Here is a 54,708-nt window from a genome sequence, read left to right as displayed (position 1 = left end):
CGCCGACCTCGCCGCCCTGCTCATCCAGTACGGGCACAGCCAGGTCGACTTCACCGTGGTCGGCTCCGGCCCCAACGGCGCCAACCCGCACCACGAGGCCGGCGACCGGGTGATCGGGAACGGCGACACCGTCGTCCTGGACTTCGGCGGGCTCAAGGACGGCTACGGCTCCGACACCACCCGCACCGTGCACGTCGGCCCCGACGTCCCGGACGAGGTGCGCAAGGTCCACGACGTGGTCCGGCGGGCGCAGCAGACCGCGTTCGAGGCCGTCCGGCCCGGAGTGAGCTGCCAGGAGATCGACCGGATCGCCCGCCGGGTCATCACCGAGGCCGGGTACGGCGACTTCTTCATCCACCGCACCGGCCACGGCATCGGCATCACCACGCACGAGCCGCCGTACCTGGTCGAGGGCGAGGAGCGGCCGCTGGTGCCGGGCATGTGCTTCTCGATCGAGCCGGGCGTCTACCTGCCGGGCCGGTTCGGGGTGCGGATCGAGGACATCGTGACGGTCACCGAGCAGGGCGGGCGGCGGTTCAACAACACCCCGCACGAGCTGGGCATCGTGTCCTGAGCGCCCCGTTCCGCGTGTCCTGGGTCACCCCGGGCCGCCTCCGCTGCGCCGCCCGGGGCATTTCTGAGCCCTTCCTGAACGGACCGCCGTTCGCACCGAGAGTTCTCCAAGAATGCCTTGCTAGCTTCGACCGGCATGACCAGAATGCTCCGCCCGGCGCCGCCCACCCCTCCCGAGAGCGCCGGGCGGCTGCGTCCGGCGACCGGCTCCCGGACCGGCGCGCGCCCCGGCGCCCTGGCCCGGCTCCGGCTGCTGGCGTGGCCGCTCTACCTCGCCGCCCTGCTCTGGTACCTGCGCGCGTACGGCCTGCCGTACACCAACGACCTGGTCTTCCTGTGGCTGATGGGCGCCCTGGTGGCCGCCGGCGTGCACAGCGGGCACGGCGCGCGCGGCTTCCTGCTGGTGCTGCGCGACTGGGTGCCGGTGATGGCCGTCGTCTGGACGTACTCGCTGCTGCGCGGCTACGGCGCGCACACCCCCTGGGGCCCGTACCTGTGGCCGCAGCAGCGCTTCGACGAGGTGCTCGGCTTCGGTGAGACGCTGACCGTGCGGCTCCAGCACGGGCTCTACACGCCCGGCTCGCCGCAGTGGTGGGACTACGCGGCGGTCACCGTCTACATGTCGCACTTCTTCGCGGTCTTCATGATCCTCGCGGTGCTGTGGCGCCGCCGCCACGACCGGTTCCGGCACCTGCTCACCTGCTACCTGGTGCTGACCTTCGCCGGCTTCGCGACGTACATCCTGTACCCGGCGGTGCCGCCGTGGCTGTCCTCCCAGGAGGGCCACCTGCCGGCGCTGACCCGGGTGGTCTCGGACGTGCTCACCGAGAGCGGGCTGCCGCGGGCCGCGTCGGTGTTCGAGAACGGCAGCCAGTTCGCGAACGACGTCGCCGCGATGCCCTCGCTGCACTCGGCGTACCCGGCGATGCTGCTGTTCTTCTTCTGGCCGACGGCCGCGCGGTGGGTGCGGGTGCTGCTGGTCGCGTACCCGCTCGCGATGACCTTCGCGCTGGTGTACGGGGCGGAGCACTACCTGCTGGACGTCTTCGTCGGCTGGGCCTACGCGGCCGCGGCGGTGTACGGCGTGCGGTGGCTGCGGGAGCGGCGCCGGACGCGGTCGCTGGCGGCGAGCCGGGCGGCGGTGGCCGTCCCGGCGACGGCGGGGGCGGACGCGGCGGGGGCGGACGCGGAGGCGGCCGCGCCCACCGGCACACTGGAGCGGTGACCGAGAAGCCGACCACCGCGCCGAGGCCGACCGCCGAACAGCTGCTCGCCGCCCGCGACACCACGATCGAGGACGTCACCGCCCCCGGTCTGCGCGTCCTGTTCTGCGGCATCAACCCCGGGCTCTGGTCCGGGGCCACCGGTCACCACTTCGCCCGCCCGGGCAACCGGTTCTGGCCCGCCCTGCACCGCTCCGGCTTCACGCCCCGCCAGTTCCGCCCGGACGAGCAGCGGCAGCTGCTCGGCCTCGGTCTCGGCATCACCAACGTCGCCCCGCGCGCCACCGCCAAGGCCGACGAGCTGACCGCCGACGAGCTGCGGGCGGGCGGCGCCGCGCTCACCGACCGGGTGCTGCGGCTGCGCCCCCGGGTGCTGGCGGTGCTCGGCATCGGCGCCTACCGCACGGCCTTCGGCCGTCGGACGGCGTCGATCGGGCGCCAGGAGCAGACCATCGGCACGACCGAGGTCTGGGTGCTGCCCAACCCCAGCGGCCTCAACGCCCACTACACCCTGGACACCCTGGCGGCGGAGTTCGGCAGGCTCCGTGAGGCGGTCTCGTAGGGCCCGCCGACGCCCCCGTCGACGGGCCCTCAGGAGCGCAGGAACTCCAGCACCGCCAGCACCCGGCGGTGGGTCTCCTCGGCCGGGGGCAGGTCCAGCTTCATCAGGATGTTGCCGATGTGCTTGCCCACCGCCGCCTCGGACACCACCAGCTCCCGGCAGATCGCCGCGTTCGATCGGCCCTCCGCCATCAGCGCCAGCACCTCGCGCTCACGCGGGGTCAGCCGCTCCAGCGGGTCCCGGCGGCGGCGCAGCAACTGCCGGACCACCTCCGGGTCGACCACCGTGCCGCCGGCCGCCACCTCGGCGACCGCCGCCGTGAACTCCTCGATCTGGCCGATCCGGTCCTTCAGCAGGTAGCCCACGCCGGAGCCGTCCCCGGAGTCCAGCAGCTCCGCCGCGTACGAGCGCTGCACGTACTGGCTGAGCACGAGGACGGGCAGTCCGGGGCGCCGCTCCCGGAGGGCGACGGCGGTGCGCAGCCCCTCGTCGGTCTGGCCCGGCGGCATCCGGACGTCGGTGACGACGAGGTCCGGCGCGTGCTCCTCGGCCGCCGCGCGCAGCGCCCCGGCGTCGCCGACGGCGGCCACCACCCGGTGCCCGAACCGGGCCAGCAGGCCGACCAGACCCTCGCGCAGCAGCACGCCGTCCTCCGCGAGCACGATCCGCAGGCTCATCGGGCCGCTCCTCCGTCCGCCGGGGCGCAGGGGATCTCCACCCGCACCAGGGTCGGTCCGCCGGGCGGACTGCTGACCGTCAGTGTGCCGTCCACGACCGCGACCCGGTCGGCCAGTCCGGTCAGGCCGGTGCCGCGGGCCGGGTCGGCGCCGCCGCGGCCGTCGTCGGTCACCTCGATGGTCAACCGCCCGTCCGCGTAGCGGCCCTCGACGCCGGCCGTGCGCGCGCCGCTGTGCTTGGCGATGTTGGCGAGCGCCTCGGTGACGGCGAAGTAGCCGGCCGACTCGACCGGCGCCGGAAGCCTGACGGGCAGCGCGAAGCGGGTGGTGACCGGGACCGGCGAGCGGTCGGCGGCGTCCGCGCAGGCCTCCGGCAGGCCCCGGTCGGTGAGCACCTGGGGGTGGACGCCGTTGATCAGCTCCCGCAGCTCGGCCAGCACGTCGCCCGCCTCGCGGTGCGCCTCGGCGAGCCGGGCGGCCAGCGGGCCGTCCGGCGGCGCGTCCAGCCGGGCGAGGCCGAGCGTCATCCGCAGGGCCACCAGGCGCTGTTGGGCGCCGTCGTGCAGATCGCGTTCGATCCGGCGCCGCTCCGCCTCGAAGGCGTCCACCAGCCGGGCCCGGGAGCGGACGAGTTCGCCGATCCGCCGCTCCTGCCGGCCGGGCCCGAGCAGCAGCCGGACGAGGCCCGCCCGGGCGGCGGCGACCACCGCCAGCGGGTACCCGAGCAACGGCAGCAGGGCAAGGCCGGCCAGCCCGCACAGGGCCGCCGTCACCGGCGAGTGGACCTGCCAGATCTTGAGGACGTTGACCTGCTCGCCGTCCAGCAGGAGCAGCGGGAGGGCGGCCAGCAGGTAGCCGGGGACGGCGAGGGCGCAGCCGGCCACGGCCAGGTCGACCGGCCAGAGCACGAACCCAGCGAGCACGGTGAAGCCCAGCTCGCGCCAGGTCGCCCGCTCGCGGTAGCGCAGCCGCAGCCAGGCCGCGAGGCCGGGGCGGTCGGGGAGGCGGTGCGGGTCCGGCACCCGCGCGCCGTCCAGGAAGCGGGCCAGCCGGCGTTCCCAGGCCGCGACCGGCAGCCCGACCAGGGCGAGCGCGGCCAGCAGCGGCAGCCCGACCAGCAGCACCGCCAGCGCCCCGCCGGCCACCACCGAGACCAGCAGCCCGGCGCAGAGCAGCAGCCCGGTCAGCCCGGTCGCCAGCAGGTACCCGGCCGCCCGCCACGGGGCCGCCGACCGCAGGAACCCCGGCCGCGGCACCGGGCCCCACCAGCCCTCGTCCATCGCGTCCCTCCCCCTGTGCGCCCGCCCACCCTAGGTCCCCGGCCGCGGCCCGTCGGTAGGGCCCGGCCTACCTTTCCGCCCGCGGCCCGCGCCCTTCCTTCCGCGGCCCGCGCCGTTCCGCCCGCGCCGGAAGTCGGACCCGTCGACGTCCGGCGCGGCCTCCGCGTCCCCTACGGGTAGGGCCCGCCCTACCGTCCGAAGTGGCGCCTGGGCTGCTGTGCCGGCCCGGCCGGCGGCGGTTCGCTGGACGGCATGAGAATGCTGCGGATCGCGCTCACGTCCCTGAAGGCCCGCCCGGTCTCCCTCCTCGGCGCCTTCCTGGCCCTGGCCCTCGGCGTGGCGATGACCGCCGTCATGCTGCTCGGCCTCGCCGCCGCGCTGGGCGGCGCCGCCGGCGGGGAGGAACTGGTCTCGCTGGTCGCCGCGCTCGGCACCGCGGGCGGGGTGAGTGCGTTCGTCTCGGCGTTCGTCGTCGCCTCCACCTACTCCTACGCCGTCGCCCAGCGCCGCCGCGAACTCGGCCTGCTCCGCCTGGCCGGCGCCACCCGCGCGCAGGTCCGCCGCACCGTGCTCGCCGAGGCGCTGCTGCTCGGGGCCGCCGCCTCCGCCACGGGCTGCCTGCTCGGCCGGCTCGGCGCTCCCGCGCTCGTCCGGGGGCTGTCCGAGGCCGGCATGGCCCCGCCCGGCTTCGCCCTCGTCCCCGCCTCCTGGCCGCTGCCCACCGCCTTCGCGACCGGCCTGCTGGTCGCCCTCGGCGGCGTCGCCGCGGCCGTCCGGCGGGCCGGACGGGTCGGCCCGCTGGACGCCCTGCGCACGGCCGACCTCGACACCGGGGTGCTGACCGCCGGCCGGCTCCTCACCGGCCTCGGCCTGCTGCTCGCCTTCCTCGCGCCGGTCGCCACCGCGCTCGCCACCGACCCCGCCGACCTGCTGCACCGCAAGACGTACACCACCCAGCCCATGTGGCTGATCTGCGCGTCCGGCCTGCTCTCCCCGCTCCTCGCCCCGCCGCTGATCCGCCTGCTGGGCCGCGTCCTCCCCCGCCGGGTCACCGGCTACGCCGGCCGCCTGGTGCCGGCCGGCGCCGCCGCGGCGCTGCGCCGGACGGGGGCGGTGGCCGCACCCGTCCTGGTCTCGGTCGCGCTGACCGGCGCGCTAGCGGGCGCGCTGGACACGGTGGGCGCCGCCCGCACCGCCGAGGCGCGCGCCCGCACCGCCGCCGACCTGGTCGTCGTCCCGGCCCCCGGCGCCGACGGCGGCCCGCTGCTCGCCGCGCTGCGCGCCGTTCCCGGCGTGGCCGCCCTCTCCGCCACCGCGCCGACCGCCCTCTCGCTCGTCGAAGCGGACGGCGTGACGGTCCGCTCCGAGGCCCGCGCGACCACCGCTCGGGCCGGACTGGCGGCGCTCGCCCGGCTGCCCCTGCTGGCCGGTTCGCCGGCCGGCCTCGACGACGGCTCCCTCGTCCTGCCCGCCGAGTGGGGGCACCGGACGGTCGGCGAGCCGGTCCCGGTGGTCCGCGCCGACGGCAGCCGGACGACCCTGCGGGTCGCCGCCGTGCTGCGCGACGGGCTCGGCGACAACGGCCTGTACGTGACCGCCGCCAATGCCCCGGGCGCCCTGGTCGACCGGATCGAGGTCCGGCTCGGCCCCGCCGCCCGGGCGGCCGGCGTCCGCGCCGCCGCCCTGCCGTTCGGCGCCGCCGTGCTGACCCGCGAGCAGTGGCTCGCCGCCGGGGCGTCCCCGCGGATCGCGTGGCTGCGGATCGTCCTGGTGCTCGGCCCGGCCCTCGTCTACGCGGGCATCGCGCTCGCCAACACGCTGCTCATGGCCACCGCCGACCGCCGGCGCGAACTCGCGCTGCTCCGCCTGGCCGGGGCGACCCGAGGTCAGGTGGTCCGCCTGGTCACCGCCGAGTCGGTGCTGGTGACGGCGGTCGGCGCGGTGCTCGGCTGCGCGGTCGCGGCCGTCCAGCTCGGCTCCCTGCACGCCGCGCTGGCGGTGCTGCGCGTACCCGCCCCGCTCGTCCTGCCGTGGCGGCCGGTCGGCGTGGTGGCGGCCGGGGCGCTGCTGCTCGCCGCGGTCTGCGCCGCGCCGGCCGCCGCCTGGGCGCTGCGCACCCGCCCGGTGGCCGCCGCCGCGCGCTGAGTCCGGGTGTCAGACCGCCGTCAGTCCCTCGGGCAGCCCCTGGCCGCGCAGCTCCCGCAGCTCGCGGATCAGCGCCCGGACGGCCGCCGTCCCCGCCAGCTCCGGCGTCGTCACATAACCGACGTAGCGGCTCGGCGGGCGCGGCCCGAGGCCGGTGACCGCCAGCCCGGCGGGCGCGCCGAGCAGGGCGGTCCGGGGCATGATCGCCATCCCCAGGCCCTGCGACACCAGGGAGGCGGCCACCGTGTCGTCCTCGACGTCGATGGTCGACGGCGGGATCCAGTCCTGCCGGTCCCACCAGTCGCGGGTGTACGAGCCGCAGTTCTCGTCCCAGTCGACCAGCGGCAGCCCGCGCGGCGCCGGGTGACCGGCCGGGTGCGCCAGCGCGTACGTCTCCTCGAACAGCCGGGCGGCGACCAGGCCGGGGACGGGCGGCGGCGCGGCCGGGTCGAGGGTCGCGAGGCCGAGGTCGGCCCGGCCGTCGGCGACCTCGCCGGCGGTGCCCCGGCCGATCTCGCGGACGATCCGCACCTGCGCCGTGACCCCCGGGTGGCGGGCGGTCAGCCGGGCCAGGACGGGCGGCAGCAGGTGCGCGGCGACGCTGCGGAACGCGGCGATCCGCAGCACCCCGCCGACCTCCCCCGCCGCGTCGCCCGCCGCGGCCGCCCGGACCTCCGGGCCCATCGCGGCCAGCAGCCGCAGGACCCGCCGGGCGTACGCGACGGCCCGCTCGCCCGCCTCGGTGGGACGCGCGCCGTGGCGCCCGCGCTCGAACAGCACCGCGCCGAGCTTCCGTTCGCTGGCGCGCACGGCGTGCGAGACGGCGGACTGGCTGCTGTCCAGGCGCGCGGCGGCGGCCGTGAACCCCTGCTCCTCGGCCACCGCGACGAGGACCCGCAGCTCGTGCGGGGCGAGATCGGTCATGGCGGCGACGCTACCGGATCCATCGATCCCGTTCATGGAACGTCCCCGTCCATCGACGCGGGCCCCTGCCCGGCCCCCCGCCCCGCTCCCTACGGTGATCACCACCGCCCGCCGGCATCCGCCTTGAGCCCTTGAACCCTGGAGCCCACCGTGTCCCGCCCCACCGCCCGCGTCGTCCACCTCGTCTCCCGCCCGGACGGCGAGCCCACCGCCGACGACTTCGCCTTCCTCGACGAGACGGTCCCGCCACCGGCCGACGGCGAGGCGCTGGTCGAGAACATCCACCAGTCCGTCGACCCGTACATGCGCGAGGAGATGGACGAGACCGGCGGCTGGCGGCTGCACGCCCCGCTGGAGGGCCGCACCCTGGGCCGGGTCGTCGAGTCCCGCACGCCCGCGCTGCCCGTCGGCACCCTCGTCCACCACCGCCGGGGCTGGCGCACCCTCTCCGTGGTCACCGCGGAGGAGACCACCGTCCTGCCCGACTTCGCGGGCGTCCCGCTCAGCGCCCACCTCGGCATCCTCGGCGGCACCGGGCTCTCCGCCTGGGTCGGCCTGACCCGGATCGCCCGGCTGCGGCCCGACGAGACGATCTTCATCTCGGCGGCCGCGGGCGGCGTCGGCACCGCGGCCGGCCGGATCGCCCGCCTGCTCGGCGCCGGGCGGATCGTCGGCAGCGCCGGGTCCGCCGCCAAGGTCCGCCACCTCACCGAACACCTCGGCTTCGACGCCGCCTTCGACTACCACGACGCCCCGATCGCCGACCGGCTGCGCGAGGCCGCGCCCGACGGCCTGCACGTCTACCTCGACAACGTCGGCGGCGACCACCTGGAAGCCGCCATCGGCGCGCTGCGCGACCACGGCCGGATCGCCTGGTGCGGGGCGGTCGCCCAGTACAACCACCTCCAGGCCCCGCCGCCCGCGCCGCGCAACCTGTTCGACGTGGTCGGCAAGAGCCTGCGGCTGGAGGGCTTCCTGGTCCGCGACCACCTGGACGCCCGCCCCGGGCTGTACGACTTCCTCGTCCCGCACCTGCGCTCCGGGGCCGTCGCCTCGGACGAGACGGTCGTCCAGGGCTTCGAGCACGTCGTGGACGCCTTCCTCGGCATGCTGCGCGGCGCCAACACCGGCAAGATGATCGTCCAGCTCGCCGACGAGCCGCGCTGAGCCGCACCGGAGGACCGCCGGTCCGCTCCCCCGGGGCCGCCTTGTCGAGAGGGCGGGCACCGTGCCCGGCCCGGTCCGCGCGATGTACGTCGAGGGCGCCGGCGGCACCGAGGCCGACCTCGACGACCCGCGCGCCGCCCGCACCGGGCACCGGGAGCGGCAACGCCTCATCGTGCTCGCCACCGCCGCTCCGGCTCCCCGACCCACGGGCCGCACTCCAGCGGCCCGACCGCCGCCGCCGCCAGCCGTGCCGGGTCCGCGACCACCTCGAAGGCGGCCACCCGGCCGTCGCGCACGGTGAACCGCAGCAGCAGCCGCAGCCGTCCGTCCGGCGCGATCGCCGCGCCGACCGCGCCGTCCACCAGCACCGGCACCCCGAACCGCGCCCGCCGCCCGATCACCCGCGTCTCCCGGGCCACCGCGTCGGCGCCGCGCAGCACCGCCGGACGGCCGGCCGGCAGCGCGGCCGGGTCGGCCCGGCGCACCACGTCCGGGGCGAGCACGGCGAGCAGCGCGTCCAGGTCGCCGCCGCGGGCGGCGGCCAGGAACGCCTCCACCACGGTGCGCTCGCCCGTCCCCCGCTCCGCCGGCGCCCCCTTGACCCGCTGCCGGGCCCGGCTCGCCAGCTTCTTGGCGGCCGCCGTGTTCCGCCCGACGATCGGCCCGATCTCCTCGAACGGCACCGCGAAGCCGTCGTGCAGCACGAAGGCGACCCGCTCGGCCGGCCCCAGCCGGTCCAGCACCACCAGCATCGCCCGGCCGACCTCGTCGACCAGCTCCGCCTCCGCCTCCGGCCCGTCCACCACCCCCTCGGCCACCGCCGGCTCGGTCCGCCGCGCCCGCAGCACGTCCAGGCAGATCCGCGACACGACCGTGGTCAGCCAGCCCGGCAGGTTCTCCAGCTCCGCCGCGTCCACCCGCTCCAGCCGCAGCCAGGCCTCCTGCACGGCGTCCTCCGCCTCCGCCGTCGACCCCAGGATCCGGCGCGCCACCGCCCCCAGCCGCCCCCGCTCGGCCTCGAACCGCACCGCCAACCGCTCGCGCCCGTCCATCGGTCACCTTTCCGTCCGCGTCCCCGTCACGGGGTTGACGATGCCCACCCCCCGAAGGTGACCGGGAGCCCCTCATGCCCACCCCGATGCCCACCCTGCTCCACCTGGACTCCAGCGCGAGCCCGGCCGACCGGTCCGTCAGCCGCCGCCTGACCGCCCGCTTCGCCCGGGCCTGGCAGGCCGGCCACCCCGGCGCCGGCTACCGCTACCGCGACCTCGCCGCCGACCCGGTACCGCTCATCGGCGCCGGCTACGCCTCCCTCGGCGTCCGCGTCGAACGCCACGGCGCCCCCGTCCCGCTCGCCGACGTCCCCGCCTTCGCGGCCACTCCCGACGAGCGCCACGAGTGGTCCCTGACCCACCCCCTGATCACCGAACTCCACGCGGCCGACACGCTCCTGCTCGGCGTCCCCATGTACAACTTCACGGTCCCCGCCGCCCTCAAGGCCTGGATCGACCGCGTCACCTTCCCCGGCGCCCACACCGGCCGCCTCACCGCCACCCGCGTCATCGCCGTCACCGCCCGCGGCGGCGGCTACGGCCCCGGCACCCCGCGCGAGCCCTTCGACTTCCAGACCCCCTACCTGCGCGCCTGGTGCACCGAACACCTCGGCGTCCCGGAGGCCAACCTCCGCTTCGTCCACGCCGAACTGACCCGCGCCGCCGACGTCCCCGCCCTCACCCCCTACCGCGGCCTCGCCACCACCTCCCTCGCCACCGCCCGCACCACCCTGACCACCCTCGCCACCGCCTGAAACCGCCGAAGGGCCGGCGGAAACACCCGCCGGCCCTTCCGCCCCGTCCGCTACCGCCCGCCCCAGGGCTCGTCCGTCGCCACGATCTCCCGCCCCAGCGGCGTCAGCGACACCGGGATCAGCTTGAGGTTCGCCCACCCGAACGGGATCCCGATGATCGACAGGAACAGCGGAATGCTGGTGATCAGGTGCATCAGCGCCAGCCACCACCCGGCGAACACCAGCCAGATCACGTTCCCGACGCACGACGGAGCCCCGGCGTCCGGCCGCTCGACGGCCTTGCGCCCGAACGGCCAGATCACGAACCCCGCCAGCCGGAACGACGCGATGCCGAAGGGAATGGTGATGATCAGAACGCAGCAGATGATGCCGGCGATCACATATCCGACCGCCATCCAGAACCCGCAGAAGACCAGCCAGAGCACATTCAGTAGGAATCCGATCACCTTCATGCCTGGCACCCTCTCACGCGCGACGACTGCCCCCTACGACCCGGATGCCCGCTGAGCTGCGTGTCCACGCGCTCGGAGGCCACACCTCAGGGACCGCTCCGGGTGCCGCCCCTCCTCACGGAGGAGACCGGTCCGCCCGGACACGCGGCTCCGCGCCGCCCGGGTGGCCCGGGCGGCGCGGAGCGGTGGTCGGGGGCGGTCAGCCCTCCGCGTGGCCGATGCCGGTGTCGACGAAGGAGCCGGAGACGCCGTCCTCGCTGATGACCAGGGTGCCCTCGAAGTAGCTGGCACCGTCGGGGCCGTACTTCACCTCGATGACGTGCAGGGCACTTCCGTCGGGGCCGACCGTGAAGGCGCCCTTGTCGAAGTGGGCGACGGGGACGGCGCCCTCGGCGTCGGCGGAGGCGGCGGTGGCGCCGCAGACGGCGAGCGGGAGGACGATGGCGGAGGCGGCGAGGATACGGTGCATGGTGCGCATGGAAGGTGCCCTTTCGAGGCGTTGATTCTCGATCCGGTGGGAAACACCGGCTGTCACCATTTGCCCATGCCCGCACACGGAGCGCTATCGGTGAAGGCCATTCGTGAGCCTGCGTCACCCCACCCTCCGGACCGGGCGCGCTCGCCCTACAGCGGGGTGACGGCCTTGAGGACGAGGAGGAGGGCGACGGCGGCGTTGAGGGCGGAGAGGGCGGAGGCGGCGGTGCCGAGGGCGGCGACGAGGGCGGCGAGGCCGGCGGGGGTGTGGGCGGGGGGCCAGTTGCGGGCGGTGGGGACGGGGCCGAGGAGGGCGGCGACGCGGCGGGGCACCGGGCCGGGGGCGGCGAAGGCGGGGAAGGCCGCGTAGGCCGCGGGCGGGCGGTGCGAGGCGAGGGCGGCGCGGGCGACGGCCCGGGCGGTGACCCGGCGGTCGCCGACCGCCTGCGCGGACTCCTCGTCGGCCCAGCGCTCCGCGCTGTAGGCGACGGCGCGCTGCAGCGGCCGCAGGAACGGGTTGACGCAGCCGGCCAGCTGGGTGGCCAGCAGGTGGCGGTGGTGCCGGTGGGTCAGGTGGGCGCGCTCGTGGGCGAGCAGGGCGGCGCGCTCGTCCTCGGCGAGGCCGGCCAGCATGCCGGTGGAGACCACGACCCGGCCGGGCGAGCGCGGCGAGCCGGGCAGCGCGTAGGCGTACGGCTCCGGGTCGGGCAGCAGGGCGACGTCGGACGAGGCGGGCAGGGCGCGGCCGAGGGCGCGCCGGGCGCGGGCCCGGATCCGCAGGTGGCGGGTGAGCGTGCGGCCGAGGGCGAGCAGGACGGCGGCGAGGACGAGCAGCGCCGCCGTGCCGACGCTCTCGTGGTACGGCAGCGCGGCCCGGACCTCGGGGTCGGACCAGCTGTCGGGCAGCGGGTTGCCGGGGATCTGGGCGGTGCCGACGACCCCGATCAGGGCCAGGCAGACCGCGCTGCACAGGGCCATCACGATGCTGATCGCGGTGAGCAGCCGGGCGGCGCCGCGCGGGTGCAGGTGCTGCTCGGTGAGGCGGGCGATGGGCAGCGCCGTCAGCGGCAGGACGAGGGGGAGGAAGACGAAGACGCCCACGGCGCGGAGGTCAGCCTTCGGGATCGGGGGCCGGGGCGCAGGCGCCGTCGAGCAGGGTGCGCAGCAGCTCCTCGTCGTGCGGGAGCAGGGCGGTCACGAAGCTGGCGAGCACCGCGTCCCGGTCGGGCTCGCCGTCGAGCACCCGGCGCATCCGCAGGGCGGCGAGGCCGGCCGCGTCCGAGGAGGCCTGCCAGAGGTAGGAGCGGCCGGAGCGGGTGCGGGTGACGGCGTCCTTGGCGTGCAGCCGGGAGAGGATGGTCATCACGGTGGTGTAGGCGAGGTCGCCGTCGAGGCGTTCCTGGACCCAGCCCGCGGTGACGGGGCCGGGGGCCCGCTGGAGCACCGCCAGCACCTGCGCCTCCAGCTCGCCCTGGCCGCGCCGGCGGCCCCGCGGGTCGCCGGCCACCGGGGCGTGGGTCTCCTCTGCGGTGTCCTCTGCCATGCCGGTCATCCTAACGAGGAGGTAAAGGACCGGGAATCAGCCTTGTGGTTCGCGGGCGTTCTGCCGCCGGTCGATCTCCGCGATCCCGGGGTGGTGGAGGTCGAAGGCGGGCGACTCGGAGCGGACCCGGGGCAGGGTGACGAAGTTGTGCCGGGGCGGTGGGCAGGAGGTGGCCCACTCCAGCGAGCGCCCGTAGCCCCACGGGTCGTCGACGGTGACCCGCTCCCCGTACCGGGCGGTGTGCCAGACGTTGTAGAGGAACGGCAGGGTGGAGATCCCGAGCAGGAACGAGCCGATGCTGGAGACGGTGTTGAGCGCGGTGAAGCCGTCGGAGGCCAGGTAGTCGGCGTAGCGGCGGGGCATGCCCTCGGCGCCGAGCCAGTGCTGGACCAGGAAGGTGGCGTGGAAGCCGGCGAAGAGGGTCCAGAAGTGGATCCGCCCGAGCCGCTCGTCGAGCATCCGGCCGGTGAACTTGGGCCACCAGAAGTGGAAGCCGGCGAACATCGCGAAGACCACCGTCCCGAACACCACGTAGTGGAAGTGCGCGACGACGAAGTACGAGTCGGAGACGTGGAAGTCGATCGGCGGCGCGGCCAGCAGCACCCCGGTCAGCCCGCCGAACAGGAAGGTGACCAGGAACCCGACGGCCCACAGCATCGGCGTCTCGAAGCTCAGCGAACCGCGCCACATGGTGCCGATCCAGTTGAAGAACTTCACCCCGGTGGGCACCGCGATCAGCATCGTCATGATCGAGAAGAACGGCAGCAGCACCTGCCCGGTGACGAACATGTGGTGCGCCCAGACGGTGATCGACAGGCCGGTGATGGCGATGGTCGCGCCGATCAGCCCGGAGTAGCCGAAGATCGGCTTGCGGCTGAACACCGGGATGATCTCGGTGACGATCCCGAAGAACGGCAGCGCGATGATGTAGACCTCCGGGTGCCCGAAGAACCAGAAGAGGTGCTGCCAGAGCAGCGCCCCGCCGTTGGCCGCGTCGAAGACGTGCGAGCCGAAGCGCCGGTCCGACTCCAGGCAGAGCAGCGCGGCCGCCAGCACCGGGAAGGCGAAGAGCACCAGCACGGCGGTGAGCAGGATGTTCCAGACGAAGATCGGCATCCGGAAGAGCGTCATCCCGGGCGCGCGGAAGCAGACGATCGTGGTGATGAAGTTGACCGAACCGAGGATGGTGCCGAAGCCGGAGAGGGCCAGGCCCATGATCCACAGGTCGGCACCGAGGCTCGGGGAGTGGTCCGGGCCGTTCAGCGGCGCGTAGGCGAACCAGCCGAAGTCGGCCGCGCCGTCCGGGGTGAGGAAGCCGTAGACGACGATCAGCGAGCCGAACAGGTACAGCCAGTAGGCGATGGCGTTCAGCCGGGGGAAGGCGACGTCGGGGGCGCCGAGCTGCAGCGGCATGATCCAGTTGGCGAACCCGGCGAACAGCGGGGTCGCGAACATCAGCAGCATGATCGTGCCGTGCAGGGTGAAGAGCTGGTTGAACTCCTCGTTGGAGAGCAGCTGCAGCCCGGGCCGGGCCAGCTCGATCCGCATCAGCATCGCCATCAGCCCTCCGAGCAGGAAGAACAGGAAGGACGTGGTGATGTAGAGGGTGCCGATCCGCTTGTGGTCGGTGGTGGTGAGCCAGCCGACCAGGGCCCGGCCGCGCCGGCGGCGGGCGGCGGCGCGGTGGCGCTCCAGCCGGGGCGTGCGCGACGGGTGCGGGGGCTGCTGCTCCGCGGTGTCCTTCGGCAGGAGAGTCACGCGCTGCGCCTTCCGGGTCCGGGGCAGGGGTCGGACCAGCAGTACCGGCCGGCCGGCCGCGCCGGACGGGGGCGCGCGGGCGGGTCACCCGAACAGGGGCGGGTCACCCGAACAGGCGCGACCCGGTTGCCCGGCACCCGCGGGGGTTGGACGGTCGAAGTCAGCACGCCTCTTTGAACACCTGTCCGGGAGTGCCCAACCGGCCCCGGCGTCCGGTCCTGGAGGAACCCATGAGCAGCACGTCGTCCCCGCCGCCCGGCCAACCGCCCCCGGAGCAGCCGCCGACGGACCAGCCCCCGCCCTGGCGCTCCGGCACCGGCCAGCCGCCACCGCCGGCCTCGCACCACGGGTTCCGCGAGTGGGCTCCCGGCTTCGTGGTGTTCGCGGGCGTCCTGATGCTGATCAACGGCATCATGGAGGTGCTGCGGGGCATCATGGCGGTCCACGATGACGAGGTCTTCCTGACCACCAACCGCTACGTGTTCCGGTTCGACCTCACCGGCTGGGGCTGGATCCACATCGTCGTCGGCGCGCTGGTCGCGCTGGTCGGCGCCTTCCTCCTCAAGGGAGCCGGCTGGGCCCGGTACGCCGGTATCGTCCTCACCGCGGTGAGCGCCATCGACGCGTTCCTGTCGATGCCGTACTACCCGGGCTGGTCGATCGTGGTGATCGCCCTGGACGTCTTCATCATCTGGGCGCTGTGCGTCTACCGGCCCGCACGGGCCGGTCACTGATCCCGTCCGCCGCCCGGCCCCGTACCGCGTACGGGGCCGGGCGGCGGCGCCGTGCCCGGCCTCAGGCCCGGGCCCGCTGGGTGAACGCGATGCAGAGCAGCACCACCACCGCGGTCACGGGGGCCGCGGCCGGCAGGTCCTCGCCGAGCAGCAGCACCGACCAGACCAGGGTGACCAGCGGCTGGGCCAGCTGGAGCTGGCTCGCCCTCGGGACCCCGATCAGCGCCATCCCCCGGTACCAGACCACGAAGCCGCCGAACTGCGAGACGGCCGCCGTGTACAGCAGCCCGGCCGCCGCCTTCGCCCCGAGGTGCACCGGCTCGGCGGGCAGCGCCAGGGCCGTGGTCAGCGCGGTGACCGGCAGCGCGGCGACCACCGCCCAGCCGATCACCTGCCAGCCGGGCAGTTCCCGGGAGATCCGCCCGCCCTCCGCGTACCCGGCCGCGCAGACCAGCAGCGCCGCGCCCAGGCAGAGGTCGGCCGGGCCGGGCCGCCCGTGGCTCTGCAGCAGGGTGAACCCCAGCACCGCCACCGCCCCGGCCAGCGCCGCGCCCCAGAACAGCCGCGACGGGCGGCGGCCGTCCCGGCGGGAGCGCAGGGCGGCGACGGCGGCGGTGGCCAGCGGCAGCAGGCCGATGACGACGGCCGAGTGCGCGGTGGAGGAGGTGCGCAGGGCCAGCGTGGTGAGCAGCGGGAAGCCGAGCACGCAGCCGGCCGAGACCACCAGCAGGCCGGGCCAGTGGCGGCGTTCGGGCAGCGGGACGCGGGCGGCCGTGAGGCAGAGGGCGGCGAGCAGACCGGCGAGCAGACCGCGCAGACCGGTGGCCGTCCAGGGGCCGAAGCCGGTCAGCGCCCAGGCGGTGGCGGGGAAGCTGAAGGAGAAGGAGAGGACGCCCAGGGCGGCCAGGACGGTGCCCGGGGCCCCCGTCGGGGCGGGCGCCGAAGCGGGTCGTGCCGCTACCGCCAAGGGGTGCGTAGCGCTATCTTGTGCTCTCATGACCGAGCGTAGCAGTGTGGCCGAACTCGCCGACAGCCTGCGCCGCGAGGTGGAGCGCTACCCGGAAGGGCGGAAGCTGCCGTCGAGCCGGGCCCTGAGGGAGCGCCACCAGGTCAGCCCGGGGACGGTCTCCCGCGCCATCGCCGTCCTGGCCGCCGAGGGCCTGGTGGTCACCCGCCCGGGCGCCGGGGTGTTCCGGGCGGCGGCCTTCGCGGGCGGCCCGGGAGCCGCGGCGGGCGCCCCCGCCGCCCGTCCGGGCGACCTCTCCTGGCAGGAGCTCGCGCTCAGCAGCGACACCGGCCCGCGCGACCTGCTGGCCGCCCCGGTGTTCGCCACCCTGCGCGTGCCGCCGCCCGACGTCATCGACCTCAACGCCGGCTACCCGCACGCCTCGCTGCTGCCCGAGCGCCTGCTCGCCGCCGCCCTCGCCCGGGCCGGACGGCGGCCGGGCGCCTGGGAGCGCCCGCCCACCGACGGCCTCACCGAGCTGCGCGGCTGGTTCGCCCGCGACATCGGCGGCCACGGCGGGCCGATCGGCACCGGGGACGTCCTGATCACCGCGGGCGGGCAGGGCGGGCTCACCGTGGCGATGCGCTCGCTCGCCGCGCCCGGCGCCCCCGTCCTGGTGGAGTCGCCGACGTACTCGGGGATCCTGGCGGTGGTCCGGGCGGCCGGGCTGCGGCCCGTCCCGGTACCGGTCGACGCCGACGGCGTGCGCACCGACCTGCTGGCGGACGCCTTCGCCGCCACCCGGGCGCGGGTCTTCGTCTGCCAGCCGCTGTTCCAGAACCCGACCGGCGCGGTGCTCTCCCCCGAACGCCGCGGCGAGGTGCTGCGGATCGCCCGGGCGGCGGGCGCGTTCGTCGTCGAGGACGACTTCGCCCGGCTGCTGGTCCACCCGGACGCCCCCGCGCTGCCGCGCCCGCTCGCCGCCGAGGACCGCGACGGGGTGGTGGTGCACCTGCGCTCGCTGACCAAGGCCGCCTCGCCCAACCTGCGGGTCGGCGCGCTCACCGCGCGCGGGCCGGCGCTCGCCCGGCTGCGGGCGACCCAGGTGGTGGACAGCTTCTTCGTGCCCCGGCCCCTGCAGGAGGCGACGCTGGAACTGGTCGCCGACCCCGGCTGGGCGCGCCATCTGCGGGCCCTCGGCACCGAGCTGCGCAACCGCCGCACCGCCGCCGTCGCCGCCCTGCACCGGGAGCTGCCGGGCACGCTCGGCGCGTACCGGCCCGGCGGCTACCACCTGTGGCTGCGCCTCCCGGACGGCGTCGACGACGGCGCGCTGACCGCCGCCGCGCTGCGGGCCGGCGTCCAGGTGACGCCCGGCCGCCCGTACCACGCGGCCGAGCCGCCGGCCCCGCACCTGCGGATGAGCTACGCGGCCGCCGAGAGCTCCGCCCAGGTGGTGGAGGGCGTCCACCGGCTGCGGCTGGCCTTCGAGGAGGTCACCGGCTGACGGCGGGCCGCCCGGCGTGGACCCTAGGCCCGGTGCCCGGCCATCCGCTCCAGCCGGGCGATCCGCTCGGCCATCGGCGGGTGGGTGGAGAAGAGCTTCGCGCCGGCCTCGCCGGTCCGGAAGGGGCTGGCGATCATCATGTGGCTGGCGGTCTGGATCTGCGGCTCCGGGGGCAGCGGCAGCTGCCGGGTGCCGGCGTCCAGCTTGCGCAGCGCGCTCGCCAGGGCGAGCGGGTCGCCGGTGATCCGGGCGCCGTCGGCGTCGGCCTGGTACTCGCGGGAGCGGCTGACGGCCAGCTGGATCAGCGAGGCCGCGACCGGGCCGAGGATCATGATCGCGAGCATCCCGAACAGGCCCGGCCCGTCGTCGTCCTCGCCGCGGCCGAACGGGATCAGCCAGGCGAAGTTGACCAGGAACATCACCACCGAGGCGAGCGCCCCGGCCACCGAGGCGATCAGGATGTCGCGGTTGTAGACGTGGCTCAGCTCGTGGCCGAGGACGCCGCGCAGCTCGCGCTCGTCGAGCAGCTGCAGGATGCCGTCGGTGCAGCAGACCGCCGCGTTGCGCGGGTTGCGGCCGGTGGCGAAGGCGTTGGGGGCCGGGGTCGGCGAGATGTAGAGCCGGGGCATCGGCTGGCGGGCCGCGGTGGAGAGCTCCCGGACGATCCGGTACAGCTGCGGGGCCTCGATCTCGCTCACCGGGCGGGCGCGCATCGCGCGCAGGGCGAGCTTGTCGCTGTTCCAGTACGCGTAGGCGTTGGTGCCGAGGGCGACCAGCAGCGCGATCACGAAGCCCGTGCGTCCGAAGAAGCCGCCGATCACCAGGATCAGCGCCGAGAGGCCGCCGAGCAGGGCGGCGGTCCTCAGTCCGTTGTGCCGGCGGTGCACGGCTGGCCCTCCAATGGTGCGTGGGGAAGCCCTTTCTGCCTCGTCCCTCCTGCCGGGTCAACGGGCGGGGACGGCGGCCTTGTTCCCTTGTGACCAGCGCGACACCCGGCCGGGCCGGCCGCGGCCACCCGCTCCGACCTCGGCACACACCGCGGGGAGGGTCAGAACAGCGAGCCGCCGACCACCTGGAGGACCAGCTGCGGGGCCACCGAGAGCACCACCGCCGCCGAGGCGGTGAGCCCCAGGGTGGCGGTCAGCGACACCGGCAGGCGGTGACCGGCGGCCGGGGCCCCGGCGGCGGCCTCGCCCTGGGCCGGGGCGAACAGCCGGGCGGTCCAGAGCAGGTAGTAGTACAGGGCGACGACCACATTGACGGCCATGACCACGGCCAGCCAGCCGAGCCCGGCGTCGACGGCGGCCTGGAACACCACCACCTTGCCGAACAGGCCGATCACGCCCGGCGGCAGTCCGGCCAGGCAGAGCAGGAAGAACGCCAGCGCCAGCGCCGTCCAGCGGTTGCGGGCGAACAGGCCGCGGAAGTCGTCCACGCTGGTCCCGGCCCTGCGGCCGACCGCCGCCACCACGCCGAAGGCCCCGAGGTTGACCACGCCGTAGATCAGCGCGTAGGCGGCGGTGGCGCCCAGCGGGTCGGTCGCGGTGGGCGCGTAGCCGGCCGCGGCCAGCGGCACCAGCAGGTAGCCGGCCTGGCCCACCGAGGACCAGGCGAGCAGCCGGACCGCGCTGTACCGGGTGTCGAAGCGCTGGCGCAGCGCGCCCACGTTGCCGACCGTCATGGTGACGGCGGCCAGCACCGCGAGCGTCAGGCCCCAGGTGTGCGCGTACGGGCGGAAGGCGATCGTGGTGGCCAGCGCCAGGCCGGCCAGGCCGGCCGCCTTGCCGACCACCGAGAGGTAGCCGGCCACCGGCAGCGGGGCGCCGGTGTAGGTGTCCGGCACCCAGAAGTGGAAGGGGACGGCGGCGACCTTGAAGGCGAAGCCGACCAGGGTGAGCACGGCGCCCGCCTCGGCCAGCGGCTTCAGCTGCGCGGGCGCCTGTTCCAGGCCGGTGGCGACGGCGCCCAGGTGCAGGCTGCCGCTCGCCGCGTAGACGAAGCCGATGCCGAGCAGCATCACGGCGGTCGCGGTGACGGAGGAGAGGAAGAACTTCAGCGCGGCCTCGGCGCCCCGGCCGTCCCGGCGCAGCGCGACCAGGGCGAAGGCGGGCAGCGAGGCCACCTCCAGGGCGATCACCAGGGTGGCGAGGTCGCGGGAGGCGGGCAGCAGGGCGGCGCCGGTGGCGCTGGAGAGCAGCAGGAACCAGTACTCGCCGCCGGGCAGCTTCTCCTCGTCCACCGTGTGCGCGGACAGCAGCGCGGCGATCAGCGCGCCGCCGAGCGCGAGCAGCTGGAAGACCAGGGCGAAGTGGTCGGCGACGTACGAGCAGCCACCGTTGTCAGTGGCTCCTGTTACGTTCTGCGCACAGAAGGTGGCCCGGGGTGATCCCCCGGTGAGCGGGAGGAGCGAGACGAGCGCGAGGGCGAGTCCGGCGGCGGTGAGCCGGCCGAGCCACCGCTTGTGCTGCGCGGGCAGGAAGAGGTCGGTGACCAGCACGGCGAGCGCGGCCAGCGCGGCGATCAGCGGGGGCGCGATCGCCACCCAGTCCACGGACTGGATCAGGCTGCCCGGGTTGGGGACGGCGAGGGAGGTCACAGTGGTCTGCCCCGTGGAGTGAGGTCCGAGTGCGGTGCCGAGCATGATCAGCCACCCCCGAGGAGGTGTTTGACGGCGGGGTCGGAGAGGCCGAGCAGCAGCGCGGGCCAGAGACCGGCGAGCAGGGTGAGGGCGGCCAGCGGCGTCCAGCTGACGGCCTCGTACGGGCGCAGGTCGGCGAGCTCGGCCACCGGGGCGGGCTGCTTCGGGTCGCCCATGCAGACGCGCTTGACCACGATCAGCAGATAGGCGGCGGTGAGGAGGGTGCCGAGGCCGGCCAGGACCATGTAGGTGACGAACGCGGGGCGCGAGAGGCCGTCGGCCGGGTCGAACGCGCCGAACATCGCGAGCAGCTCGCCCCAGAAGCCGGCCAGTCCGGGCAGGCCGAGGCTGGCGACGGCGGCGAAGGCGAGCAGCGCGCCGAGCCGTGGTGCCCGCCCGTAGAGGGCGGCGCCGGTGGCGCCGGAGAGGGTGTCGAGGTCCGCCGTCCCGTAGCGGTCCTTGAGCGCCCCGACCACGAAGAACAGCAGGCCGGTGATCAGACCGTGCGCGATGTTCGCGAACAGCGCGCCGTTGACGCCCACCGGGGTGAGGGAGGCGATGCCCAGCAGGACGAAGCCCATGTGGCCGACGGAGGAGTAGGCGATCAGGCGCTTGAGGTCGCCCTTGGCGCCGCGCCGCGCGAGCGCGAGGCAGGCCAGTGAGCCGTAGACGATGCCGACGGCGGCGAACGCTCCCAGGTAGGGGGCGAGCGTCGTGGTGCCGTCGGGGACGACCGGGAGGAGGACGCGGACCAGGCCGTAGGTGCCCATCTTCAGCAGCACGCCGGCGAGCAGCACGGAGCCGACGGTCGGCGCCGCGGTGTGCGCGTCCGGGAGCCAGCTGTGCAGCGGCCAGGCGGGAGCCTTCACCGCGAGCCCGACCATGATCGCCAGCGCGGCGATCACCTGGGTGGAGTGGCTCAGGCCGGAGCCGTGGGCGGCGGCGAGGGCCTGCATGTCGAAGGTGCCCGCCTTGCCGCCGACCAGCAGGAAGCCGAGCAGCATCACGGCCGAGCCGAGCAGCGTGTAGAGGATGAAGCGGTTGGCGGCCGGCACCTTCGCCCCGCTGCCCCAGCGGGCGATCAGGAAGTACATCGGGATCAGCACGATCTCGAAGGCCAGGAAGAAGAGCAGGAGGTCCAGCACCGCGAAGGTGGCGAGCATGCCGACTTCGAGGAGGAGGAACAGCCCGGCGAAGGCCCGGGCCGAGGGACGGTCGGCGTCGGGGGCTCCGCCCCGGGCCTCACCGGACGGCAGCCGTCGCTCCGAGTAGAGCGCGCAGAGGAAGGTGAGCAGCGAGGTCAGGACGATCAGCGGCAGCGAGACGCCGTCCACACCGAGGTGGAGGCGCACGCCGATGGCCGGGATCCAGGACACGTCGGTGGTGGCCTGCATCCGGGCGGGCTCGTCGTGGTCGAAGCCGGCGGCCAGGACGAGGGTGAGCACCAGGACGGCGCCGGTCACCACGGTGCTGAAGCGCAGCGCTCGCCGGTCGGCGGCGGCCGGGTCCGCGCCGAACACCGGGGCCAGGGTGAGCGCGGCGCCGAGCAGCGGCAGCACCAGGAGGGCGATGAGGACCGCGTTCATCGGGGGCTCCTAGCGACGACGGCGGACGGGGAAGGGAGGCACGGCATCGGTTACACCGCCACCAGGACGACCAGCAGGACGACGCCGGCGAGCAGCGCGCTGAGGTAGGTCTGCGCGTTGCCGGTCTGGGCGAGCCGGACGGCGCGGCCGAGCAGGCCCGCCCCGGCACCGGCGCCGCGCACGTACGTCTCCACGACCTCGCGGTCGAGGAAGCGGACCAGGCGGGCGGCGGCCTCGACCGGGCGGACGAACAGCGCGCCGTAGAGCCGGTCGACGCCGAAGCCGTGCCGGGCCGGGTCGAACAGCGGGCCGAGCAGGGCGCGCCCGGGGTCGGCGACGACCGTCCCGGCGGCCGGGGCTCCGGCCTGCCCGGGCACCCGCGCGGTGGCGGAGCGCCAGGCCCCGTAGGCCAGCAGCGCGCCGACCACGGCGAGGCCGGTGCCGATCACGGCGGTGACCGCGGAGGGCCGCAGCGAGCCGCCGTCCAGCAGCGCGGGCAACCAGTCCGAGCGCAGGCCGGTGACGCCGAAGCCCATGGTCGGCACGGCCAGCACCCACAGCGGCCAGCGCATCGCGGGCGGCTCGGCGACGGCCGGGTCGGCCTCGTCCGGCTCGGGCGAGTAGGGGGCGCCGGCCTCGTGGTCGCCGGCGACCGTGGCCCGGTCGGCGGCGGGCAGCACCTCGGGCGCCGCCGCGGCCGCGCCCGCCGGGCTGTGGAAGGCCACCAGGAACAGCCGGGCGGCGTAGGCCGCGGTGAGCAGCGCGGTGAGCCCGGCCGAGATCAGCACGATCCAGCCGGCCGCCTGCGGCACCGCCGAGGCGGGGCCGAGGCCGTTGGTCAGCGCCTCGCCGTTGGCGGCGTGCTCGGCGGCGGTCAGCACCGCCTCCTTGCTGAAGAAGCCGGCGAACGGCGGCAGGCCGACCAGGGCGACCAGCGCGATGCCCATCGTCCAGTAGGCGTCCGGGACGCGCTTGCGCAGCCCGGGGATGCGGGACATCGCGGAGATCGAGTTGGTGTGCGCGGCGTGGATCACCACACCGGCGGCGAGGAACAGCAGCGCCTTGAAGGCGCCGTGGCTGACCAGGTGGAAGACCGACGCCTGGCGGTCGCCGCTGGCCAGCGCGCCGGCCATGTAGCCGAGCTGGCCGACGGTCGAGTAGGCCAGCACCCGCTTGAGGTCGTCCTGGGCGAGCGCGCACAGGGCCGAGCCGATCATCGTCACGGCGGCCATCACCGCCAGCACGACCAGCGCCGCGCCGGAGAGCAGGAAGACCGGCAGCAGCCGGGCCACCAGGTAGATGCCGGCCGCGACCATGGTGGCGGCGTGGATCAGCGCGGAGACCGGCGTCGGGCCGGCCATCGCGTCCGGGAGCCAGGTGTGCAGCGGGAACTGCGCGCTCTTGCCGGCCACCCCGGCCAGCAGCAGCAGCGCGACCAGCGTCGGGTGGCCGAGCCGCCCCTCGGTGGCGGCCCGCAGCACGTCCTCGATCCGGAAGCTCCCGGCGTCGGCGCCGAGCAGGAAGACGCCGAACAGGAACGGCACGTCGCCGAGCTTGGTGACCAGGAAGGCCTTGAGCGAGGCGGAGCGGGCGTCCTCGGTCTCCCAGTGGTGGCCGATCAGGAAGTACGAGCAGATGCCCATGACCTCCCAGCCGACCAGCAGCACGACGAGGTCCCCGGAGTAGACGACCAGGAACATCGCCGCCGTGAACAGCGAGACCAGCGCCGCGTACGAGGGGTAGCGCGGGTCGTCCTTGAGGTAGGCGGTCGAGTAGACCTGCACGCAGGTGGCGACCAGGCCGACCAGCACCGAGATCAGCGAGCTGAAGCCGTCCAGGTGGATCGCGAGCGCGATGTCCGGGCCGCCGGTCGGGGTGAGCCGGGTGGCGGCGTCCAGCGCCTGGCCGCTGCCGAGCTGGAGCGCGACGACCAGCGCGAGCACCGCCGAGACGGCGACCGGCACGATCGCCAGCGGCTTGGCGAGGCCGGGCACGCGCTTGCCGGTGGCGAGGGTCGCCGCCGCGCCGAGCGCGGGCAGCGCGGGGACGAGAGCGGGCAGGGCGAGGTTCATGCGGTGGCCCGGCCCTTCAGCGCCTCGGCTCCGGCCGGCGCCTGCTCGGCGTCGGCGGTGGACTCGGCCGGGTCGCCGAGCGCGGTGACCCGGTCGACGTCCGCGGTGCCCCGGGCCTGGAACAGCAGCAGGACGATGGCGAGCCCGAGGCCGATCTCGGCGGCGGCGACGGTGATGGTGAACAGGGTCAGCGCCTGCCCGGCGTGCAGCGCGTCGCGCAGCCAGGCGTCGAAGGCGACGAGGTTGAGGTTGACGGCGTTGAGCATCAGCTCGACGGACATCAGCACCAGGATGACGTTGCGCCGGGCGAGCACGCCGTAGACGCCGACGCTGAACAGCAGCGCGGCGAGGACGACGGGGTAGGCGAGGTGCATCAGCCCTCCTGCTCGGGGGTGGTCGGAGCAGGCGCGGGCCCGTCCCCGGTCGCGGCCCGGTCCGCGGGCCGGCTCCCGGCCCGCTCCTCGGCCTCGGCGACCGTGCGGTTGGAGCCGACCGGCCGGCCGGCCCGGATCCGCCCGGCCCGAGGCGCCGGCACCCGGCTCCGGTTGCCGCGCGACAGCACGATCGCGCCGACCAGCGCGGCCAGCAGCAGCACCGAGAGCGCCTCGAAGGGCAGCACCCAGGTCCGGAACAGGCTCGCGCCGGTCACCGCCGCCGAGCCGCCGCCCGCGCCGAGGTCGATCCAGGACGTCCGGAAGGCGTCCACGACCAGCGTCACCAGCGTGCCGGCCGAGGCCAGCGCGACGACCAGGGCGAGCCAGCGGTTCCCGGAGTCGGCGTCCGGTGAGCGCCCGATCGGCGCCTTGGTGAGCATCAGGCCGAACAGCACCAGGACGACCACCGAGCCGAGGTAGATCAGCACCTGCACCCAGGCGATGAACTCGGCGGTGAGCAGCAGGAACTCCACCGCGAGGCCGCCGAGCGCGACGACCAGCCAGAGCGCGGCGTGCACCAGCTGCTTGGTGGTGACGGCGACCAGGGCCGAGCCGAGCACGGCGACGCCGACCAGCAGGAAGACGATCTCCACCCCGGTCGGGGAGAGGAACGAGCGAGCGGCCGGGTCCAGCGACCCGGTCGCGGCGAGCAGGGTGAGGGCGCCCTTCACGCGTCACCACCGTCCTGCGCCGGCTCGGCCGCTTCCGCCGCCTTGGCCGCGGCGGCCGCCAGCTTGTCGGCGGACTTGCGCGCGGTCGCGATCTCCTTGGGCTCCTCGGCCGCCGGGTCCAGCGCCGGCGGCACCGGCACCGTCCACATCCACTCCCGCAGCCGGTCCCGCTCGTGGGTCAGCTCCAGGATGTCGGTCTCCGCGTACTCGAACTCGGGCGACCAGAACAGCGCGTCGAACGGGCACACCTCGATGCAGATCCCGCAGTACATGCAGAGCGAGAAGTCGATGGCGAAGCGGTCCAGCACGTTGCGGGTGCGGGCGCGCGCGTTCGGGTCGGCGGCCGGCAGCGTCTCCTTGTGGGAGTCGATGTAGATGCACCAGTCCGGGCACTCACGGGCGCAGAGCATGCAGACCGTGCAGTTCTCCTCCAGCAGCGCGATCACCCCGCGCGAGCGCGGCGGGAGGGCCGGCTGCGCGTCGGGGTACTGCGCGGTGATGCTCTTCTTCGTCATCGTCCGCAGGGTGACGGCCAGGCCCTTGGCCAGGCCCGCACCGGGGAAACTCATGAGATCGCCACCTTGATGATGCCGGTGAGGGCCAGCTGGACGAGGGCGAGCGGGATCAGCGCGGTCCACGCGAAGCGCATCAGCTGGTCCTCGCGCAGCCGGGGGTAGGTGACCCGCAGCCAGATCACCACGAAGGCCAGCGCGAAGGTCTTCAGCAGGGTCCACAGCCAGCCGAGCTGGTCCGGCAGCGGGCCGTGCCAGCCGCCGAGGAAGAGCACGGCGGTCAGCGCGGAGACCACCAGGATGCCCGCGTACTCGGAGAGCAGGAACAGCGCGAAGCGCAGACCGGTGTACTCGGTGTACGCGCCGAAGATGATCTCGGAGTCGGCGACCGGCATGTCGAACGGCGGGCGCTGCAGCTCGGCCAGGCCGGCCGTGAAGAACACGAAGCCGCCGATCAGCTGCCACGGGATCCAGTACCACTCCCAGGCGTCCATGATCCCGGGCAGCGAGAGCGTCCCGGCGGCCATCGCCACGGAGGCGGCGGCGAGCACCATCGGCAGCTCGTAGGACATCAGCTGCGCGGCCGTCCGCAGACCGCCGAGCAGTGAGAACTTGTTGGCCGAGGCCCAGCCGGCCATCAGCTTGCCGATCACGCCGACGCCCATGACGGCCAGCACGAAGAACAGGCCGGCGTCCACCGCCTGCCCGACGAAGCCGCCCGGCCCGACCGGGATCGCCAGCAGCACCAGCAGGTACGGCAGCAGCGAGACGGCGGGCGCCAGCTGGAAGATCCGCCGGTCGGCGCCGGCCGGGACGATGTCCTCCTTCTGGGCGAACTTCACGCCGTCCGCGATCAGCTGCGCCCAGCCGTGGAAGCCACCGGCGTACATCGGGCCGAGGCGGCCCTGCATGTGCGCCATCACCTTGTGCTCGGTCTGGCCGATGACCAGGGGGAGGGTGAGGAAGACGACCAGCGTGGCGACGCAGCGCAGCACCGTGTCGAACAGGTTCACGCGCCGTCTCCGTCCTGGCCGGCCGACTCGGCCGGCGGTGTCTCGCTCGTCCCGCGCTCCGCGGCGGCGGGTTCCTCCGCGGCGGGCTTCTCCGCCACCGGCTCCTCGGCCGCCGGCTTCCCGGCCACCGGCTCCCCGGCCACCGGCTCCCCGGCCGACGGCTCGGCGGCGGGCCGCTCGGGCTCGTCGTGCGCCGGCACCGGGTTGTGCCACGGCGCGTCGGAGGACCGCGTCCGGGCGGGCGCCGGGGCGGCCTCGCCGGGCGCCTGGCTCGCCGACCCCTCGGAGACCGAGCGCGTCCGCCTCGGCCGGTCCGCCCGCACCGCGGCGGCGCCCTCGGCACCGGCCGCACCCGCGGCCGCGCCGCGCGGCGTCCGGGCCGCACCGGCGGCGCCGGCCGCCCGGGCACCGCGCGCCGGCCGCTCGGCGACCGGCGGCAGGGTGCCCTTGAGCGGCCCCCACTCGTTCGGGTCCGGCACACCGGCCGGCTGCATCTTGCGCCGCGCCGGCCCGTCGCCGTGGTCGGACTCGCCCGGCTCCTTGGCGCCCGGCCAGGCCTTGGCGACCCGGGCCGCGAGCACGAACTCCTTGCGCAGCGGGTGTCCCTCGAAGCCGTCCGGCAGCAGCAGGGTGATCAGGTGGGGGTGCCCGGCGAAGTCGATGCCGAACATCTCGTGCGTCTCGCGCTCGTGCCAGGCGGCCCCGGCGTACACCGGGACGGCGGTCGGCAGCGCGGCCGCCTCGCGCGGCACCCGGGTGCGCAGCGCCAGGTGGCGCACGCCCGGGGCGTCGACGGCGGCGAGATGGGCGACCACCGAGAAGCCCTCGGCGAGCTCGTCGACGGCGCTGAGCCAGTCGAAGAAGCCGAGGCCCAGGGTGTCCCGGGCGGCGGTGAGCGCCTCGATCCAGTGTTCCGCCGGCACGTCGACGGTGATCAGCCCGTACGCCTCGGCGCCGGTCGCCCACTCCCCGACCGACGCCGCGTACTGCTCGGCCGTGGTCACGAGACCCCTCCCTCGACGGAACCGGAACCGGCCGCACCGGCCGCACCGGTGGAGCCGGCGGCGGCATCCGGACCGGCCACCGGCGGACGCCGCAGCGCCGCCGCGGGCGCGGTGTAGCGGCCGGGCAGCGACTCGGCGGCGATCTTCTCCTGGAGCTTGAGGATGCCCTGGAGCAGCGCCTCCGGACGGGGCGGGCAGCCGGGCACGTAGACGTCCACCGGGATGATCTGGTCGACGCCCTTGGTCACCGAGTAGGAGTCCCAGTAGGGCCCGCCGGAGTTGGAGCAGGCCCCGAAGGAGATGACGTACTTCGGCTCGGGCATCTGCTCGTAGAGGCGCTTGACGGCGGGCGCCATCTTGTCGGTCACCGTCCCCGAGACGATCATCAGATCGGCCTGCCGGGGGCCCGGTGCGAAGGGGATGACGCCCATCCGGATGAAGTCGTGCTTGGCCATCGAGGCCGCGATGAACTCGATCGCGCAGCAGGCCAGGCCGAAGTTGAAGCACCAGAGGCTGTAGCGCCGCCCCCAGTTGAGGACGACCTTCACCGGGTCCGGCGCGAGCCGGGCCAGCGGGCCGATGCCGCGCCGCTCGACGGCGGCACCGGGGCGCGACGGGTCCGGCACGCCCAGCGGAACGGGGCCGCCGGAGGCGTCGTGCCCGTGCGAGTGGGTGTGCGTCACGTCCATTCCAGAACGCCCTTCTTCCAGGCGTAGAGCAGTCCGACCGCGAGGAAGCCGATGAAGACGAACATCTCGACCAGCGTCCCGGCGCCGTACCCGGCGGAGGCGAAGACGGTCGCCCACGGGAACAGGTAGATCGCGTCGACCGCGAAGATCACGTACAGGAAGGCGTAGACGTAGTAGCGGACCTGGGTGTGCGCCCAGTCCTCCCCCACCGGGTCCACGCCGCACTCGTAGGCGAGGAGTTTCTCGGGCGAGTACACCACCGGCCGCAGCAGGCGGTTCGCCGTGAACGCCACCGTCACGAAGAGCACGCCGACGACGGCGAGCAGGCCCATCGCGGCGTACGCGTCGAAGTAGCCGCTGCCGGCCGCCGGGTCGGCCGCGACCGAAGCCGCCCGCTGCCCCACCATGCCTCGCCTCCACATCGGCCGCGGAACCCGCCCTCGGGGAGGTTCTACGACGTTCCTTTACACGCTCAATACCATCGCCAGTGCGTGAGTCTAAGTGCACGGCACCGGTGCCCCGCATCCTGCCCGATCCGCAAGACACCCGATGGACAACCGGTGGACGGCCGGCGCCCCGCCCGGGGTGGGGATAACCCCCGCCCCGGGAGACGTATCACCCCCATGGCCTCACCTACCCCCCACCGGCCAAGCTAGAGGCACAGCTCGACCGGAAAAGGACGGTAGACGGAGATGAAGCGAATGGACGGCACGGCCGGGGGCGTCGGCCAGGAGCCGCCGGCGCCCGCCGGACACGCCCCGCTGTACGGTGCGCGGATGTGGCGCCAGGTCGGGCGGCTGTTGCTGAACCTGCCGCTCGGGATCGCCGGCTTCGTCTTCACGGTCGTGACGCTGTCCGTCGGCCTCGCCCTGTCGGTCACCGTCATCGGCCTGCCGCTGCTGGCCGCCGGACTGGCCGGCTGCCGGTCGATGAGCGGCTTCGCCCGCCGCCGGGCCCGGGCCCTGTACGGCTCCGAGGTGCACGAGCCGGAGCCGGTGCCGCGCCGCCGGCCGGGCGTCACCGGCTTCGCGATCGCCCACCTGACCGACGCGCTCTCCTGGCGCTCGGCCCTCTACAACGTGCTGATGCTGCCCTGGGGCGTCCTCGGCTTCGCGCTGACCCTGGTCTTCGTGCTGGTCGGCTGGCCGGCCCTGCCGTGGGCGATCCGCGCCCAGTCGGCGGTGGACCGGATGCTGGTGGAGACCCTGCTGCACCCGGGCGTCCTGTCCGAGCGGGTGCGCGAGCTGGAGGACGACCGGGGCACCGTGGTCGACACCGCCGCCGCCGACCTGCGCCGGATCGAGCGCGACCTGCACGACGGCGCCCAGGCCCGGCTGGTGGCGCTGGCGATGGACCTCGGCATGGCCAAGGAGCGGCTGCGGGAGACCGAGACGCCGCAGGACGTGGCGGCCGCCGCCAAGATGGTCGACAACGCCCACGGCGAGGTGAAGCTGGCCCTGCAGGAGCTGCGCGACCTGGCCCGGGGCATCCACCCGGCGGTGCTCACCGACCGCGGCCTGGACGCGGCGCTGTCCTCGGTGGCCGCGCGCTGCACCGTCCCGGAGGGGGTCAAGGTGCACGTCGACCTGAAGGCCCCGGACGGCGCCACCGACCGACCCGACTCGGCGGTCGAGGGCATCGCCTACTTCACGGTCAGCGAGCTGCTGACCAACATCTCCAAGCACGCCGGCGCCCGCTCCGCCACGGTGGACGTCTGGCGGGCCGACGACCAGCTGATGCTGCTGGTCCAGGACGACGGCAAGGGCGGCGCGGCCCCCTACCCGGGCAGCGGCCTGGCCGGACTGGCCGAGCGGATCCGCGCGGTGGACGGGGTGTTCCTGGTGGAGAGCCCGGACGGCGGTCCGACCACGGTGACCGTCGAGCTCCCCTGGCGCACCCGCACCGCCCGCCGCTGACGCCGGGCGCACCCCCTCGCCCCGCTGTGACCCGGACGGCGGACGGCCCCGCGGAACCCTTGCGCGGTTGTGCGGGCCGCCCGCCGTCCGGGGGCTGGTGGGGAACTCCCCGAAGACGCCCTACGGCGTCTGCAGGGTGCCGAGGGTGACGTCGGCGGTCCTGCTCTGACCGTCCCGGTTGTAGGTGACGGTCACCTTGCTGCCCGGCGCGAGCGAGGCCAGCGCGGTGGTGAGCGAGTTCAGCGAGTCGACCGGGGTGTCGCCGATCTTCGTGATCACGTCGCCGACCTGCAGGCCCGCCTGGTCGGCCGGGCCGCCCGGCGCGACCGCGACCACCACGGCGCCGGACGGGCGGAAGTTCTGGTCGAAGTAGGTCCGGGCGGTGATGCCGAGGGCGGCCCGGCCGGAGTTGGTGACCTTGCCGTCCTTGATCAGCTGGTCGGCGATGCTGGTCACGGTGGACGCCGGGATGGCGAAGCCGATGCCCGGCGCGGCGGCGCCGTCGGACTGCGGCTCGGTGGCGGCCAGCGTGTTGATGCCGATCACCTGGCCGTCCAGGTTGACCAGCGCGCCGCCGCTGTTGCCGGGGTTGATCGCGGCCGAGGTCTGCACCATGTTGCCGATGACGGCGCCCGGCGAGCCCTGGGTGCTCGGCTCGGTGACGGTCCGGCCGGTGGCCGAGACGATGCCCTGGGTGACGCTGCTGGAGAGCCCGAGCGGGCTGCCCATGGCGAGGGTGATCTGGCCCAGGTCGACCTTGGTGGAGTCCCCGAACTTCGCGGGCTTGAGGCCGTCCGGCGGGCTGCCCAGCTTGATCACCGCGAGGTCGGAGTCCGGGTAGCTGGCGACCAGGGCGGCGTCCAGCGGCTTGGTGCTGCCGGCCAGGGTGACGGTGAAGGTGGTGGCGGTGCCGACCACGTGGGCGTTGGTGACGATGTCGCCCTTGTCGTCGTAGACGATCCCGGAGCCCAGGCCGCTCGCGGTGGTGATCTGCACCACCGAGGGCAGCACGTCCTTGATCACCCGCTGGTAGTCGGACTGGAGCTGGTTGGCCCCGCCCGGCTGGGCGGTGGCGCTACCGGAGGCGGTCGGCGAGCCGTCCGCCCGCGCGGACGACGTGTCCGAGGAGGCGCCGCTGCTGCACCCGGCCAGCGCGAGCGCGGTCAGCACGGCGGCGGCCCCCGGCGCGAGCAGCCGCCGCACGGAGGTCCCGGGCCCGGACGGGCGCGGTCCGGCCGGGATCGGACGGGTGGGCTCCTTCTTGCGGTTCACCGTGACGGCCTCCGGATTCCTCAGCGCGCGGCCACGGCGGGCCGCTCGAACGCGACGCAGAGATCTTTGTCAGCATTTCACCGAAATGTCCGGTTCCCCGCCTCCGACGCGCCCACGACACCACCGCGAGATCCCCGCACCCTAGGATTCGCCCATGACTTGGTTGATCACCGGCGGGGCCGGATACATCGGCGGGCACGTCGTTCAGCAGCTCCTCGACGCGGGCGAGCGCGTGGCCGTTCTGGACGACCTGAGCACCGGCGACCGGACCCGGCTGCCCGAGGGGGTCGCCCTGGTCGAGGGGTCGACCCTGGACCGGGCCGCGCTGGACGCGGCCGTGCGCGAGCACCGGGTGGAGGGCATCCTGCACTTCGCCGCCAAGAAGCAGGTCGGCGAATCGGTCGAGCAGCCCTTCCTGTACTACCGGGAGAACATGATCGGCCTCCAGACCGTCCTGGAGGCCGCGGCCGAGGGCGGCGTCAAGCGCTTCCTCTTCTCCTCCTCCGCCGCCGTCTACGGCATGCCCGACGTCGACCTGGTGACCGAGTCGACCCCGTGCGCCCCGATGAGCCCCTACGGCGAGACCAAGCTGGCCGGCGAGTGGCTGGTGGCCGCGGCCGGCAAGGCCCACGGGATGTCCACCGTCGCGCTGCGCTACTTCAACGTGGCCGGCGCCGCCTCGCCGGAACTCTCCGACGCGGGCGTGTTCAACCTGATCCCGATGGTCTTCGAGCGGCTCACCGCCGGTCAGGCCCCCCGGGTCTTCGGCGCCGACTACCCCACGCCGGACGGCACCTGCGTCCGCGACTTCATCCACGTCTCGGACATCGCCTCGGCCCACGTGGCCGCCGCGCGGCGGCTGGCGGCCGACCCGGCCGGGGAGACCTCGCTGGTCCTCAACATCGGGCGCGGCGAGGGCGTCAGCGTCCGGGAGATGCTCGACGTGATCGGCAAGGTCACCGGCTACGACACCACCCCCGAGGTCACCCCGCGCCGACCCGGCGACCCGGCCCGGGTGGTCGCCTCGGCCGAGCTGATCCACCGCGAGCTGGACTGGACCGCCGGGCACGACGTCGAGTCCATGGTGGCCTCGGCCTGGGAGGGCTGGTGCAGCCGCCACCCGGAGGCCCGGAAGTAGCGCGACCGCGGCGGGGGCCACGGGCCCCCGCCGTCCCCGCCCCGGGTCAGTGCGAGGGCACCGCGGTGCCGTAGAAGGCGTCCAGCGCGTAGACGCAGCGGTCCTTGCTGCCGACGAAGACCTTCCCGCCGACCGCCACCGGCGAGCCGGTCAGCTCGCCCTTGGTGCCGAGCTCCCAGCGCAGCTGGCCGCTGGCGAGGTCCACGGTGTGCAGCGAGTGGTCCCGGCTGCCGAGGTGGACCAGCCCGTCGGCGACCGCCGGGGAGCCGACGATCTCGCCGCGCGCGGTGTACCGCCAGCGCTCCCGGCCGCTGCCCGCCTCGAAGGCGTAGAGCGTCTCGCCGCTGCCGACCAGCACCATGCCGTCCCCGACCACCACCGGCTCGGCGCCCTGCCGGGTGCCGGTCACCGCGCGCCAGCGGTCCCGGCCGGTGGCCGCGTCCAGCGCGTACACGGTGCCGAGGTAGTCCGCGACGTAGACGGCGTCGGCGTCCAGCGCCGGCGGGGTGAACAGCACCACCGGGGCCTCGAACCGCCAGCGCTCGGCGCCGCTCGCCGCGTCCAGCGCGTACACCCGGGTGCCGGCCGTCACGTACAGCACGCCGGAGCGCTCGACCGGGCGGGAGGGCACGTCCTCGCCGACCGGGACCGACCAGCGCAGGCCTGCGCCGCGCGGGTCCACGCAGCGCAGCCGCCCGCCGCCGTAGTAGTACGCGGCGCCGCCCACCAGGGCGGGGCCGGACTGCGGGTTCTCGAAGTCCTGCTGGGCGTCGTCGGCGCGCCACAGCTCGGCGCCGGTGGCCGCCGCGCGCAGCTGGATGCCGCCGCCCCGCACGCCGCAGCAGAGCACGCCCTCGGCGGCGTCCAGCGAGTACACCCAGCCGTCCAGCGAGTGCCGCCAGTGCTCGGTGCCGTCGGCGACGTCGACCGTGTACAGGTGCGGGCCGTCGGCCGCGTGCACCCGGCCGGCGTCCACCGCGAGCGCCCAGGCGACGTCCCGGGTCTTGTAGCGGCGCTGCCCGGACGCGATGTCCAGGGCGTGCACCTCGAAGCTGGAGACGAACAGGGTGCCGTCGGCGACCACCGGGGTGCCCCAGACCTCGTTGGACATCCGGAACCGCCAGGGGCGCCAGCGGGCGGCGCGGGCCGGGGGCGGGGTGATCCGCCGGACCCAGTCGGTCTCGGCGGGCGGCGCGCCCGGGCCGGCCTGCTCGGCGCGCGGCCCCGGCCCTATCCGGACCGAGGCGCCGGGCAGCCGCACCTCCTCGCCCTCGTCGGCGACCGGCCGGCGGTGCCGGCTGGGGGCGGCCAGCTTCTCGGTGGCGGCCTCGGTGTCCGGCCCGGGCGGGGCGTGGTGCACCGGCCCGGCGGGCGGCGGGGGGTGTCCGGCGACCGCCCGGGTGCGCGGGTCGTCCTGGCCCGGGTGCGGCGCCGGGACCGGCTGCGGGGCGGGCTGGGGCGCGGGCTGCGGCGGGAGGGGCGGCGGCTGGCGGCGGCCCCGCTTGCGCTCGATCAGGGCGAGCGCGTCGGGCGGCAGCCAGTCCCCGGCCTCGCCGGAGGCGTCGTCCCGGGAGAACAGGTGCGGGGCCAGTTCGACCTGGATCTGCTCCGGGGTCGGCCGGTGCTCGGACGCCGGCCGCATGCAGGCGCGCACCAGGTCGACCAGCTCCGGCGGCAGGCCGGAGAGGTCGGGCTGCTCGCGCAGCAGCTGGAAGACGGTCTCCACCGGGTTGGCGCCCCGGTACGGCGGGTGGCCGGTGGCGCAGAACACCAGCAGCGAGCCGAGCGAGAAGACGTCGCTGGCGCCGGTGACGCCCCGGCTGTCCCGGGCCTGCTCCGGCGACATGTACGCCGGGGTGCCGACCGCGACGTTGGTCATGGTGAGCCGGGTGCTGGAGACGCCGGCGGCGATGCCGAAGTCGATCACCCGGGGGCCGTCCTCGACGACCAGCACGTTGGACGGCTTGAGGTCGCGGTGGACCAGCCCGGCGGCGTGGATCGACTGCAGGGCCTCGGCGATGCCGGCCACCAGCCAGCGCACCGCCCCGACCGGCAGCGGCCCGCACTCGGTGACCAGGTCCTCCAGGGACGGCGCCGGCACGTACGCGGTGGCCAGCCAGGGCACCCGGGCGTCCGGGTCCGCGTCGACCACGGCCGCGGTGTAGAAGCCGCCGACCGTCTTGGCTGCCGCGATCTCGCGCGCGAAGCGGACCCGGAACAGCTCGTCCTCGGCCAGCTCCCCCCGGACGGTCTTGATCGCCACCCGCCGTCCGGCGGGCGATCGCGCCAGGTAGACCAGGCCCATGCCGCCCGCCCCGAGCCGCCCCAGCACCTCGAAGGGCCCGATCCGCCTCGGATCGTGCGCCGTCAGCTGGTCCACCCGCTGCCACCTCCCCGTCTTGAGCACCGCCCGCGTGGTGCCGAGCACCCACCGCGTGGTGCCGGACCCGATTCTCCAATGCCGCCCGGCCCATCTCCAACCTCCCCCGCCCACAGCGCCGTCCGGCCCCTTCCCGGCTCCACCGGCCGGTCAGCGGCTCCGGAACGGCCGGATTCTGACGTCCGCTCCGGCACCGGCTTGCACCCGACACGCCCGGGAGTGCAGCGAGGGGCAGCTCACACCACCGATTGGGTCGTCACGCTCCGTTACTCGATAACCCCTCAGCGAAGGGGTCGTCACCCTGTGGCGTCGCGGGTATACGGGGGGGCGTCAAGGAGGGCCGCGGAGGCCCGGAAATATCCCTCCGAAGGGCTCCGGACGGCTATACCAACCCCCGTGCGGAGTAATTGTCACATCACCGAATCGCGCCAAGATCGGGCCACGGTAAGCTGACGGCATGACAGGACAAGTTCGCACCGTCGACGGTCGCGTCGCCGGGCGACGCGGACAGGAGACGCGGCAGAAGCTGCTCGACTGCCTCCGCGAGATGCTCAGCACGTCGCCCTATCGGGACGTCAAGGTCATCGACGTCGCCCGTATGGCGGGTACCTCCCCCGCGACCTTCTACCAGTACTTCCCGGATGTCGAGGGCGCCGTCCTCGAAATCGCCGAGGAAATGGCCAAGGACGCCGACACGCTCAAAGAGCTGGTGGCCGGAAAGTCCTGGGCAGGGAAGTCCGGCACGGCCACTTCGGAAGAACTGGTCGACGGATTCCTCGCCTTCTGGCGCAAGAACGACGCCATTCTCCGTGTGGTCACGCTCGGTGCCGCCGAAGGGGACAAGCGGTTCTTCAAGATCCGCATGACCGTCCTCAACGCCGTCGCCAAGCCGCTCACGGAGGCCGTCAAGGAACTCCAGGCGAAGGGCCAGGCCGACAAATCGCTGGACCCGGCCGCGGTCGCCGGATCGCTGGTCTCGCTGCTCGCCTCGGCGGCCGAGCACCAGAAGGCCTTCACCTCCTGGGGCGTCAAGGTCAAGGACCTCAAGCCCAACCTCGCTCCCCTGGTGTACCTGGGCGTCACCGGCAAGAAGGCGCCCAAGTAGACCGTTCCGCTACGACCCATCTTCCGCTTCGCGCGCGCCCCGGCCTCCTGTCCGGGGTACGACGGACGGCGGCCGTGTCCTCGGGGGAGGTCCGCCGGCGGTCCGCTGCGCGCCACGACATGCCTGTGGGCGGTCACCCTTCGAGGGTGACCGCCCACAGGCATGTCTGTCGGAAAGGGGCCACAGCGGCCTCAGCCGGGGCTCACGGGCAGCGGACGACCTGGCCGGCGTAGGCGAGGCCGCCGCCGAAGCCGAACAGCAGCACCGGGTCGCCGGGCGCCAGCTCGCCGCGCTCGACCAGCTTGGAGAAGGCCAGCGGGACGGAGGCCGCCGAGGTGTTGCCGGAGTCCACCACGTCCCGGGCCACCACCGCGTCGGTGACCCCGAGCCGGGACGCGATCGCGTCGATGATCCGCAGATTGGCCTGGTGCGGCACGAAGCCCTTCAGCTCGGACGGGTCGATCCCGGCCCGCTCGCAGGCCTGCCGGGCCAGCGGGGCGATCTGGGTGGTCGCCCAGCGGAAGACCGACTGGCCCTGCTGGCTGATCACCGGGTCCCAGCCGGTGATCACCACGGCGTCGCCGCGCTCCGGCTCCGAGCCCCAGACCACCGGCCCGATCCCCGGCTCGGCGCCGTCCTCCTGGGCCTCGACCAGCGCCGCGCCGGCGCCGTCGCCGAAGATCACGCAGGTGGAGCGGTCCGTCCAGTCGAGGGTGTCCGACATCCGCTCCGCGCCGATCACCAGGGCCGTACGGGCCGCTCCGGCGCGGATCGCGTGGTCGGCGGTGGCCAGCGCGTAGGAGAAGCCCGAACAGACCGTGTTGATGTCGTAGGCGGCCGGCGAGCGCACCCCGAGCCGGGCGGCGACGGCCGCCGCCGTATTGGGGCTGCGCTCCACGGCGGTGCAGGTGGCGACCACGACCAGGTCGACGTCGGACGCCGTCCGGCCGCTGTTGGCCAGCGCCTTCTGCGCCGCCTCTGCGGCGAGGTCGACGACGGTCTCGCCCTCCGCGATGTGCCGCGTCCGGATGCCCACCCGGCTGCGGATCCACTCGTCGTCGGTGTCGACCAGCTTCGCCAGGTCGTCGTTGGTGAGGACCTTGGGGGGCTGGTAGTGGCCGAGTGCCACGATGCGCGAACCGCTCATACTGCCACTCAACCCGGTTACCCGCTGGTCAGCCGCTCGCGCCCGGCTACAGGATCCGCGCCGTGAAGCTGTAGGAGGCCGACAAGGACCGTTGCGGCAGACGGGTTCCGGCCCCGCGCGGAATCGGACCGCGGGGAGGTGATCGTGCCCGATCGGCCGGTCAGGCGGCCAGCGAAGGGGCGTCGCCCATCACGATCACCGGGTGGGCGGCCGGGTCCAGGGTCCGGATCAGCTGCGCCATCTTGTCCTCCGGGATGGAGACGCAGCCGTGCGTCGGACCGCCGTGGTCGACGTGGATCCAGATCCCGCCGCCCTTGGTCGAGCCGTTCGGGCGGCGCGGGTCGAGCGGGGAGTTGCCGGGCACCCGGTTGTAGTTGATCGCGACGACGTAGTCGAAGGAGCCGGCCAGCTGCTCGCCGGCGAAGCCCGTCCCGGAGACCACGAAGTTGGCGTCCTTGTCGTAGGGGAGCCTGCTGCCCGGATCGGCCTTGCGTCCGCCGGCGTCGGTGAGCGAGAAGACGCCGATCGGGCTGCGCAGGTCGCCCTCGTTGTGATCGGTGGTCCAGCCCTTGAACGCGTTGTGGCCCTGCCAGCTCTCACCGGCCAGCCAGCGGCCCTCGGCGGTGCGGCTCCACAGCGTGACGGTGGCCCGGTTGGTGTCCCTGCCCTCGCCGCTGGCCAGCACCACCTGGGTGGTCTCGGCGGGTATCCGGCCGACGAAAGCGGCACCGAGGCCCGGGATCGCCTCGACCGAGCCGTCGGCGCGGGCCTCGCTGCGGCCGGCGGCGGGGACCTCGCTCTGCCGGGCGTCGGCGGCCTGGGCGGCCGGGGCGGTCGGCGAGGCCTGGTCGGCCACCGGCTGCGCGGCCGGCCGGTCGGGGGTCCCGACGCCCTCGGGGCCGGGGCCGTCGGCGGTGGTCACGCCGGGGCGGGCGGAGTCCTCGCCGACGGTGTACCAGCCGGCGGCGGCCGCCAGCAGCAGCGCGGTGCCGGCGACGGCGACGCGGCCGGTGCGCTTCTTCTTGGGCTTGCGCCGGTGCCCGCGGGCGGCCGCGCGGCCGCCGGCCGGGGCGGCGGCCGCGCGCTGCCGGGGCAGCGGCGCCGGCTCCGGCTGCGGCCGGGCCTCCGGCTCGGCGGGCGAGGTCCGGAACGGCTGGTCGTACGCGTCGTACGCGTTGTACCCGTCGTCGCCGTCGTGGTTTCCGTGCCCCTGGTCCTGCACCTGGTACAGCGGGGCGTCGTACTCCTGATCGCCGCCGTACGGCTGCTGCTGGGCGCCGTACGACTGCTGCGGCGCCTCGTACACCGCCTCGTACACCGGCTCGTACGACGGGTACGGGGAGGTGCGACGGTAACCGGACATGTGGCCGATCCTGCCAAACGGAGGCCGGGTTGCGAAACCCGGGGGCCTGTGCGGGCCCCGTGAAGAAGCCGCCGCCCGGGCCCCGGGGGCCCGGGCGGCGGCCCGTGGTCAGAGGCGCATCGCCTGCGGGGTCTCCCGGCGGGCCAGGTCAGGGCCGTCGTACTCGCGGATGATCTCGTAGCGGGTGTTGCGCTCCACCGGGCGGAAGCCGGCGTCCCGGATCAGGCCGAGCAGGTCCTCGCGGCTCAGCTTGTTCGGGGTGCCGAAGTTGTCCGCGTCATGGGTGATCTTGTACTCGACCACCGAGCCGTCCATGTCGTCCGCGCCGTGGCTGAGCGCCAGCTGCGCGGTGGTGACGCCGTGCATCACCCAGAAGACCTTGACGTGCGGCACGTTGTCGAAGAGCAGCCGGGAGACCGCGAAGGTCTTCAGCGCCTCGGCGCCGGTGGCCATCTCGGTGCGCGCCATCAGCTTGTTGCGCACCACGCCGTCCTTGGAGTCGTGGAAGTCGTGCTGGTAGCGCAGCGGGATGAAGACCTGGAAGCCGCCGGTCTCGTCCTGCAGCTCACGCAGCCGCAGCACGTGGTCCACCCGGTGGCGGGGCTCCTCGATGTGGCCGTACAGCATGGTGGCCGGCGTCTTGAGGCCCTTGCTGTGGGCGAGCCGGTGGATCCGCGACCAGTCCTCCCAGTGGGTGTCGTGGTCGACGATGTGCTGGCGGACCTCCCAGTCGAAGATCTCCGCGCCACCGCCGGTCAGCGACTCCAGGCCCGCGTCGATCAGCTCGTCGAGGATCTCGTCGGCGGGCAGGCCGCTGATCCGCTCGAACCAGTGGATCTCGGTGGCGGTGAAGGCCTTGAGCGAGACGTTCGGCAGCGCCGCCTTCAGCTCCCGCAGCGAGCGCGGGTAGTAGCGCCACGGCAGGGTCGGGTGCAGGCCGTTGACGATGTGCAGCTCGGTGAGGGAGTCCACCTCCATGGCCTTGGCCAGGCGGACGGCCTCCTCGATGCGCATCGTGTAGGCGTCCTTCTCGCCCGGCTTGCGCTGGAACGAGCAGTACGCGCAGGACGCGTTGCACACGTTGGTCATGTTGAGGTGACGGTTGACGTTGAAGTGGACGACGTCGCCGTTCTTCCGCGTCCGCACGTGGTGGGCGAGGCCGCCCAGCCATGCCAGGTCGTCGCTCCCGTAGAGCGCGATCCCGTCCTCCCGGGTCAGCCGCTCACCCGCGTAGACCTTCGCCTCCAGCTCGCGCTTGAGCCCTGCGTCCATGCGGTGCCCCGCCTCCTCCGACTTCGAATCCTTGCCGGAACGAGCGTACGCCCCCACCGGGGGCGGTTCGCGGGCAGCCGCCCCGCGCGGGTCAGCCGGCGAGCAGCTCCGCCAGCAGCGAGGGCTCGATGTTGCCGCCGCTCACCACGGCGGCCACGGCCTGCCCGCCGAGCTCGGCGGCCCGGTGGAAGTAGGCGGCCGGGGCGACCGCGCCGGACGGCTCGGCGACGATCCGCCCGCGCCGGGCCAGCAGCGCCACGGTGGCCCGGATCTCGTCCTCGGTGACGGTGACGATGTCGTCCACGTAGGCGGTGAGGTGCTCGTACGGCAGCGCGCCCACCGAGGGGGTGCGCAGGCCGTCGGCGATCGTCCGGTAGGTGTCGGCGACCGGCCAGGCGATCCGCTCGCCGGCCCGCAGGCTGGCCTGGGCGTCGGCGGCCAGTTCGGGCTCGACACCGACCACCCGCACACCGGGGCGGGTCAGCTTGAGCGCCGCCGCCGTGCCGCCGATCAGCCCGCCGCCGCTGACCGGGACGAGCACGGTGTCCAGCTCCGCCGGGGCGTCCTCGGCGATCTCCAGGCCGACCGTGCCCTGGCCCGCGATGATGAACGGGTCGTCGTACGGCGGCACCCAGACGTAGCCGTGCCGCTCGGCCAGCTCGGCGGGCACCGTGTCGCGCTCCTGCGGCGACACCAGCAGCACCTCGGCACCGAACGAGCGGGTGGCCTCGACCTTGACCGCCGGCGAGGTGTCCGGCATCACGATCACGGCCTTGATCCCGAGCAGCCCCGCGGCGTACGCCACCGCCTGCGCGTGGTTGCCGCTGGACTGGGCGACCACGCCGCGGGCGCGCTCGTCCCCGCTCAGCGCGGCGAGCCGGTTGTACGCCCCGCGGGTCTTGAACGCCCCGGTCGGCTGGAGGTTCTCCGGCTTCAGCCAGAGCCGGCGCTCGCCGTCCGCCGCCCAGGGGGCGGGGACCAGCGGGGTGCGCACCGCGACGCCCGCGATCCGCTGCCGGGCCGCGCGCAGTTCCTCCAGACCGACCAGTGCCATGACCGCCACTCCCCCGCGTTCCGTCCGTACCGTTGGTTACTCGCCGTCGGCGAGCGGCAGCTCACTGACCCGGCTCTCCCACTTCGTGGAGAGTACGACGGTCGTCCGGGTGCGGGCCACGCCCTTCGTGCCCGAGATCCGCTTCACCACCGACTCCAGGCCCTCGACGTCCGGCACCCGGACCTTGAGCATGTACGAGTCGTCACCGGCGATGAACCAGCAGTCCTCGACCTCACCGAGGTCCTTCAGCCGGAACGCCACGTCCTCGTGGTCCGCCGCGTCGGTCAGCTGGAGGCCGATCAGGGCCGTGACCCCGAAACCGAGCGAGGCCGGGTTGACCGTCGCGCGGTAGCCGGTGATGACGCCGGCCTGCTCCAGGCGGTTGATGCGGTCCGTGACGCTCGGGCCGGAGAGGCCGACCAACCGGCCCAGCTCGGCGTAGGAGGCGCGGCCGTTCTCCCGCAGCGCCTGGATGAGCTGTCTGTCCACCGTGTCCATATACCGTCCCGCGTCCTTCCGAACCTCACCAGACCCACAGATCATTATCCGGATTCAAAGGCGCCGTGCGCGGACCAACCCGGATATCGCAGAGAACATACTCTCCCGTCCTGCGGTATCTCACTCCCCCTCAGGCCGACCGTTCGGCCCCGCGGGCCGCCGCGCCCAGCTCGCCCTCCCAACGGCGGTACAGCGTGTGGGGCACGCCGACCGCGTCCAGCACCCGTCCGGCGACGAATCCGACCAGTTCGCCGACGGTGGAGCCGCCGGCGTAGAACCCGGGCGAGGCGGGGAGCACGACCGCGCCCTGCGCGTCCAGTTCCACCAAGTGCTTCAACGTCACCCCGTGGAGTGGCGTCTCGCGGACGCAGACGACCAGCGGGCGCCGCTCCTTGAGGGTGACGCTGGCGACCCGCTGCAGCAGGTCCTTGCTGAGGCCGAGCGCGATCCCGGCCACCGCGCCGGTGGTCGCGGGCACCACCAGCATCCCCTTCGCGGGGTACGAGCCGCTGGACGGGCCGGCCGCGAAGTCGCCCGCCGGCCAGTACCGGACGTCCTCCAGGCCGTCCTCCGGGACGTCCAGCCAGGTGGCCAGGTCGGCCCGCCAGTGCGCGTCCCGGAAGGCGATGCCGGTCTCGTCCAGGATGGTCAGCCGCGCGGCCCGGCTGACCACCAGGTCGACGGACTCGCCCGCGGCGAGGAGGGCGCGGATCACCGCGGCGGCGTACGGGGTGCCGGACGCGCCGGAGACCCCGACGACCCAGGGGCGGCGCACTGGCTGTTCGGGCTTTTCCATAGTGCCTACTTTCTATCTCCACTCGGCCCCTCACTCCGCCCCGGCCCGCCCTGCGAGGATGGGCGGCATGGCCACGACCCTCGTCGACCTCACCCACCAGGTGACCACCGCGATGCCGGTCTACCCCGGCGATCCGGCCGTCCTCCTGGAGCCCGCCCTCACCACCGCCACCGCCGGGGTGAACGTGCTCGCCGTGCACCTCGGCTCGCAGTCCGGCACCCACGTGGACGCGCCGTACCACGTCGACGTCACCTGGCCGACGCTGGACGGCCTGCCGCTGGAGCGGTTCACCGGACCGGCCGTGGTCGCCGACCTGCGCGGCCTCGAACCGCGGGCCGCGATCACCGCCGAGCGGCTCGCGCCCGCGCTGGAGCGGGCCGGCGAGGGCACCGTCCTGCTGCTCGCCACCGGCTGGGCGCGGCACTGGGGCACCGACGCCTACCTGGCCCACCCGAGCCTGACCGCGAGGGCCGCGGAGGCGATCGTGGCCGCCGGGGTGCGCACCGTCGGGGTGGACGCGCTCAGCGTCGACCCGACCCCCGATCCGGGCCCGGGCGATCCGGCGGTCGCCGCGCTGCTCGCCGACCTCACCGACGAGCACGACCAGCCGGCCGCCGAGGAGCCGACGCTGGCGGCGCACCGGGTGCTGCTCGGGGCGCCGGGCGGCGGGGTGATCGCGGAGAACCTGACCGACCTGCGGCCGCTGCTGGCCGCGCAGGAGGCGGGCCGGCCGGTCGAGGTGTCGCTCTTCCCGCTGCGGCTGGTGGCGGCGGACGGGGCCCCGGTGCGGGCGGTCGCCCGGCTGGGGTGAACGTCCGGGGACGAACGCCTTGCCACGCCGGGTACTTGGTCTAGACCATCATCGGCGGGCGGCGGTACGCTGTCCGGCCATGGCAGAGATCATCGGAGTCATCGAGCAGCTCTGGCGCTACCCCGTGAAGTCCACCGGCGGCGAGCGGCTCGACTCCGTCGAGGTGGACGACCGCGGGCTCGCGGGCGACCGCCTCTACGCCGTGCGCGACGGCGACGGCAGGCTCGGCTCCGGCAAGAACACCCGCCGGTTCCGGCGGATGGACGGCCTGCTCCGCCTCTCCGCCCGGCTCGGCCACCGGCTCGACGGCCCCGAGCTGTTCGACCCGCTCGGCCGGCCGGTCCTCGACCCGGCCGCCTTCCTGCGCGCCTACCTGCAGCGCGAGGACGTCGAACTCGCCCGCGAGGACGCCGTCTCGCACTTCGACCAGCTCCCGGTCAGCGTGCTCACCACCGCCACCCTGGACTGGGTCGCCGAGGCCGCGCCGTCCGCCGTGGTGGACGTCCGCCGGTTCCGCCCGAACGTCCTGCTGCGCACCGCGCCGGGCACCCCGCCGTTCACCGAGGACACCTGGTTCGGGCGCGAGGCGCACGGCTCCGCGCGCTCAGGCGCCCGGCTCGCCTTCGTCCGCTCCAGCGAGCGCTGCGCGATGACCACCGCCGCCCAGCCCGGCCTGCCGCACGCGCCGGAGATCCTCAAGGCCCTCGTCCAGTTCCACGACGGCCGGCTGGACGCCCTCGCCGGGGTCGCCGCCCCCGGCCGCCTCGCCGTCGGCGACACCCTGACGCTGGCCTGATCCGCGCTCCCCCGGCTTCCCGTCAATTCATCGTTCCGTTTCGCCACTTGACTCACCCGCGCCTATCCTGTCTTACTGTCGTAAGACAGGAGAACAACTGGTGATCGAGTTCGTGCTCGACGGCCGCTCACGGGTGGCCACGTACATGCAGCTGGTCCTGCAGGTGAAGCAGGCGCTGCGGGTCGGACTGGCGCAGCCCGGGGACCGGCTCCCCAAGGTGCGGGACGTGGCCCAGGCCCTGGCGATCAACCCCAACACCGTGCTCAAGGCCTACCGGGAGCTGGAGCTGGAGGGGCTCGCCGAGGGCCGGCCCGGGGTGGGGACGTTCCTGGTCCGCACCCTGGCCGGCCCGGCCCTGGCCCACCAGGCCGCGCTGCGCGAGGAGTTGGTGGCCTGGCTGGGCAGGGCGCAGGCCGCCGGGCTCACCCGCGAGGACATCGCCGCGCTCGTCGACACCACTCTGCGGGCCACGCCCGACCGGCCGCCCACCAACGGGACCGGGCCGGTCTGACAGTCATCTTGGGGGAACACACATGACGGAAGTCGCTCTGCGCACCGAGGCGCTGGGCAAGCGCTACGGGCAGACCTGGGCACTCCAGGACTGCTCGCTGGAGCTGCCCGCCGGGCGGATCGCCGCCCTCGTCGGCCCCAACGGCGCCGGCAAGTCCACCCTGCTCCACCTCGCCGTCGGCCTGTTACGGCCCGACGCCGGGCAGGTCCGCGTCTTCGGACGGGACCCGCGCCACGACCGCGACGCCCTGGCCGACCTCGGCTTCGTCGCCCAGGACACCCCGCTCTACCCCGACTTCACCGCCACCGAGCTGATCACCATGGGCCGGCGGCTCAACCCCCGGGGCTGGGACGGACCGGTCGCCCGCGACCGGCTCACCCGGCTCGGCATCCCGCTCGACAAGCCCGCCGGAAGGCTCTCCGGCGGCCAGCGCGCCCAGGTGGCGCTCGCGCTGGCGCTCGCCAAGCGGCCCCGGCTGCTCCTGCTCGACGAGCCGGTGGCGGCGCTGGACCCGCTGGCCCGGCACGAGTTCATGCAGGCCCTGATGGGCGCGGTGGGCGAGTACGGGACCACCGTCCTGCTCTCCTCCCACCTGCTCGCCGACCTCGAACGGGTCTGCGACCACCTCGTACTGCTGCACACCTCCCGGGCCCAACTGGTCGGGCCCGTCGACGACCTGCTCGCGTCGCACTGCCGGCTGGTCGGCCCGAGGATCGCCGAGGGCGCCGCCGTCCCCGGGGTGGCCGCGGTGATCCGGGCCAGCCACACCGAACGGCAGTCCACCCTGCTGGTGCGCACCGACGGCCCGGTGGACGAGAGCCGCTGGACCGTGCACGACGTCACCCTGGAGGACCTCCTCCTCGCCCACCTCGGTGCTCCCGGCACCGCCGCGCTCCCGGAGGTGGCCGCGTGATCTGGCTGACCTGGCGCCAGCACCGCAAGCAGGCCCTGTGGACGGCCGTGGCCCTCGCCGCGCTCGCCGCCGTCCTCGTGCCCACCGGGCTGGCCATGCGCTCGTCCTTCGAGGACTCCGGCCTCGGCGCCTGTCTGCGGGCCCTCGGTCACGCCGAACTCGTCGACGGCGGCGGCTGCGAGGCGCTGAGCCAGCGCTTCAAGAGCAAGTACGAAACGACCACCTACCTGGCCATCCTCCTCGTCCTGCTGCCGGTCCTGGCCGGAGTCTTCCTCGGCGCCCCGCTGGTCGCCCGGGAGGTCGAGAACGGGACCCACCGGCTGGTCTGGACCCAGGGCATCAGCCGCCGGCGCTGGATCCTCACCAAGTTCGGCCTGGTCGGCGCGGTCGCGCTGGTGCTGTCCGTCGGCTACGCGCTCGGCTCCGCCTGGTGGCTCGGGCCGCTCACCGCCAACGGCCTCGGCCGCTTCCGCTTCCTGGTCTTCGACGTCCAGGGCACCGCGCCGATCGGGTACACCCTGTTCGCGGTCGCGCTCGGCATCCTGACCGGCACGCTCAGCCGCCGGGTGCTGCCCGCGATGGGCATCTCGCTCGCCGCGTTCATCGCCGTCCGGGCCCTGGTCGAACTGCTCGCCCGCCCCTCCTTCATGCCGACCGAGACGCTCGCCTACGCGGTCGACGGTCCGGCCATGGTCAACCGCTTCGCCGGCTCGTGGGTCTACCAGGAGGGCGTGCGCAACGGCACCGGCGCCCTCGTCATCCCCGACGCCCGGATCAGCTGCGGAGGCGGCGAAGGCGTCACCCAGTGCCTGGCCGGCCTCGCCCGGGACGGCTACGGCCCCGGCCCCTACACCAACTGGCTGGAGTACCAGCCGGCCGACCGCTTCTGGACCTTCCAGACCATCGAGACCGGGATCTTCCTCGCCCTGACCGCCCTGCTCGTCGCGCTCGCCATCCGGCGCGTCCGCCGCATCGCCTGAGCCCGCGGCACGGGCGGGCGAAGGCTCCTGACGGGCTGTTGCTACCATCCGCGGACCGGCCGGATCGTGTGCGTCCGGTCGTTCCGGCCCGGGGAAGGGGAGGCACCATGACCGCCGACGGCGCCCGGAGGATCGTCCTGGTCCGCCACGCGCGGGCCGAACGGGAGACCGCGGTCGACCACGAGCGGCGGCTGGACGAGCGGGGCCGCACCGAGGCCGCCCTGACCGGACGATGGCTCGCCGCGTCCGGCGTCGCGCCCGGCCTCGCGCGGGTGTCCAGCGCCCGGCGCACCGGCGAGACCTGGGAGCTCGTCCGCGCGGCGCTCCCCGAGGCGCCCGCGACCGTCCACGAGCGGCGGATCTACGACGTCAGCGTCGACATCCACCGCCGCGAGGCCGGGGTCGACGCGCTGATCGGGATCCTGCGGGAGACGCCGGAGGGCTCGGGCGACCTGGTCGTGGTCGGCCACAATCCGAGCCTCCACGACCTGGTCGCCGTCCTCGCGGCCCGGGGCCGGGACGCGGCGGAGGACGGGCTGTCCCGGCAGGTGGCGCGGTCCGGGTTCCCCACCGCCGCCGTCGCCGTCCTCGCGGTCGACGGCCCCTGGCGGAGCCTCGGACCCGGCCGCGCGCGGCTGACCGGCTTCTGGGCTCCGGCCGGCTGACCTCCCCGAACGCTCAGGGGTGGGCCGGGAGGAGGCAGACCGGGTGACCGGCGGGGTCGGCGTAGATCCGCCAGCGGCCCGCGTCGTGGAGGAGGGTGGCACCGAGGGCGAGGACGGCCGGCTCGGCGGTGGCGAGGTCGGGGACGTCGACGTCCAGGTGGGCCTGCTGCGGGTGCGCCGGGTCCGGCCAGCGGGGCGGACGGTGGTCGGCGACGCGCTGGAAGCAGAGCACCTGGCCGGTGGGGGTGTGCAGGGTGGACCAGTCCTCGCCGAGCGACCAGCGCGGGTCCGGCCGGTCCACCTCGCCACCGAGCAGCCCGGCGTAGAACCGGGCCAGCACCGCCGGGTCCGGACAGTCGAGGACGAGGCACTGCAGCCGACCGATCATGGCGCTCCTTCGTGGTGGGCGGAGAGGGGGAAGTCGGCCCTGGCGGCGAGGAGTTCGCCGAGGCCGCCGAGCACCGCGGCGTCCAGCCGGTCGGCCGGCGGGAACGGGTGCGGCACCGTGACGCGGGCGGGAACGCCGAGCCGCGCCGACGGGTCGTACCGCTCGCGCCAGGGCCCGACGACGGCCTCCGCCCGCGGCACCGGGAGGATCGGTGCGCTCTCGCCCGCCTCTGTCATACCGGCATTGTCCACGCTGGACAGCGGTCGCCGCAGGACATGACCATGAGCGGATGATCACAGGTGGCGGTATCCGGCTGGAGCGGCTGGCGGACGGGCACGCGGCGGCGGTGCTGGCGTTCGAGCGGGAGAACCGGGCGTGGTTCGCGCGGTCGGTGCCGGACCGGGGGGACGCGTACTTCACGGCGACCGGGTTCGCCGGCCGGCACCGGGCGCTGCTCGCCGAACAGGCCGACGGCACCTGCCACTTCCACGTGGTGCTGGACGCCGGCGGGCGGATCGTCGGGCGGGTCAACCTGGTGGACGCCGCGGGCGGCAGCGCCGAACTCGGCTACCGGGTCGGCGAGTCGGCCGCCGGACGGGGCATGGCGCGGGCGGCCGTCGAGCAGGTGTGCCGGCTGGCGGCCGGGGAGTACGGGCTGCGCGATCTGACCGCCGTGACCACGGTCGACAACGCGGCCTCCCGGGCGGTGCTCGCCCGCACCGGCTTCACCGAGGAGGGCGAGGCGGTCGTCGGCGGACGGCCGGGCCTGGCGTACCGGCGCGTGCTGGGGGTGCGGGGTTCGGCGACCGGCTCCGGCGGGCAGTAAGCGGGGCATGACGATCCCTCACCGCTTGGTCGGTACCGGCGCCCACAAGGTCCTGGTGCTGCACGACTGGTTCGGCACCAGCGCCGGGTGGGGGCCGTTCCCGGACTACCTGGACGGCTCCGCCTTCTCCTACGCGTTCCTCGACTACCGGGGCTACGGCGAGCGCAAGGACGTGCCCGGCGCCTACACGCTGGCGGAGATCGCGGACGACGCGCTCGCGCTGGCCGACCAGCTCGGCTGGCCGGAGTTCTCGCTGGTCGGGCACTCGATGGGCGGCAAGGCCGCCCAGCAGGTGCTCGCCCGGGCGCCGCACCGGGTGCGGAAGCTGGCCGGGCTGGCGCCCGTCCCGGCCGGGCCGTACCCGATGGACGCGGACGGCGAGGCCCTGTTCTACGGCGCGGCCGAGGACCGGGCGAAGCGGTACGAGATCCTGGACCTGGTGACCGGGCGGCGGGCCGGCCGGGCCTGGCTCGACGGGATGGTGGACCGCTCGCTGGAGCTGTCCACCCGCGAGGCGTTCGGCCGCTACGTGCGCGACTGGGCCACCGCCGACCTGGTGGAGGCGGTCGCCGGGAACCCCGTACCGGTCCGGGTGTTCGCCGGCGAGCACGACCTCCTGCTGACCGCCGAGGCGATGCGCGCCACCTTCCTCGTCCACTACCCCAACGCCGACGTGCGGGAGCTGCCCGCCAGCGGCCACTACCCGATGCACGAGACACCGGTCGCGCTGGCCGCCGCCCTGGAGTCCTTCCTCGCTGCGAAGGCGGGCCCTAGAGTTCCCTGATCCGCTCCCGGACGGCGGGCGAGGCCTTCGCCCAGGAGCCGCTGTCGAAGGGCGGGCGGGGGTCGTACTCGGCGTGCAGCTGGATCGCCCGGGCGGTGGTCTCGTCGGTGAGCAGGGCGGCGAGGTGGAGCGCCATGTCGATGCCGGCCGAGACTCCGGCCGCCGTGACGATCCGGTCGCGGCGCACCACCCGCTCGGGGGTGTAGGTGGCACCGTACGCGGCCAGTTCGCCGGCGGCCGCCCAGTGCGTGGTGGCGGCGAGGCCGTCGAGCAGCCCGGCGGCCCCGAGCAGCAGCGCACCGGTGCACACGGAAGCGGTGAACCGGGTGGTCGTGTGCACCCGGCGCAGCCAGCCGACGAAGGCCTCGTCGCCCATCAGCGGCCGGGTGCCGTGCCCGCCCGGCACGAGCAGCACGTCGCACGCCGCGACGTCCGCGTACCGGGCGGGCACCTCCAGCCGCATCCCGCCGATGCTGTCGGCCACCGGCCCCCGCCCGCCCGCCGCCACGAACCGCACGGTGGCCCCCGGAAGGTAGCCGAGCACCTGGTACGGCCCGATCGCGTCGAGCGGCTCGAAGTCGTCGAAGAGCACGATGGCGATGTCCATGTCCCGCAGCGTAGGCGCGAGTCGGCCACCCGTCCCGCCCCCGGTCAGCGGATTCACGAGAACGAGTGGTCTGCACCACTGGCCTTTACCCCAGCGCATCCAGCTCCGCGCCGATGGCGGTGCGCAGGGGGTCGTGGGCGGGGGTGAGGGGGTGGGTCGGGGCGGTCCAGTGGGTGCGGGGGTAGAGCCAGACGGGCAGGCGGACGAGGTCGGCGGGCTCCCAGTCGTAGCGGGGCCAGACGTGGGCGTGCAGCATCGGGTCGGTGTTGCCGAGGATCTCCAGGTTGACCCGGCGGAAGGCCGGGTCGGCCGCCCGGCAGGCGCGTTCGACGGCCTCGCCGAGGCGGTCGAGGTCCTCCAGGTACGCCAGCCGGCGGGCCCGCGGCAGGTCGGTGAGCCGCTCGACGCCCGGCTCGTCGGTGAGCAGGATCGCGTAGCCGGGCAGGAACTGCACGTCCCCCATCACCGCGAAGCCGGCGGCCAGCCGCCGGACGACGGTGGGGTTCTCGCCGCGCAGGGCGCTGCCGACGCGGTCGGACTTCCAGTCGCCGGTGTCGCTCATGGGCCGATGTTAGGGCCCGCCTCGGGGCGTGCCGGTCGTCGGGTGATCGGATCCCACCAGTTCGGCCGCCCGCAGCGGGTCGCCGCCCGCCCGGGTCAGGAGCGCCCCGACGTCGTGGACCGGCCCGTCGGGGGTGCCGCCGACGCCCAGGGTCAGCCCGGGTTCGCAGCGGGCCGCCCACACCGCGGCCGCCAGGTCGGGCCGCAACCGCTCCAGCGCGTGCACCAGCTCCCAGGCCGCGCCGTCCAGCCGGGCCCGCCGCGCCGGATCGCAGGCGGCGAGGGCCTGCGCCACCCCGGGGTCGTCCGGGTCGTAGTCCTCCAGCAGCGGCAGCAGTTCGGGGGCGCCCAGGATCTCCGCCGCCCCGAAGGTGAGCACGGCCGCGCCCTGCGGATCCGCCAGCAGCTCGCGCATCAGCGGCACGGCCCGCGGGTCGCGCCGCCGGGCCAGGCCGCGGATGCCCTCCTCCCGGGCGTCCGGGTGCTCGTCCCCGGTCCGCTCCCAGAGCGCCGCCCGCACCTGCGGGCCGTCCGCCGCGCACTGGAACCCGAGCGTGAACGTCGCCCAGTCGCGGACGTCCGGGTCGGGGTCGCGGGTCAGGGTGAGGAGCGCGCGGACACCGGGGGCGTCCGGCGGGCCGGCGGCCACCTCGTCGAGGGAGAGCGCGGAGGCGACCTGTCGCCGTACCCCGGCGTCGGGGTGACCGGCCAGGGCGACCAGGACGGGCACCGCCCGCCCGTCGCCGGTCCGCCCGAGGGCCCTCGCCAGCCAGGCCAGGACGCTCCCGTCCCGCTCCCGCTCGGCGTGTGCGAGCAGCACGGCCGCCGCCTCGGCCCGGACCGCCTCGTCGCGGTCGGCCGCCTCGCCCACCAGGTCGCAGCCGGCCGCCCGTTCGGCCGGCTCCGCCGAGCGCAGCAGCTCCGCGCCGTGGGCGAGTGCCGCCGCCGTGTTCATCACCATCCGGCCAGTCTGGCGCACGGCCCCCGCCCGCACACAGCGCTTCGACGCCCGGCCGGGAAGTCCCGGCCGGGCGTCGGTCGCCGTGCTTCAGGGATCAGAACTCGGTGCTGATCGTGACGCCGCTGAAGTCGGTCACGGCGTGCAGGCTGAGGTAGCGGTAGCCGGCCGTGGGGTTGGTGACGGTGATGGACTGGGTGGTGCCGGTGGCGGTGGAGGAGGCGGTGAAGGCCTTCGGCGAGGCCCAGGTGTCCGCGTTGTAGTACAGGTGCGCGGTGCCGGTGCCGCCGGAGGCGGTGACCTTCAGGGTGGTGGTGCCGGCCGGCAGGTAGACGTACAGGTAGTCGGTGTTGCCGGCGGTCGCGGCGCGGCCGGTGCGCGAGCAGTTCTTGCCCATCGCGTCGGTGCGCGGCTCGGTGCAGGTCGGCAGGGTGGCCGGGGCGGCGGTCACGGTGACCGTGGCCGGGGAGGTGGCGCTGCGGCCGGTGTCGTCGGTGGTGGTCAGGGCGACGGTGTACGAGCCGGCCGCCGCGTAGGTGTGGCTCGGGTTGCGCTCGTCCGAGGAGGTGCCGTCGCCGAAGGTCCAGTGCCAGGAGGTGATCCGGCCCGGGCCGGTCTGCACGGACCGCTCGCTCACGCTGACGGTCGCGCCGTTCACCATGGTGTCGAACAGCGAGGTCGGGCCGGCCGCGTAGCAGGCGCCGGCGGCGCAGGCGGTGAGCCAGGCGTCGAAGTCGGCGTCGTAGGAGGTGCCGAGGTTGTTGTAGACCGCGTAGCCGCCGGGGTAGTCACCGGCGCGGAACCGCTCCAGCATCGCCTGGACGTCGGCCGGGTGCTTCTCCAGCATGTACCGGACGGCCAGGTAGCCCCACGGGTAGGTGCGGGTCGAGTCCGAGTTGGCGTAGGTGTTCTGGAAGAGGGTGCTGAGCTTGTAGGTGTGCTTGGCCGCCTGGGCCATCGCGTCGACGTCGGTGGCGCCGCGGTGGCTGTACGAGACGTACTCGGCGAGGCCCTCGACCCACCACTTGTTCGGAACGGACGACTGGGTGTCGTAGTTGCCCTTCAGGTTGTAGATGCTGTCGAGGTAGTGGGTGTACTCGTGGTTGAGGTTCCAAACCCGCGCGGGGTCGTTGACGTTCCAGGCCTTCTGGTACATCACGGTCACGGCCCGCTTGTTCGGGTCGGTCGCGTCCATGACGGTCTGGCCGCCGTTGTCGGTGTCGTTGCCGTAGATCGCCCACGAGTAGGTCGTGTAGTCGGTCTTGTTGGCGAAGATCCCGAAGGTGACGTTCTTGGCGTACTGGTTCGGGATGGGCCCGTTGTCCTTGACCGTGTTGTGGAAGAGCGCGTCCTGGCTGCGCAGGCTCTCGCAGGCGGTGGCCAGTTCGGCGGCCGACAGGGCCTGCGCCTGGAGGATGCGGTTGTCGCAGACCAGCTGGTTCGGCAGGACCACCGAGGTGAGCTTGGCGGGCAGGTCGCAGATGCCGTAGTACGAGCACTGACCGCCGTTGTAGTAGGCGGCCTGGACGGCCGTGTACACGTACAGCGGCGCGTGCGGCGTGAGGAGCGGCGCGGAGTCCAGCACCTTCTTGACCAGGGGCTTGGCCAGGGCCTCGGCGGCGGGGCTGGTTCCGGCGAACCGGGCCAGGTCGTTGCCCGCGTTGGTGTCGAGGACGGCGTTGGGCCCGCCGAGCAGGTCCCTGTGGTTGATCGCGAAGTCGGTGAGCGAGTTGATGAGGGCCGGGTCGGCCGCGAGCGCCCGGACGAAGTCCGCGTTCCGGTAGCCTCCCCAGAGCGGGTAGAACAGCACGGAGTTGACCGCGCTGATCATCTGCGGGAACGCGTTGTACGAGTTGTCGTACCCGTCCAGGATCCGCTTGTAGACGCCCATGTAGCGGGCCTGGAGGTTGGCGCTGTCGGTCAGCCACACCACCTCCTTGAGGATGCGGCCGTTGTCCTCGGTGACGTCGCGCCAGCGGGTGCCCGCGAAGAGGGTGTCCAGGGCGGACGAGACGGCGGCGGCGAGCGCGGGGGTGTACGGGCCGGCCGCGGCCGGGTAGTTGAACTGGATGAAGTAGCCCACCTGCAGGTACTTCACCAGTTGCGCGATGCCGGTCGAGTTGTCGCCGGTGTAGCCGGCCGCCAGGTCCTTGAGGGCGGCCGCGACGGACAGCATCCGGGACTGCTGGAAGATGCTCGGGTCGGCCTTGCCGCCGCTGTACAGCGACTTGATGCAGTCCGGGGTCGAGCTCTTGATGAACGCGACCAGGTCGGCCCCGGTGCGGGCCGCGAAGTCGGCCGCGGTGCAGCTCTGCACGGCGAGGGACTTGAACTGGGCGGGGGCGCCCGCCTCGGCCGGGTCGGCCAGGCGCGTCGCGCCGAGCAGCGCCGGGGGCAGCGGGGCGGCGGGCTCGGCGTGGTCCTCGGAACCCGTCGTCGTGGTCGGGGCCGGGAGGCCGACGGGGCCGGCCGTGGGCGTGGTCGGAGCCGGGCCGGGGGTGGTGGCGGTGGCGGCGGGGGGCGCCGCGAAGGCCTGGGCCGGCAGCACGGCGGTGGCCGTGGCGCAACAGGCGACGACGCCTGCCGCGAGCATGGAGAGTCTGGTGCGCAGGAGCACGCGGAATCCTTCGTCGAGTGGGGGCAGCCCGACGTGGGGTCGGGCTGAAGGAAGGAGATTTGGCGTGGATCCTGTCACCGACCGAAGGTCAGAACAATGTCACAGGTCAAATGACACACGATTTCCGGCCACCCCGGCGCACCGCGGGCCGGGAGGTCCACCCGCATCCCCGCAGGCCGGCGCGGTGTGCGGACTGGCCGATCCTCGCCCCCGCCCGGGCCGCCCGGGATGTGATCCGGGTCACCCCCCGCGACCGATGAGTTTTCACGCCGCGTCCGGTCCTATGAACAACGAACGAAGAAGGAGAGCCCCACCATGACCGCCACCCCCGCCGCCAAGGGCCCCGCCAGCTACTTCCCGTCCATCGAGAAGACGTACGGGCAGCCGATCGCGCACTGGAAGGAGCTGATCCGCTCCTCGCCGCTGACCAGGCACATGGAGCTGGTCGCCTGGCTGAAGGAGGAGCACGGGCTCGGGCACGGGCACGCGAACGCCCTCGTCAAGCACACGCTCGACGAGGGCGGGAAGTAGGGGCCCCGGCGGGGCGCGGCCTCAGACGCCGAGGCCGCGCACCACCAGGTCCACCAGCGCGAAGAAGAACAGCGAGATGCCGACGAAGCCGTTCGTCTGGAAGAACGCCCGGTTCAGCCGCGACAGGTCGTTCGGCTTGACGATGGTGTGCTCGTAGACGAAGGCGCCCGCGACCACCAGCAGGCCGATCCAGAACGCCGCACCCGCGTCGGTCAGCACCGCGTACCAGCCGAGCAGCAGCGTGGTGAGCACATGGCAGCCGCGCGCGCCGCGGATCGCCGCCGGGACGCCGAAGCGCGCCGGCACCGAACGCACGCCGCCCGCCCGGTCGGACGCGACGTCCTGGCAGGCGTAGATCAGGTCGAAGCCGCCGATCCAGATGCCGACGGCCGCGCCGAGCACGACCGCGTCCCAGGACCAGCTGCCGG

At 74.5% G+C, this 54,708-nt stretch carries 56 protein-coding genes (2 of these 56 running past the window's edge); 20 read left to right on the top strand and 36 right to left on the bottom strand.

Annotated features, from left to right (window positions below; all coding sequences use genetic code 11):
- The 3 genes from ABT093_RS08385 to mug form a co-directional block, all read left to right on the top strand.
- A protein-coding gene (locus tag ABT093_RS08385) for a M24 family metallopeptidase (RefSeq protein WP_350561769.1) crosses the window boundary here: on the top strand, positions 1-574 show its 3' portion. The gene continues 545 nt to the left of window position 1, outside the view; 574 of the gene's 1,119 nt are visible here — the last part of the coding sequence; its start codon lies beyond the left edge, outside the window; its stop codon occupies positions 572-574.
- Between the two features lie 135 nt (positions 575-709).
- Positions 710-1,798 (top strand): phosphatase PAP2 family protein, encoded by a 1,089-nt coding sequence (locus ABT093_RS08380; RefSeq protein ID WP_350561767.1) that lies wholly within the window; start codon positions 710-712, stop codon positions 1,796-1,798.
- The gene (mug, locus tag ABT093_RS08375) at positions 1,795-2,358 is read left to right on the top strand and encodes a G/U mismatch-specific DNA glycosylase (protein ID WP_350561765.1); all 564 of its coding nucleotides are present in this window, start codon (positions 1,795-1,797) and stop codon (positions 2,356-2,358) included. The genes ABT093_RS08380 and mug overlap by 4 nt, the downstream gene beginning before the upstream one ends.
- Before the next feature lie 29 nt (positions 2,359-2,387).
- On the opposite strand, the gene ABT093_RS08370 is transcribed toward mug, so the two are convergent.
- On the bottom strand, positions 2,388-3,035 hold the full coding sequence (locus ABT093_RS08370; RefSeq protein ID WP_350561763.1) for a response regulator: 648 nt from the start codon (positions 3,033-3,035) through the stop codon (positions 2,388-2,390).
- Positions 3,032-4,315, bottom strand: a complete 1,284-nt coding sequence (locus ABT093_RS08365) for a sensor histidine kinase (protein WP_350561761.1) — start codon at positions 4,313-4,315, stop codon at positions 3,032-3,034. Before ABT093_RS08365 ends, ABT093_RS08370 begins: the two co-directional genes overlap by 4 nt.
- Before the next feature lie 252 nt (positions 4,316-4,567).
- Here ABT093_RS08365 and ABT093_RS08360 point away from each other — a divergent pair, with 252 nt between their 5' ends.
- Positions 4,568-6,460 (top strand): FtsX-like permease family protein, encoded by a 1,893-nt coding sequence (locus ABT093_RS08360; protein WP_350561759.1) that lies wholly within the window; start codon positions 4,568-4,570, stop codon positions 6,458-6,460.
- Positions 6,461-6,469: 9 nt separating this feature from the next.
- On the opposite strand, the gene ABT093_RS08355 is transcribed toward ABT093_RS08360, so the two are convergent.
- On the bottom strand, positions 6,470-7,384 hold the full coding sequence (locus ABT093_RS08355; RefSeq protein WP_350561757.1) for a LysR family transcriptional regulator: 915 nt from the start codon (positions 7,382-7,384) through the stop codon (positions 6,470-6,472).
- A 150-nt stretch (positions 7,385-7,534) separates the two neighbouring features.
- Here ABT093_RS08355 and ABT093_RS08350 point away from each other — a divergent pair, with 150 nt between their 5' ends.
- Positions 7,535-8,551 (top strand): NADP-dependent oxidoreductase, encoded by a 1,017-nt coding sequence (locus ABT093_RS08350; RefSeq protein WP_350561755.1) that lies wholly within the window; start codon positions 7,535-7,537, stop codon positions 8,549-8,551.
- A gap of 167 nt (positions 8,552-8,718) precedes the next feature.
- Here ABT093_RS08350 and ABT093_RS08345 read toward each other — a convergent pair whose 3' ends face one another.
- Positions 8,719-9,603 (bottom strand): sigma-70 family RNA polymerase sigma factor, encoded by an 885-nt coding sequence (locus ABT093_RS08345; protein WP_350561753.1) that lies wholly within the window; start codon positions 9,601-9,603, stop codon positions 8,719-8,721.
- 74 nt (positions 9,604-9,677) lie between these two features.
- Between ABT093_RS08345 and ABT093_RS08340 the strand changes: the two genes are divergently transcribed.
- On the top strand, positions 9,678-10,358 hold the full coding sequence (locus ABT093_RS08340; RefSeq protein WP_350561751.1) for an FMN-dependent NADH-azoreductase: 681 nt from the start codon (positions 9,678-9,680) through the stop codon (positions 10,356-10,358).
- A gap of 50 nt (positions 10,359-10,408) precedes the next feature.
- On the opposite strand, the gene ABT093_RS08335 is transcribed toward ABT093_RS08340, so the two are convergent.
- The 5 genes from ABT093_RS08335 to ctaD all read right to left on the bottom strand — a co-directional run bounded on the left by ABT093_RS08335 (position 10,409) and on the right by ctaD (position 14,522).
- On the bottom strand, positions 10,409-10,810 hold the full coding sequence (locus tag ABT093_RS08335; RefSeq protein WP_350561749.1) for a YccF domain-containing protein: 402 nt from the start codon (positions 10,808-10,810) through the stop codon (positions 10,409-10,411).
- A 199-nt stretch (positions 10,811-11,009) separates the two neighbouring features.
- On the bottom strand, positions 11,010-11,279 hold the full coding sequence (locus ABT093_RS08330; protein ID WP_350561747.1) for a hypothetical protein: 270 nt from the start codon (positions 11,277-11,279) through the stop codon (positions 11,010-11,012).
- Between the two features lie 155 nt (positions 11,280-11,434).
- Entirely contained in the window at positions 11,435-12,385 is a 951-nt protein-coding gene (locus tag ABT093_RS08325) for a M48 family metalloprotease (RefSeq protein ID WP_350561745.1), read from the bottom strand.
- A 10-nt stretch (positions 12,386-12,395) separates the two neighbouring features.
- A complete protein-coding gene (locus ABT093_RS08320; RefSeq protein WP_350561743.1) occupies positions 12,396-12,827 on the bottom strand; it encodes a BlaI/MecI/CopY family transcriptional regulator in 432 nt (143 codons plus the stop codon).
- Positions 12,828-12,863: 36 nt separating this feature from the next.
- Positions 12,864-14,522, bottom strand: coding sequence for an aa3-type cytochrome oxidase subunit I (ctaD, locus tag ABT093_RS08315; protein ID WP_350561963.1), 1,659 nt, complete (start codon positions 14,520-14,522; stop codon positions 12,864-12,866).
- A 293-nt stretch (positions 14,523-14,815) separates the two neighbouring features.
- On the opposite strand from ctaD, the gene ABT093_RS08310 reads away from it, so the two are divergent.
- Positions 14,816-15,319: a DUF7144 family membrane protein gene (locus ABT093_RS08310; protein ID WP_350561741.1), complete on the top strand. Its 504-nt coding sequence runs from the start codon at positions 14,816-14,818 to the stop codon at positions 15,317-15,319.
- Positions 15,320-15,380: 61 nt separating this feature from the next.
- Here ABT093_RS08310 and ABT093_RS08305 read toward each other — a convergent pair whose 3' ends face one another.
- Positions 15,381-16,316: a DMT family transporter gene (locus ABT093_RS08305; protein ID WP_350561739.1), complete on the bottom strand. Its 936-nt coding sequence runs from the start codon at positions 16,314-16,316 to the stop codon at positions 15,381-15,383.
- On the opposite strand from ABT093_RS08305, the gene ABT093_RS08300 reads away from it, so the two are divergent.
- Complete coding sequence (locus tag ABT093_RS08300; RefSeq protein WP_350561737.1) at positions 16,315-17,772, top strand: aminotransferase-like domain-containing protein; 1,458 nt, start codon at positions 16,315-16,317, stop codon at positions 17,770-17,772. The two genes, ABT093_RS08305 and ABT093_RS08300, sit on opposite strands and share 2 nt — an antisense overlap.
- 23 nt (positions 17,773-17,795) lie before the next feature.
- On the opposite strand, the gene htpX is transcribed toward ABT093_RS08300, so the two are convergent.
- From htpX to ABT093_RS08245, 11 genes are all read right to left on the bottom strand, one after another.
- Positions 17,796-18,659 (bottom strand): zinc metalloprotease HtpX, encoded by an 864-nt coding sequence (htpX, locus tag ABT093_RS08295; protein WP_350561735.1) that lies wholly within the window; start codon positions 18,657-18,659, stop codon positions 17,796-17,798.
- 161 nt (positions 18,660-18,820) lie between these two features.
- Positions 18,821-20,413, bottom strand: coding sequence for an NADH-quinone oxidoreductase subunit N (locus tag ABT093_RS08290; RefSeq protein WP_350561733.1), 1,593 nt, complete (start codon positions 20,411-20,413; stop codon positions 18,821-18,823).
- A 2-nt stretch (positions 20,414-20,415) separates the two neighbouring features.
- Positions 20,416-21,996, bottom strand: coding sequence for a complex I subunit 4 family protein (locus tag ABT093_RS08285; protein ID WP_350561731.1), 1,581 nt, complete (start codon positions 21,994-21,996; stop codon positions 20,416-20,418).
- A gap of 50 nt (positions 21,997-22,046) precedes the next feature.
- Complete coding sequence (locus tag ABT093_RS08280; protein WP_350561729.1) at positions 22,047-24,068, bottom strand: NADH-quinone oxidoreductase subunit 5 family protein; 2,022 nt, start codon at positions 24,066-24,068, stop codon at positions 22,047-22,049.
- Complete coding sequence (nuoK, locus tag ABT093_RS08275; protein ID WP_350561727.1) at positions 24,065-24,442, bottom strand: NADH-quinone oxidoreductase subunit NuoK; 378 nt, start codon at positions 24,440-24,442, stop codon at positions 24,065-24,067. The genes ABT093_RS08280 and nuoK overlap by 4 nt, the downstream gene beginning before the upstream one ends.
- On the bottom strand, positions 24,442-25,173 hold the full coding sequence (locus tag ABT093_RS08270) for an NADH-quinone oxidoreductase subunit J family protein (protein WP_350561725.1): 732 nt from the start codon (positions 25,171-25,173) through the stop codon (positions 24,442-24,444). The genes nuoK and ABT093_RS08270 overlap by 1 nt, the downstream gene beginning before the upstream one ends.
- Entirely contained in the window at positions 25,170-25,742 is a 573-nt protein-coding gene (locus tag ABT093_RS08265; RefSeq protein ID WP_350561723.1) for a NuoI/complex I 23 kDa subunit family protein, read from the bottom strand. The genes ABT093_RS08270 and ABT093_RS08265 overlap by 4 nt, the downstream gene beginning before the upstream one ends.
- Positions 25,739-26,698 carry a complex I subunit 1/NuoH family protein gene (locus ABT093_RS08260; protein WP_425554840.1) on the bottom strand — a complete coding sequence of 320 codons (960 nt, stop codon included), beginning with the start codon at positions 26,696-26,698 and terminating at the stop codon, positions 25,739-25,741. Before ABT093_RS08260 ends, ABT093_RS08265 begins: the two co-directional genes overlap by 4 nt.
- Complete coding sequence (locus ABT093_RS08255) at positions 26,695-27,702, bottom strand: NADH-quinone oxidoreductase subunit C (protein ID WP_350561721.1); 1,008 nt, start codon at positions 27,700-27,702, stop codon at positions 26,695-26,697. The genes ABT093_RS08260 and ABT093_RS08255 overlap by 4 nt, the downstream gene beginning before the upstream one ends.
- A complete protein-coding gene (locus tag ABT093_RS08250) occupies positions 27,699-28,391 on the bottom strand; it encodes an NADH-quinone oxidoreductase subunit B (protein ID WP_350561719.1) in 693 nt (230 codons plus the stop codon). Before ABT093_RS08250 ends, ABT093_RS08255 begins: the two co-directional genes overlap by 4 nt.
- Positions 28,382-28,798 carry an NADH-quinone oxidoreductase subunit A gene (locus ABT093_RS08245; RefSeq protein ID WP_350561717.1) on the bottom strand — a complete coding sequence of 139 codons (417 nt, stop codon included), beginning with the start codon at positions 28,796-28,798 and terminating at the stop codon, positions 28,382-28,384. The genes ABT093_RS08250 and ABT093_RS08245 overlap by 10 nt, the downstream gene beginning before the upstream one ends.
- A 294-nt stretch (positions 28,799-29,092) precedes the next feature.
- Here ABT093_RS08245 and ABT093_RS08240 point away from each other — a divergent pair, with 294 nt between their 5' ends.
- Positions 29,093-30,307, top strand: coding sequence for a sensor histidine kinase (locus tag ABT093_RS08240; RefSeq protein ID WP_502884178.1), 1,215 nt, complete (start codon positions 29,093-29,095; stop codon positions 30,305-30,307).
- 120 nt (positions 30,308-30,427) lie between these two features.
- Here the strand turns inward: ABT093_RS08240 and ABT093_RS08235 are convergent, their stop codons facing one another.
- A complete protein-coding gene (locus ABT093_RS08235; RefSeq protein WP_502884176.1) occupies positions 30,428-31,549 on the bottom strand; it encodes a S1C family serine protease in 1,122 nt (373 codons plus the stop codon).
- 184 nt (positions 31,550-31,733) lie between these two features.
- Between ABT093_RS08235 and galE the strand changes: the two genes are divergently transcribed.
- Entirely contained in the window at positions 31,734-32,717 is a 984-nt protein-coding gene (gene galE, locus ABT093_RS08230; RefSeq protein ID WP_350561715.1) for a UDP-glucose 4-epimerase GalE, read from the top strand.
- Between the two features lie 46 nt (positions 32,718-32,763).
- On the opposite strand, the gene ABT093_RS08225 is transcribed toward galE, so the two are convergent.
- Complete coding sequence (locus ABT093_RS08225; RefSeq protein ID WP_350561957.1) at positions 32,764-35,097, bottom strand: outer membrane protein assembly factor BamB family protein; 2,334 nt, start codon at positions 35,095-35,097, stop codon at positions 32,764-32,766.
- A 457-nt stretch (positions 35,098-35,554) separates the two neighbouring features.
- Between ABT093_RS08225 and ABT093_RS08220 the strand changes: the two genes are divergently transcribed.
- Positions 35,555-36,202 carry a TetR family transcriptional regulator gene (locus ABT093_RS08220; protein WP_266311629.1) on the top strand — a complete coding sequence of 216 codons (648 nt, stop codon included), beginning with the start codon at positions 35,555-35,557 and terminating at the stop codon, positions 36,200-36,202.
- A 202-nt stretch (positions 36,203-36,404) separates the two neighbouring features.
- Here the strand turns inward: ABT093_RS08220 and ABT093_RS08215 are convergent, their stop codons facing one another.
- The 6 genes from ABT093_RS08215 to ABT093_RS08190 form a co-directional block, all read right to left on the bottom strand.
- Entirely contained in the window at positions 36,405-37,349 is a 945-nt protein-coding gene (locus ABT093_RS08215) for a beta-ketoacyl-ACP synthase III (protein WP_350561713.1), read from the bottom strand.
- A 160-nt stretch (positions 37,350-37,509) separates the two neighbouring features.
- A complete protein-coding gene (locus ABT093_RS08210; RefSeq protein ID WP_350561711.1) occupies positions 37,510-38,712 on the bottom strand; it encodes a L,D-transpeptidase family protein in 1,203 nt (400 codons plus the stop codon).
- A gap of 108 nt (positions 38,713-38,820) precedes the next feature.
- Complete coding sequence (gene mqnE, locus ABT093_RS08205) at positions 38,821-39,984, bottom strand: aminofutalosine synthase MqnE (RefSeq protein WP_350561709.1); 1,164 nt, start codon at positions 39,982-39,984, stop codon at positions 38,821-38,823.
- Between the two features lie 91 nt (positions 39,985-40,075).
- A complete protein-coding gene (locus tag ABT093_RS08200) occupies positions 40,076-41,038 on the bottom strand; it encodes a threonine ammonia-lyase (protein ID WP_350561707.1) in 963 nt (320 codons plus the stop codon).
- 36 nt (positions 41,039-41,074) lie between these two features.
- Positions 41,075-41,536: an Lrp/AsnC family transcriptional regulator gene (locus ABT093_RS08195; RefSeq protein ID WP_350561705.1), complete on the bottom strand. Its 462-nt coding sequence runs from the start codon at positions 41,534-41,536 to the stop codon at positions 41,075-41,077.
- 130 nt (positions 41,537-41,666) lie between these two features.
- On the bottom strand, positions 41,667-42,332 hold the full coding sequence (locus ABT093_RS08190; RefSeq protein ID WP_350561703.1) for a UbiX family flavin prenyltransferase: 666 nt from the start codon (positions 42,330-42,332) through the stop codon (positions 41,667-41,669).
- Positions 42,333-42,399: 67 nt separating this feature from the next.
- On the opposite strand from ABT093_RS08190, the gene ABT093_RS08185 reads away from it, so the two are divergent.
- The 6 genes from ABT093_RS08185 (at position 42,400) to ABT093_RS08160 (ending at position 47,008) form a co-directional block, all read left to right on the top strand.
- On the top strand, positions 42,400-43,143 hold the full coding sequence (locus tag ABT093_RS08185; RefSeq protein WP_350561701.1) for a cyclase family protein: 744 nt from the start codon (positions 42,400-42,402) through the stop codon (positions 43,141-43,143).
- A 79-nt stretch (positions 43,144-43,222) separates the two neighbouring features.
- On the top strand, positions 43,223-43,939 hold the full coding sequence (locus tag ABT093_RS08180; RefSeq protein WP_350561699.1) for an MOSC domain-containing protein: 717 nt from the start codon (positions 43,223-43,225) through the stop codon (positions 43,937-43,939).
- Between the two features lie 100 nt (positions 43,940-44,039).
- A complete protein-coding gene (locus ABT093_RS08175) occupies positions 44,040-44,450 on the top strand; it encodes a GntR family transcriptional regulator (protein ID WP_350561697.1) in 411 nt (136 codons plus the stop codon).
- 22 nt (positions 44,451-44,472) lie between these two features.
- Positions 44,473-45,363, top strand: coding sequence for an ABC transporter ATP-binding protein (locus tag ABT093_RS08170; RefSeq protein ID WP_350561695.1), 891 nt, complete (start codon positions 44,473-44,475; stop codon positions 45,361-45,363).
- A complete protein-coding gene (locus ABT093_RS08165; RefSeq protein WP_350561693.1) occupies positions 45,360-46,343 on the top strand; it encodes an ABC transporter permease in 984 nt (327 codons plus the stop codon). Before ABT093_RS08170 ends, ABT093_RS08165 begins: the two co-directional genes overlap by 4 nt.
- A 107-nt stretch (positions 46,344-46,450) precedes the next feature.
- Positions 46,451-47,008, top strand: a complete 558-nt coding sequence (locus ABT093_RS08160; RefSeq protein ID WP_350561691.1) for a SixA phosphatase family protein — start codon at positions 46,451-46,453, stop codon at positions 47,006-47,008.
- Positions 47,009-47,021: 13 nt separating this feature from the next.
- Here the strand turns inward: ABT093_RS08160 and ABT093_RS08155 are convergent, their stop codons facing one another.
- Positions 47,022-47,396, bottom strand: coding sequence for a VOC family protein (locus ABT093_RS08155; protein WP_350561689.1), 375 nt, complete (start codon positions 47,394-47,396; stop codon positions 47,022-47,024).
- Positions 47,393-47,632, bottom strand: coding sequence for a 2'-5' RNA ligase family protein (locus ABT093_RS08150; protein ID WP_350561687.1), 240 nt, complete (start codon positions 47,630-47,632; stop codon positions 47,393-47,395). The genes ABT093_RS08155 and ABT093_RS08150 overlap by 4 nt, the downstream gene beginning before the upstream one ends.
- Positions 47,633-47,685: 53 nt before the next feature.
- Between ABT093_RS08150 and ABT093_RS08145 the strand changes: the two genes are divergently transcribed.
- Together ABT093_RS08145 and ABT093_RS08140 are read left to right on the top strand one after the other, a co-directional pair.
- Entirely contained in the window at positions 47,686-48,222 is a 537-nt protein-coding gene (locus tag ABT093_RS08145) for a GNAT family N-acetyltransferase (protein ID WP_350561686.1), read from the top strand.
- A 7-nt stretch (positions 48,223-48,229) separates the two neighbouring features.
- Positions 48,230-49,006: an alpha/beta fold hydrolase gene (locus tag ABT093_RS08140; RefSeq protein WP_350561684.1), complete on the top strand. Its 777-nt coding sequence runs from the start codon at positions 48,230-48,232 to the stop codon at positions 49,004-49,006.
- On the opposite strand, the gene ABT093_RS08135 is transcribed toward ABT093_RS08140, so the two are convergent.
- From ABT093_RS08135 to ABT093_RS08120, 4 genes are all read right to left on the bottom strand, one after another.
- Complete coding sequence (locus ABT093_RS08135) at positions 48,993-49,613, bottom strand: DJ-1/PfpI family protein (RefSeq protein WP_350561682.1); 621 nt, start codon at positions 49,611-49,613, stop codon at positions 48,993-48,995. The two genes, ABT093_RS08140 and ABT093_RS08135, sit on opposite strands and share 14 nt — an antisense overlap.
- 85 nt (positions 49,614-49,698) lie before the next feature.
- Positions 49,699-50,175: an HIT family protein gene (locus ABT093_RS08130; RefSeq protein WP_350561680.1), complete on the bottom strand. Its 477-nt coding sequence runs from the start codon at positions 50,173-50,175 to the stop codon at positions 49,699-49,701.
- 9 nt (positions 50,176-50,184) lie between these two features.
- Complete coding sequence (locus ABT093_RS08125; protein ID WP_350561678.1) at positions 50,185-51,135, bottom strand: HEAT repeat domain-containing protein; 951 nt, start codon at positions 51,133-51,135, stop codon at positions 50,185-50,187.
- 94 nt (positions 51,136-51,229) lie between these two features.
- Positions 51,230-53,749 carry a collagenase gene (locus tag ABT093_RS08120; protein ID WP_350561676.1) on the bottom strand — a complete coding sequence of 840 codons (2,520 nt, stop codon included), beginning with the start codon at positions 53,747-53,749 and terminating at the stop codon, positions 51,230-51,232.
- 315 nt (positions 53,750-54,064) lie between these two features.
- Between ABT093_RS08120 and ABT093_RS08115 the strand changes: the two genes are divergently transcribed.
- On the top strand, positions 54,065-54,280 hold the full coding sequence (locus ABT093_RS08115; RefSeq protein WP_350561674.1) for a DUF4287 domain-containing protein: 216 nt from the start codon (positions 54,065-54,067) through the stop codon (positions 54,278-54,280).
- A 21-nt stretch (positions 54,281-54,301) separates the two neighbouring features.
- On the opposite strand, the gene mqnP is transcribed toward ABT093_RS08115, so the two are convergent.
- A protein-coding gene (gene mqnP, locus ABT093_RS08110) for a menaquinone biosynthesis prenyltransferase MqnP (protein ID WP_350561672.1) crosses the window boundary here: on the bottom strand, positions 54,302-54,708 show its 3' end. The gene runs 499 nt beyond the window's last position; only the last 407 of its 906 coding nucleotides appear in the window; its start codon lies off the right edge, out of view; it ends in the stop codon at positions 54,302-54,304.

This window comes from Kitasatospora sp. NPDC002551 (assembly GCF_040296005.1).
Lineage (GTDB): Bacteria > Actinomycetota > Actinomycetes > Streptomycetales > Streptomycetaceae > Kitasatospora.
This window is presented reverse-complemented; position numbering and strand designations above follow the sequence as displayed.

Bases quoted from the DNA above. Each gene is read 5' to 3' on its own strand.
- ABT093_RS08380 (WP_350561767.1), top strand. From the start codon at position 710: ATGACCAGAATGCTCCGCCCGGCGCCGCCCACCCCTCCCGAGAGCGCC.
- ABT093_RS08145 (WP_350561686.1), top strand. From the start codon at position 47,686: ATGATCACAGGTGGCGGTATCCGGCTGGAGCGGCTGGCGGACGGGCAC.
- ABT093_RS08245 (WP_350561717.1), bottom strand. From the start codon at position 28,798: ATGGTGGGGCAGCGGGCGGCTTCGGTCGCGGCCGACCCGGCGGCCGGC.
- ABT093_RS08320 (WP_350561743.1), bottom strand. From the start codon at position 12,827: ATGGCAGAGGACACCGCAGAGGAGACCCACGCCCCGGTGGCCGGCGAC.
- ABT093_RS08335 (WP_350561749.1), bottom strand. From the start codon at position 10,810: ATGAAGGTGATCGGATTCCTACTGAATGTGCTCTGGCTGGTCTTCTGC.
- ABT093_RS08220 (WP_266311629.1), top strand. From the start codon at position 35,555: ATGACAGGACAAGTTCGCACCGTCGACGGTCGCGTCGCCGGGCGACGC.
- ABT093_RS08155 (WP_350561689.1), bottom strand. From the start codon at position 47,396: ATGATCGGTCGGCTGCAGTGCCTCGTCCTCGACTGTCCGGACCCGGCG.
- ABT093_RS08215 (WP_350561713.1), bottom strand. From the start codon at position 37,349: ATGAGCGGTTCGCGCATCGTGGCACTCGGCCACTACCAGCCCCCCAAG.
- ABT093_RS08115 (WP_350561674.1), top strand. From the start codon at position 54,065: ATGACCGCCACCCCCGCCGCCAAGGGCCCCGCCAGCTACTTCCCGTCC.
- ABT093_RS08310 (WP_350561741.1), top strand. From the start codon at position 14,816: ATGAGCAGCACGTCGTCCCCGCCGCCCGGCCAACCGCCCCCGGAGCAG.
- ABT093_RS08340 (WP_350561751.1), top strand. From the start codon at position 9,678: ATGCCCACCCCGATGCCCACCCTGCTCCACCTGGACTCCAGCGCGAGC.
- ABT093_RS08170 (WP_350561695.1), top strand. From the start codon at position 44,473: ATGACGGAAGTCGCTCTGCGCACCGAGGCGCTGGGCAAGCGCTACGGG.
- ABT093_RS08250 (WP_350561719.1), bottom strand. From the start codon at position 28,391: ATGGACGTGACGCACACCCACTCGCACGGGCACGACGCCTCCGGCGGC.
- ABT093_RS08280 (WP_350561729.1), bottom strand. From the start codon at position 24,068: ATGAACCTCGCCCTGCCCGCTCTCGTCCCCGCGCTGCCCGCGCTCGGC.
- ABT093_RS08240 (WP_502884178.1), top strand. From the start codon at position 29,093: ATGGACGGCACGGCCGGGGGCGTCGGCCAGGAGCCGCCGGCGCCCGCC.
- ABT093_RS08285 (WP_350561731.1), bottom strand. From the start codon at position 21,996: ATGAACGCGGTCCTCATCGCCCTCCTGGTGCTGCCGCTGCTCGGCGCC.
- ABT093_RS08195 (WP_350561705.1), bottom strand. From the start codon at position 41,536: ATGGACACGGTGGACAGACAGCTCATCCAGGCGCTGCGGGAGAACGGC.
- ABT093_RS08135 (WP_350561682.1), bottom strand. From the start codon at position 49,613: ATGGACATCGCCATCGTGCTCTTCGACGACTTCGAGCCGCTCGACGCG.
- ABT093_RS08300 (WP_350561737.1), top strand. From the start codon at position 16,315: ATGACCGAGCGTAGCAGTGTGGCCGAACTCGCCGACAGCCTGCGCCGC.
- ABT093_RS08150 (WP_350561687.1), bottom strand. From the start codon at position 47,632: ATGACAGAGGCGGGCGAGAGCGCACCGATCCTCCCGGTGCCGCGGGCG.
- ABT093_RS08190 (WP_350561703.1), bottom strand. From the start codon at position 42,332: ATGGAAAAGCCCGAACAGCCAGTGCGCCGCCCCTGGGTCGTCGGGGTC.
- ABT093_RS08140 (WP_350561684.1), top strand. From the start codon at position 48,230: ATGACGATCCCTCACCGCTTGGTCGGTACCGGCGCCCACAAGGTCCTG.
- ABT093_RS08345 (WP_350561753.1), bottom strand. From the start codon at position 9,603: ATGGACGGGCGCGAGCGGTTGGCGGTGCGGTTCGAGGCCGAGCGGGGG.
- ABT093_RS08265 (WP_350561723.1), bottom strand. From the start codon at position 25,742: ATGAGTTTCCCCGGTGCGGGCCTGGCCAAGGGCCTGGCCGTCACCCTG.
- ABT093_RS08160 (WP_350561691.1), top strand. From the start codon at position 46,451: ATGACCGCCGACGGCGCCCGGAGGATCGTCCTGGTCCGCCACGCGCGG.
- nuoK (WP_350561727.1), bottom strand. From the start codon at position 24,442: ATGCACCTCGCCTACCCCGTCGTCCTCGCCGCGCTGCTGTTCAGCGTC.
- ABT093_RS08185 (WP_350561701.1), top strand. From the start codon at position 42,400: ATGGCCACGACCCTCGTCGACCTCACCCACCAGGTGACCACCGCGATG.
- ABT093_RS08305 (WP_350561739.1), bottom strand. From the start codon at position 16,316: ATGAGAGCACAAGATAGCGCTACGCACCCCTTGGCGGTAGCGGCACGA.
- ABT093_RS08200 (WP_350561707.1), bottom strand. From the start codon at position 41,038: ATGGCACTGGTCGGTCTGGAGGAACTGCGCGCGGCCCGGCAGCGGATC.
- galE (WP_350561715.1), top strand. From the start codon at position 31,734: ATGACTTGGTTGATCACCGGCGGGGCCGGATACATCGGCGGGCACGTC.
- ABT093_RS08355 (WP_350561757.1), bottom strand. From the start codon at position 7,384: ATGACCGATCTCGCCCCGCACGAGCTGCGGGTCCTCGTCGCGGTGGCC.
- ABT093_RS08210 (WP_350561711.1), bottom strand. From the start codon at position 38,712: ATGTCCGGTTACCGTCGCACCTCCCCGTACCCGTCGTACGAGCCGGTG.
- ABT093_RS08360 (WP_350561759.1), top strand. From the start codon at position 4,568: ATGAGAATGCTGCGGATCGCGCTCACGTCCCTGAAGGCCCGCCCGGTC.
- mqnE (WP_350561709.1), bottom strand. From the start codon at position 39,984: ATGGACGCAGGGCTCAAGCGCGAGCTGGAGGCGAAGGTCTACGCGGGT.
- ABT093_RS08180 (WP_350561699.1), top strand. From the start codon at position 43,223: ATGGCAGAGATCATCGGAGTCATCGAGCAGCTCTGGCGCTACCCCGTG.
- ABT093_RS08330 (WP_350561747.1), bottom strand. From the start codon at position 11,279: ATGCACCGTATCCTCGCCGCCTCCGCCATCGTCCTCCCGCTCGCCGTC.
- ABT093_RS08370 (WP_350561763.1), bottom strand. From the start codon at position 3,035: ATGAGCCTGCGGATCGTGCTCGCGGAGGACGGCGTGCTGCTGCGCGAG.
- ABT093_RS08130 (WP_350561680.1), bottom strand. From the start codon at position 50,175: ATGAGCGACACCGGCGACTGGAAGTCCGACCGCGTCGGCAGCGCCCTG.
- ABT093_RS08290 (WP_350561733.1), bottom strand. From the start codon at position 20,413: ATGCTCGGCACCGCACTCGGACCTCACTCCACGGGGCAGACCACTGTG.
- ABT093_RS08365 (WP_350561761.1), bottom strand. From the start codon at position 4,315: ATGGACGAGGGCTGGTGGGGCCCGGTGCCGCGGCCGGGGTTCCTGCGG.
- ABT093_RS08125 (WP_350561678.1), bottom strand. From the start codon at position 51,135: ATGGTGATGAACACGGCGGCGGCACTCGCCCACGGCGCGGAGCTGCTG.